A 57005-nucleotide genomic window follows, 5' to 3' on the forward strand; every position below is an offset into this window, starting at 1 on the left:
GTTGGTCGGGGGCCCGGCAGTGGGCGATGCGGAGGTGTGTGCGACCACCTCGTGGCGTGCGCCGGACCGGTTTCGGGTCTGTGAAGGGACCCTTCACAGACTCAGAGTCCGTGAAGGGTCCCTTCACGGACCTCTACACCGACTTTGCCGGAACCCTGGACTTTGAGGCTGTGAAGGTTCCCTTTACAGCTTGAAAGTCGACGGGGTCAGCGGGGGGTCACCAGATGGGATGGTCGCTGAACTTCTCCAGGGTGCGGACCGACGGGCGGACGTACCAGAGTCCCGCGCCGTGGCCGATGGTGCCAAGGGTGAAGTTCGCGAAGGTCGCCAGGAGGTCGGTGAGGCCGAGCCGGCCGCCCTCGCCCCAGATGTCGATCAGGGCGGAGATGGTCAGGGCCAGCAGGCAGCTGATGCTCAGTGCGGCAAAACATATGGTCAGCGCGGTGCGTGTGGTGCGGGCGCGGGCGGTCACCAGGTAGTTGCCGTGCAGGCAGCGGCGGGCGGTCAGTACGACGATCGCGGTGGCGGTGACGGACAGCGCCGGCAGCGCGAGACCCAAGGTGCCGAGCCCGGCGCGGGGCAGGCCCTGCCCGTGCAGCGGGCGGTTGACGAACGCGGTGAGGCCGAGCACCAGCAGCGTGCCGACGAGCAGCGCGACGCCGGTGACCACCGAACCAGCCCGGACCCGTACTGCGAACTGGGTCGGCAGCGGGAGGTATTCAGCGGCCGGCTGCCCGTAGTACTGCCTCACGCTACCTCCGCGCCGACCCGGTCGAGTGAACGTGCAGATGCTCGTGAAGGCCACCATAAGGAATCGGATTCCCTCATGGTGGCCTTCACCGCCGCATTCACCGAGGTGTGCTAACGCGGTTCGCCCGTCAGGACTTCTCCGCGAGCAGATTCGCACAGCGGATCAGCCCGAGATGGGAGTACGCCTGCGGGTGATTGCCGAGGGAGCGTTCGGCGATCGGGTCGAACTGCTCGGGCAGCAGCCCGGTCGGACCGGCCGCGTCGACGATCTGGGTGAACAGCTCCTCGGCCTCATCCCGGCGGCCGGTGAGCAGATAGGCCTCGATCAGCCAGGCCGCGCAGATGTGGAAGCCACCCTCCCCACCGGGGAGACCGTCGTCGCGGCGGTAGCGGTACACCGTGGAACCACTGCGCAGCTCCGCCTCGATCGCGGTCACGGTCTGCTGGAAGCGCTCGTCGGCCGGGTCGATCAGGCCGGTCAGGCCGACGAACAGGGACGCCGCATCGAGGTCGGTGCCGTCGTAGGCGGTGGTGAACGCCTGCACCTGGTCGTTCCAGCCGTGTTGCAGCACATCGGCCTTGATCCGGTCACGCAGCAGCGGCCAGGCGCCGGGGACGTCGCGGCCGTACTCGTGGCCGAGCTTCACCGCGCGGTCGATGGTCACCCAGCACATCACCCGCGAGTACACCCGGTGGCGCGGCACATGCCGCTCCTCCCAGATGCCGTGGTCCGGCTCGTTCCAGCGCCGGGTGACCGCCTCGGCCATCGCGCGCACCAGCTGCCAGTCCTCGTCGCGCAGCTCGCCGCGGACCTCGGCCAGTGTGCCGACCAGCTCCACCACCGGGCCGAACACGTCCAGCTGCACCTGGTGGTTGGCCAGGTTACCGACCCGGACCGGCCGCGAGCCGGCGTATCCGGGCAGCGATTCGATCACCGCCTCGGCGCCGATCACGCTGCCCGCCAAGGTATAGAGCGGGTGCAGCCGTTCCGGTCCGGCCAAAGTGGACAGTACGCCGTGCAGCCAGCGCAGGTAGCCTTCGGCTTCCTCGTGCGAGCCGAGGTACACCAGCTCCCGCACGGTCATCGCCGCGTCGCGGATCCAGCAATAGCGGTAGTCCCAGTTGCGGACTCCGCCGATCTCCTCCGGCAGCGACGAGGTCGCGGCCGCGAGCACCCCGCCGGTGTCGGTGTTCACCAGCCCGCGCAGGGTGAGCGCGGAACGGCGTACCAGCTCGGTCTGCACCGAGGGCAGCTTCAGCTTCGCCGCCCAATCGCTCCAGTACCGGCCCGCCCGGTCCCGACGGTCCATTTCGGACAGTTCGTGGGCGCCGAGATCCGTGGTGCCGCACCGGAGTTCGAGCACCACAGGCTCGTCTTTGGCCGGTTGCACGAGTGCGGTCGCGGTGTCGTGCAGCCCGTCGGAGGTGATCGTCCAGTCCACCCCGGGAGCACGCAGCACGAACGGCTCCGAGGTGCCGAGCACGCGCAGGCCGTCCGGCTCGGCGACCAGTTTCACCGGCACGCCGCCGAATTCCGGCCGCGGCGCGAAGACCACCTGGGCCGCCGCCTCACCGGAGATCACTCGCACGATGTCGGTGCGATGCGCCGGGCTCTCCGGCTCCAGGTAGTCCGTGACCAGCAGCCGGGACCAGCGCGTCTCCACGGTCATCGTGTTCGGCAGGTAGCGCTGGCCGAGCGGCAGCCCGTTGCGGTCCGGTTTGATCGCGAAGTTGCCGGCGCCGGGGCCGCCGAGCAGATCGGCGAACACCGCGGGGGCGTCCGGGCCGGGGTGGCACAGCCAGGTGAGCTTGGCGTCCGGGGTGAGCAGCGCCACCGACCGCTCGTTGGCCAGCATGGACAGCCGCTCGATCGGCGGCGCGGACTCGCCGTAGAGCCAGTTCCGGCGCTCCTCCAGCATGAACGCGAGCACCAGCGCGACGTCCACGGTGTCCGGCACCCGGTAGGCGGCCAGGGATTCGCCGTCGCCGACCTTCACCCCGAGGTCCGGCCCGGCGAGCCGGGCGAACGCCTTCTCGTCGGTCACGTCGTCGCCGAGGAACACCGCGGCGGTCGCGCCGACCTGGTGGCGCAGGGTGTCGAGCGCACGGCCCTTGTCCGTCTGCACGACCGCGAGCTCGACCACCTCCTTGCCATCGGTCGTGGTCACGCCCGGCCAGGTGCACGGGCCCTGGTGCACGGCCGCCAGCACGCGGCGGCCTGCCTCGTGCTCGGCGCGGCGCACGTGCACCGCGATGCTCGCGGGCTTGACCTCAAGTGACACTCCGGGCACGTCGAGCACCAGCTGCTCCAGCTCCGACTCGAGGCGCCGGTGCAACGCCCGCGCCTGCTCGTCGAGGGCGTGGATGAAGCCGATGTCGAACTCCGATCCGTGGCTGCCGACGAGGTTCACCTCGGCGGGCAGCCGGGACAGGGTGGCCAGGTCGCGCAGCGCCCGGCCGGAGATCACCGCGGTGGTGGTCTCGTGCAGGCCGGCCAGCGATCTGAGCGCCCCGACGGATTCGGGCAGCGGGCGTGCCTCGTCCGGGTTCGCGGTGATCGGGGCCAATGTGCCGTCGTAGTCGCAGGCGACCAGCAGGCGCGGGGTACGGGCGATCTGCACGATCGCGCGCCGTAGCTCCGCGGGCAACGCCTCGGCGGTCAACACTCCTCCTCGGGAGTCCAGCGCGGTAGGGGAGGTTCAGCCGACCGGTTCGGCACCCAGTGCCTGCAGGAACGAACGTGCCCACCGGTCGACATCGTGGGTGAGGACCTGGCGACGCATGGCGCGCATCCTGCGTCGGCCCTCGGCGGGGTCGAGCGTAATGGCAGCCTCCAACGCGTTCTTCACCCCGTCCAGATCATGCGGATTGACGAGAAAGGCGCTGGTCAGCTCGGAGGCGGCGCCGGCGAACTCGCTCAACACGAGTGCCCCGCCCAGGTCCGCCCGGGTCGCGACGTACTCCTTGCAGACCAGGTTCATCCCGTCGCGCAGCGGTGTAACCACCATCACGTCGGCCGCGGAGAAGAAGGCGGCTAGCTCGGTCCGGTCGACCGACTGGTGCAGGTAGTGCACGACCGGATGACCTACGCGGGCGAACTCGCCGTTGATCCGGCCGACCATCTGCTCGATCTCGCCGCGCATCCGCTGGTAGTGCTCGACCCGTTCGCGGCTCGGCGTGGCCAGCTGCACAAAGGTCACGTCCTCGGGCTTGAGCCGCTCCTCGTGCAGCAGCTCGTGCAGCGCCTGCAGCCGCAGGTCGATGCCCTTGGTGTAGTCGAGCCGGTCGACCCCCAGCAGCACCGCCTTCGGGTTGCCGAGGTCGGCGCGGAGCTGCTTCGCGCGTTCCGCCACGCTCTTCGACCGGGCCAGCGTGTCCAGCCCGGCCGCGTCGATGGAGATCGGGAACGCGCCGACCCGCACCGTGCGGTCTCCGACCTGCACCATGCCGGGCCGGGACCGCACGCCGACCGCGCCGCGCGTCGGTTCGAGACCGACCAGCTGCCGGGCCAGCCACAGGAAGTTCTGCGCGCCGCCGGGCCGGTGGAAGCCGATCAGGTCGGCGCCGATCAGCCCGCGCACGATCTCCGCCCGCCAGGGCAGCTGCATGAACAGCTCCACCGGCGGGAACGGGATGTGCAGGAAAAACCCGATCCGCAGGTCCGGCCGCAGCTCGCGGAGCATGGCCGGCACCAGCTGCAGCTGGTAGTCCTGAATCCACACGGTGGCGCCGTGCGCGGCGACCGCGGCACTCGCTTCGGCGAAGCGGTGGTTCACCCGCACGTAGCTGTCCCACCACGAGCGGTCGAACACCGGCGGGGCGACCACGTCGTGGTACAGCGGCCAGAGCGTGGCGTTGGAGAAGCCTTCGTAGTAGTTGCTGACCTCGGCCGCGGTGAGCGAAACCGGATGCAGCACAAGGCCGTCGTCGTCGAACTCGGCCACCTCGACGTCCGGCACGCCGGGCCAGCCGACCCAGGCTCCCTTGCGGGAGCGCAGGAACGGCTCCAATGCGGACACCAGCCCGCCCGGGCTGGCCGTCCAGCGGCGCTCCCCGTCCACTCCGTGGTCCAGGTCAACCGGCAACCTGTTGGCCACCACCACGAAATCGGCGGACGGTGTGCTCGTGGTCCCGGCAATCGCGTCAGTCACTCAGCTGCTCCCTCGTCTCGGCGGGTCGCGGCCCCAAGGAAACCCTAGCGCGCGAACAGTGACCGGACGGTGACCAACCGGTTACTCCAAACGTCGTTCGCTCGGCTCCATCGGCCCGGCCATGCGTGGCCCGGCGAGCCTGCGCTCGAGCCTGCCCAGCCCGGTGCGGACCGGCTGCGCGAGGTATTCGCCCAGGACAACACCGGCGGCGAGGGCGAGGCCGATGGTGACCGCGGTGATCAGCGTGGAGATGTTGCCGCCGGGCTCGACCCCTAATTGGTATAGACCACGGTACGTGGAAAGGCCCGGCAACAGGGGCGTGATCCCGGACACGGCGACCACGAGCGGAGTAACCCGCAGCCGCCGGGCGAGTACGCCACCGCAGAACCCGACGAGCGTCGCCGCGATCGCGGACGAACTCACCGCGTCCAGCTGGAGCACCATCAGTCCGCCGTATACGAACGCGCCGATCGAACCGGCCGCCGCGGCGACGAGCATCGCGCGCATCGTGGAGTACGACGCGATCGCGAAGCAGGCGGCCGCGCCGGTCCCACCGATGACCACGATCGGCAGCTGCTGCAAGGTCGAAGTGGGGACTTCGGGCAGCGGCGTGCGCGGAAGTTCCAGCATCACCGCGATCTTCAGCGCGAGCACCACCCCGGTGATCAGGCCGGCACTCATCATCGCGACTTCCGTGGTGCGCCCGGCGGCGGTCACGTTGTAGCCGGTGATCGCGTCCTGCACCGCGGAAACGGTGGACAACCCGGACAGCAGCACGGTCACCGCCGCGGCGACCACGAGCGTCGGCCGGTCGGTGGTGAGGATGTCGCTGCTGACCACGGCCATCGCCGACAGCGTGGCGAACAGCCCACCCACCACCTGCTGGAAAAAGAACGGCAGGTTGTAGCGGTTGAGCAGGCGGCCGATCCGGTCGATCAGCGACGAGATGACGAACGCGACCAGCGCGATGTCGAGCTTTCCGCCCAGCAGCAGGGTGATGAACGCGGCCAGCCCGCCCCACGCGATGGTGGCGACCCACCGCGGGTACGGGTGCGGCGCGGACGTGATGCGGTTGAGTTCCGTGTGCGCCTCCTCGGCGCCCATGTGCCCGCGGGTGATCTTGCGGACCAGCGCCTCGGCTTCGGTGAGCCGGGTGTAGTCGAGGCTGCGCGTGCGGACCACCCGCAGCGCCGTGACCGGGGCGAGTTCGGTCCCGCGGTGACAGGTCGCGGTGATCGAGGTGAAGATCACGTCGACCTCGCAATGCGGGAGCCCGAGCGATGCGGTGAGCGCGATGATGGTGGCGGTGACGTCGGAAGCGCCGGCGCCGCTGGCCATCTGCACCTCGCCGATGCGCAGGGCGAGGTCGAGCACGAAGTTGACCGTCGCGTCGTCCGGCGGCTTCGGGCCGAGTGCCTCACCGGTCTCCACGGCAGGCTGCTGCGCGGTCGGCGCTTCCAGGATGTGCCAGGCGCGGCGGCGCAGCAGATTCGGCCGGTAGCGCTGCTGGGAACGCGGCTGCGGAGGCTCGAGGATCGGCCACTTTCTCCGCGTAGTGCCCTGGCCGGCACGTTCGTTGATCTTCACGATCGATCCCCACCTCCTCATCGGTTCCCGGGGACCATCGGCCGACCCGGCGCGGCCGTTGCAGTGGTGTGCGCCACAGCTGCCGACGATCGTGCCGCACCTCGCTCGATTGTGCCGCGCACAGCGCCTGAGCTGGGTTTTGCCCGCGATGCGGGGACGCCGCGGGAGTACGCGGACGGAGAGGGGAGCCGGCAAGGGGACTCGAACCCCTGACCTACTGCTTACAAGGCAGTTGCTCTACCAACTGAGCTATGCCGGCGATGCCTGGAACAGGCGGGACCGAGTATATCGGCGGGTCCGCGGCTCCGGCGGACCCGGCCGGTCTTCCCGTGCGAACGGCCCCTCCCCGCGGTCGTAGCGGAGAGGGGCCGGAGTGAACGGGGCGGGTCAGCCGCGGCCGCCCTTGCCGACATTGGGGTCACCGGGGTTGCCCTTGCCGATGGTGTTGTCGCCGGGGCCGGAGTTGACCGCGAAACCTGCCGCGCGGCTGGGCTAGACGCCCGGGACGCCGCTGGGCACGACACCTGGGATGCCGCTGGGCACGACGCCGGGTGCGCCGCTGGGCACGACGCCCGGGATGCCGCTGGGGATGACGCCGGGTGCGCCGCTGGGCACGACGCCCGGGATGCCGCTGGGGATGACGCCGGGTGCGCCGCTGGGCACGACGCCCGGGATGCCGCTGGGGATGACGCCGGGTGCGCCGCTGGGCACAACGCCTGGGACGCCGCTGGGGATGACGCCGGGTGCGCCGCTGGGCACAACGCCTGGGACGCCGCTGGGGATGACGCCGGGTGCGCCGCTGGGCACAACGCCTGGGACGCCGCTCGGGGCGGAGCCCTGGGGCGGAATCGGGCGGCCGTGGTGCGGCGGGGTGGGAACGTCGGCCCGGACGGCTGCGGCGGGGGGCTGGACCCCGCCGGGAGCGGGGGGCGGCGAGACGTCGCCGGGCGCGCCGGGGGGCGGGACGTCGAGCGGCGCGGCGGACAGGTGCCCGATGATCGGCTTGGTCGGCCGGGTGGGCAGCTGGCCGAGATTGGGCTTGGCCGGGCGGGTCGGCAGGGGGTCGTGGTTGGGCTTCGTCGGGTTGTCCGAGGCCTGAATGGCCGTCGCGGGCGTGGCGGCCAGCGCGATCGACGAGGCCGCGGTCACGCCGAACGCCGCCATCGCGGCCACGGCGCACGCTTGGGCCAACCGGGTCTTCTTCATCGAAAAACCTCCATTGGATCAGGTTGACGTGAAAGAAAAAGGTGGTGTGCTCGTGGATAGTTCCTAGAGCATCGACGGAGGCGACGCGATGGTCCGGGACCGAACCGGGCGGGGGTCTGCCTGAAATTACCGCGCAAGGAGCCAGGATTTGCTCGCAGTGCGAACGAATGTATTCACATGATGGGAATACTGGGCCACGGTGGATTGATCAGCCCGGTATGCGCGCCTCGACCGCCCAGCCGCCGGAATCGGTGGAACAAGCTCGCACGGTGCCGCCCAATACCGCGATGCGTTCGCGCGTCGCGGTCAAACCCCATCCGGTCCCACCGCGGACGGCCGGTGTGTCCGTGGGCCGCTGCCGAGTTCGTGACGACCAGACCCACTGCGTCGGCGGTGTAACCGAGGTCGATGCGGCGGGTGGCGCCGGGTGCGTGTTTGGCTGCGTTGGTAAGCGCTTCCTGCGTCGCGCGGAGCAACGCGTGGGTCACGTCCGGGGTGGTCGGCCGAGCCTCTCCGGTACAGGTGAACGGGACTGCTTCGTTGTCCGCCAACGTTTTCAGCGCTTCGGACAGGCTTGGCTGTCGTCTCGCAAGGCATGCACTGCTTCACGCATCTGCGTCACGCTGTCCACCGCGATCGACCGCGCCCGCAACACTGCGCTGTTCGCTTCCTCGCTTCGGCCCTTGGTGGCGAGCGCGTCCGCGAGATCGAGTTGCATGGCGATGCCGGTGAGCGAATGACCGAGGACGTCGTGCAGCTCGCGGGCGATCCGGCTGCGTTCGAGCAGCGCGGCTTCCCGCGCTTCGGAGGCGGCTGCGCGCTGTGCTTCCACAGCGGCGCGTTCGGCGTTGTTCAGCGCGGCACGCCGGTCCTGGCGTGACATTCCGATGTAGGCGGGCAACGCGATGGTGAACCCGAACCATCACGGCCATACGTTGCCGCCCGGTTCGAGCCGGCTGACGATCATCAGGGAGCCCACCGTGACGAACGCGTTGACTGTGGAGACCGCCGCTGCGGCGGTGCGCGAGGTCAGCTTTCCGCCGGCGGCTCCGGATGCTGCGAAAGCGAAGGCCGGGTGAGGGTCGACTGGCCGAGCGGCAGCAGGATCGCTGCGCACAGGCCGTAGCCCGTGAGGAGCACGATCTGCGCGTTCTGCGGTAGCTGCGCCCACGAGGGGAGCGTGCTCAACGCGAGTACCGAGGTGAGCACGAACAGGGTGATCAGGAGTGGGCGGGCAATGAGCCGGTCGTCACCCAGCCGGAACGCGGTGACCACGATGGCCGCCACCGCCAGCAGCCGTGGGGTTGCCGCCTCGGAGAACAGTTCGAACCGCGGCAATGGGGTCCTGGTGACCGGTCCGGCCATCGCCGTCTCCTCGGCACCCCGTCGCCGCCGTCGTCGCTGGTGAGACGGGATGGGCCGGTTCAACCCGGCCCGTTGGGGTGGCCCGGCCCTGATGGACCGGGCCTCTTCGTTTTCGGCCGGATATCAGCGGTAATTGCTCAGCCAGGTCCGGTGTATGTCGTCTCGCTCTCCAGATCGTTGGGTGACTTTCGTTGCCCTGCCTCGCTTCCTTCTGCCGGTACGACATTGCCGCGCCCTCCGCGGACGTGCGGTCTCGCCCAGACATCCGACGCGGCAAGCGCTTTCGTGGACTGCCCCTCCGTGCGGAACGAGTGTCCGGTGGGTTCTACATGGAACGAGCGCCGCTTGACGGCTGCGTTTGTCGCGTTGTCAGCAGAACGGGTGTCGCCCACAAGGCGTGTTCTCGGCGGACCGGGCCTTGCCTGACGAACATGCTTCACCGCGTCCCGCGTCCCGCGTCCCGCGTCCCGCGTCCCGCGTCCCGCGTCCCGCGTCCCGCGTCCCGCGTCGTCGCCGGAGCGGGCCATCCTCGTCGGGCCGGTGATCGGCCCCTTCCCCAGTGCTGCCGAAGTGACCCCAGTATTTGCCGAAGTAGTGCCGTTCAGGAGGCCAGCCGCACTCGGCGGTCCCGGGAGTAGGAGACCAGTTCGCGGACCTCGTCGGTGGTCATGATGCAGACCGCGTCGTCCTGTACCTCGGCCGTGGCCACCTGCAGTTGCCACGAACGCAGGCCGGGCGCGGGTTCGTGCCAGAACCACTGGCCCTGCGTGAGGTCCTCGGCGGCGACGGTGAGCTCGTCGATTTTCATGCCCGAAGCCTAACCTGGACCACCGACAAAAAATCGCGCTACCGCCCAGTCCGCGGAAACCGTCCGAGGGCGGGCCGGGTTCCTTGCGTGGTAACCGGAAACCGGCTTGGTCCTCGGGTCCGTCGCAGGTCAGCGCCTTGGGTGGAGACCCGGTCGGGCGAAGGCAGGTTTTGCATGCCCGTGCGGGCTGTCTTAGGCTTCGCCGATCACCGCCGCATACCCGGGTGCCCCCGGGAGAAGAGGAACGGCGCGATGCCCCTGCTCGACCCCGAGTCCTACCGTGACGTCGACTTGCCGACGATTCTCCGGATGGAACGGCGACTGCCCTGGTACGGCTGGCCGCATCTGCCGCTCGGCCTGCTCGTCTGCGTGGCCGCGATCCTTGCCGCGTATCGGGTGCCGGGGTCCGCGCACATCACCACGGCACTGGTAGCGGGCAGTGGGGTGGTCGGCGGGTTCTCCGGCTACGGCTGCGGTCTGGTCATGGTGAGCACCCCGGACCTGGTGCAGACCGGCTACCTGCACTGGCGGCGTACCCGGACGTTGTGGCTGCTGGTGATCGTGCTCGGCGCACTCTCGGCGGCGTCGATGGTCGTGGTCGTGGTGTGCCACATCGTCCTGCTGGCCGGGGCGTCCGGGCCGCATCCGTTCACGCTCTCCGTGCAGGCCGGGCTGTACCTGCTGCTCGTGGTGGTGAACACAGTGCTCGCCGGGCTGGAGGCGTGGCAGCTGTCGAAGGTGTTGCACCGGCCGGTCGCCGGCCCCGCTGCGGCGCCGTCCCGCCCGGTTCGTGCCCGGCTCGGCTGATCTGTCCTCATTGGACAGAGCATAAAGGACGGTCAGTGGTGACGCATGAGTACTTCCTGGGTGACCGAGGCGACCAGACGTCCGTCGGTGGTGTAGAACTCGCCGTGGGTCAGTCCGCGGTTGCTTGCGTAGCTTGGGCTTTCCATGTCGAACAGCAGCCACTCGTCGGCACGGAACGCGCGATGGAACCATACCGCGTGGTCGAGTGAGGTCAGGTGCGGCACGCCCGGCTCGTCCCGGTGCGGCAGCCAGACCGTGCCGGCCAGCCGGATGTCGGAGATGTAGGTGAGCGCGCAGACGTGTGCCAGCGGGGTGTCCGGCAGCGCGTCCTTCGCCCGCACCCACATCCGCTGCCGCGGGCCGCGGCCGTTGTCCGGCAGGCCGGTCTGCGGATCGCTGACGAAGCGCACCTCGATGGCGGAGAGCATCGTCGACGACTTGTCCTGCTCGTCGGTGGCCGCCACGTCCGGTGGCGGTGCTTCGGGCATCCGGGCCTGGTGTTCGCTGCCGCCTGCTTCGAGCTGGAACGACGCGGACAGGCTGAAAATGCTTTCGCCGTTCTGGATCGCCACGACTCGGCGAGTGGTGAACGAGCCCCCGTCGCGAGTGCGCTCGACCTCGTAGATGATCGGCATGTCGGTGCGCCCGCCGCGGATGAAGTAGCCGTGCAGCGAATGCACGTGCCGCTCCGGGGGCACGGTCGCGCCTGCCGCGGTGAGTGCCTGCGCCGCCACCTGGCCGCCGAACGCGCGTTGCGGGGAGCCCTGATGACACCAGCCGCGGTACAGGTTCAGTTCGAGTGGTTCGAGCTCGAGCAGCTGGCTGAGTACGAGATGCGTGGAGTCGAGGGTCACCGGGCCAGTCTAGGCAACCATTCGTCGCCGGTGCGGGCTCAGCGTCGTTCCGGGCTAGGGTCGGCTGGTGCCAAGCGCTGAGATCGCCGACCCGGACACCTACGTCAGGGGTGTGCCCCACGAGCTGCTCGCCCGGCTGCGCCGGGAAACCCCGGTGGCTCGGATCGGTGACTTCTGGGCCGTGTTCGGGCACGCCGACGTGCGGCACGTGCTCCGGAACCCGGCGGTGTTCTCCTCGCGGGCGGGTGGCACGCAGATTCGCGATCCGGCGACCGCGGACGATCTGCGGTACGTGCGGCGGATGATGCTCAACATGGATCCGCCGGAGCACGGGCGCCTGCGCGGCCTGCTCACGAAGGCGTTCACGCCGAGGGCGATCGCGCGGCTGACCGAACGGATCGAGGGCTGGGCGGCAGGACTGGTCGAAGCGGTGGCCGACCGCGGGGAATGCGATTTCGCCAAGGATGTGGCCGCGGATCTGCCCCTGCTCACGCTGGCCGAGGTGTTCGGCATCCCGGAACGCGACCGGCGGCTGATGTTCGACTGGAGCAACCGCGTGATCGGCTACCAGGACGCCGAGTATGCGGCGAGCGCGACAGTGCGTGCGGAGGACGTGACCGAACTGGCCAAGGACGCGCTCGCGGTGCGCCCGGCGCCCGGACCGGGTGGCACGATGCCGGATCCGCGTACCCGTGACGGAATGCCCGACCTGTACGCCTATGCGCACGCACTCGGCGAGCACAAACGCGCTCATCCCGGCGACGACGTGATGAGCAATCTGATGCGCCACGTCGGCGACGACGGCGGACGCGTGTCGATCGAGGAGTTCGAGAACCTGTTCTGGCTGTTTTCCGTGGCCGGCAACGAAACCCTGCGCAACGGCCTGCCCGGAGGGATGGCCGCGCTGCTCGCGCATCCCGCGCAGTACCGGAGACTGCGCGAGGACCGCTCGCTGCTGCCCGGTGCGGTCGAGGAGATGCTGCGCTGGTGGACACCGGTGATGAACTTCCGCCGCACCGCGGTCCGCGGCACTCGTCTGTCCGATGTGGACATCAACCCGGGCGACAAGGTGGTGGTGTGGTTCTCCTCGGCGAACCGGGACGAGACGGTGTTCCCCGATCCGGACACCTTCGACGTGACGCGGGCGCCGGGCGAGCATCTGACCTTCGGCCATGGCCCCCATTTCTGCCTCGGCGCGAACTTGGCGCGGGTGCAGATGCGGGCGTTGTTCGCCGCGGTACTGGACCGGCTGGGCGAGGTTCGTCTCGCGGGCGAACCCCGTCGGTTGCGGTCCACTTTCCAGAACGGGCTCAAAAGCCTGCCGATCCGCTGGGACTGACTCCGTGGCCCCCCCGACCGGGGGCCACGGTCGGCTGGAGGTGCCCGCCGCATTCCTTTCGCCGGGTCGGCCGAGAGCGCGCAGGTCGGGCAGCCCGACGAGACGAGTGGTCGCGAGGTGGACTATTCAGCGGTCCACGCGTCGCCCCACTCCGCGGACCTTGCGGCGCGGTAGCGGGGACCTTGGCGCTTGGACACGACGGTGGCCGGGGCCAGGCCATCGGTGGTGCAGAGGTCCAGGTGCACGAAACCCTTGTGCTTGCGCGGGTGGCGGATGATCCGGGCTCCCGGGCGGTCGATCGGTGCGGTCGTGGCGGCGACGTAGGCGAACTTCTCGTCTTCGAAGCCGAGGGTGCTCGACTTGATGCGGCGGTGGAGACTGCTGCGGGGCAGCCTCGCGGCGAAGTGGCACCAGTCCTCGCCGGGGCTGATCGGGCAGGTGCCCTCGTGTGGGCAAGGGGCGACGATCGGGCGGTCCAGCTCGCGCAGGATGTCCCGGGCGGCGCGGATGCGGGCGAAACCGGCGGGGGTGCCGGGCTCGACGAGCACGACGGCGCCGGCTTCGGCAGCGAGCCAGCGGACCACCTCCGTGCGGCCGCGCTCGGGGAGTTCGCCGAGCACATAGGACAGGGTGACGAGGTCGGCGCGGGGTGCGGCGCTCGCGGGGTCGATCGAACCGCGTTGCCAGGTCGCCGAGCGGACCGCGGGTTCATCGGCTTTCGCGGCCAGTTTCCGGCCGAGGGTGAGTGCTCCGGCGACCTGTTCGACCACGGTGCACTTCTCCAGCGAAGGCCACGTTCCGGCGGCGGCCCACACTGCGGCGCCCGTCCCACCACCGAGGTCGATCTGCGTTCGCGGGGCGAAGGCGGGTGCGGCCGCGGCGACCTCGGCCAGGGCGGTCGCGACCGCTGCGTAAGTCGCCGGCATCCGATACCCGGCATAGGCGGCGACGTCCAGCTCGGAGGCCAGAATCGGCGCGGTCGCCGAGTCGCCTTGTCGATAACGCTTGCTGAGCCGGTCGACCGACTGGGTGAGCCGGGTTTCGGGGAACCGGCCGAGCTCGTCGTCGAGCGCGGTGCGGAGATCGTCGGGAAGGTGGGCCACGGGCACCGATTCTCCCATGTCCGATTTACCCGGCTCGACGCTCCTGGCCTGCTAGTTTCGGGGCGGGGAAAAAATTTCGGCGGGGGTGTCGATCCGGCCCCCGCCCGTTCGACGCAAGGGTGCAGGCACACCACTAGCGAAAGGTTCAGGCTGATGCGGTTCATGGTGATCATGAAGGCCAGCGAGGAGAGCGAATCGGGCCAGCTGCCCAGCACCGAGCTGCTGACCGAGATGGGCAAGTTCAACGAGGAACTCGTCCGGGCCGGGGTGATGCTCTCGGGGGAGGGCCTGCAGCCCAGCTCCGAGGGCGCGCGGGTGCGGTTCGGGGGCACGGCCGAGCCGACGGTGCTGGACGGTCCGTTCGCGGAGACCAAGGAACTGGTCGCCGGGTTCTGGATCCTGCAGGTCGGCTCGCTCGCGGAGGCGGTCGAGTGGGTCAAGCGGGTCCCGAACACCGACGGCGCGCACCACGAGATCGAGATCCGGCGGATCTTCGAGGCCGAGGACTTCGGCGAGAACTTCACCCCGGAGCTGCGGGAGGCCGAGGAGAAGCTGCGGAAGGAAGCCGAGAAGAACGCATGAGGTTCATGGTGCTGGTGAAGGCCGACGCGGATTCGGAGGCGGGCATTCCGCCCGGCACCGAGCTGATCGAGCAGATGGGCCGGTTCAACGAGCAGCTCGCCGCCTCGGGGCACCTGGTGCAGGCCGCCGGGCTCACCCCGAGCGCGACGGGCGCCCGGCTGGTGTGGTCGGCCGGGCAGCCGGAGCCCGCCGTGGTGGACGGCCCGTTCGCCGAGACGAAGGAACTGGTCGCCGGGGTCTGGGTGCTGGAGGGCTCCTCGGTCGAGGAGATCGTCGAGCTGATGCGGCGGGCACCGAACCCGCAGCTGCGGGCGGGCACGATCGAGATCCGCCCGGTGTCGGCCTCGCTCTGAGCCTGCGCCCGCCCGAGGGTTGCCTCGGGCGGGCCGGGCCTGTCTGATGGGCCCGTGAGCACGCACGGAGCGGTCGAAGCGGTCTGGCGGATCGAGTCGGCACGGGTGATCGCCGGGCTCGCGCGCATGGTGCGCGACGTCGGGCTCGCCGAGGAGCTGGCGCAGGACGCCCTGGTCGCCGCGCTCGAGCAGTGGCCGGAGACCGGAGTCCCGCGCAACCCCGGCGCCTGGCTGATGACCACCGCGAAGCGGCGGGCCGTCGACCTGTTCCGGCGCAACGAGACGCTGGGCCGCAAGCTCGGCGAACTCGGCCGTGCGCAGGAGCAGCTCGGCGAGGGCGTGCTGCCGGACTTCGAAGCGATCCTGGACGACGAGCACATCGAGGACGACCTGCTGCGGCTCGTGTTCACCGCCTGTCACCCGGTGTTGCCGATGCAAGGCCGGGTGGCGCTCACCCTGCGCATGCTCGGCGGCCTCTCCACCGACGAGATCGCCCGCGCGTTCCTGGTGAAGGATTCCGCGGTCGCGCAGCGAATCGTCCGGGCGAAGAAGGCGCTTGCCGACGCGCAGGTGCCGTTCGAGGTCCCGGTGGGTGAGGAGCGGATGGCGCGGCTGCCCGCCGTGCTCGAAGTGATCTACCTGATCTTCAACGAAGGCTATTCCGCGACGCGCGGGGACGACTGGATGCGGCCGGCGCTGTGTGCGGACGCGCTGCGTCTGGGCCGGGTGCTGGCTGGGCTGATGCCCACCGAGCCGGAAGTACACGGATTGGTGGCGCTGCTGGAGATTCAGGCTTCGCGGTCGGCGGCGCGCACCGGGCCGAACGGCGAGCCTGTGCTGTTGCTGGAGCAGGACCGCAGCCGGTGGGACAGGTTGCTGATCAAGCGAGGGCTGGACGCGCTGACGCGGTCCGAAGAGCTTGCCGAAGGCGCATACGGTCCGTATTCGGCGCAGGCCGCGATCGCCGCCTGCCACGCTCGGGCGCTCGCCCCGGAAGACACCGATTGGACCCGGATCGCCTTGCTGTACGAAGGTCTCGCGCAGCTCACTCCGTCGCCGGTGATCGAGCTGAACCGGGCGGTCGCGGTGTCCATGGCCTCCGGGCCTGCGGCCGGCCTGGCGCTGGTAGACCGGCTCGTGGGTGAATCGGCGCTGAAGAATTACCACCTGCTGCCGAGCGTGCGCGGCGATCTCCTGGACAAGCTGGGCCGCCATGACGAGGCGCGCGCGGAGTTCGAACGTGCGGCGGAGATGACGGGGAACGCCCGGGAGCGAGCCTTGCTGCTGGGCCGGGCGGCTTCCTGTGCGCAGGAGGCGGCCGGGGTGCAGTCGTGACGCCGGGGCCGTCGGCCGGCTGAGCTGGGTGGCGGGGTGCGGGGTGATCGGCATGGTTTCGAGAGTGCCTGAACGAACCGACCGAACCGGCTTCAGAAGGCGTTGAGGGCGCTAGTTGTGCACAACTTCAGTGGGCTGTGGACAGTCCGGTCATTCGCCGCGAGTGAGCCCCGTTGATCAGCGCCATCACCGACTGCGGACGTACCCCAGCCGCAGGGACAACGCCGCTGCCGTGCCGGCCACAGTGGGGCCGAGTTCCTCGACACGCCGCAGCACGCGTGGAGCAGGTCCGGCAATGCTGATTGCCGCGATCGGCCGTCCGGAGTGATCACGGACGGCAGCTGCGACACAGCCGACGTCGGGCTCGTTCTCGATGTCATCGACCGCCCAACCACGGCGGTGGGTGCGGGCGAGATCGTCGAGAAGCCGTACAGGGTCGCTGATGGTCTTGACCGTGAGACTGTCCAGCCTCATCCGCCGTACGCGCGCGACGCGGTCTGGCTCGGGTAGCGCAGCGAGCCACGCCTTTCCGAGCGACGTCGTGTGCTGCGGTCGTCGCGTACCCAGACGGGACGCGAGCGTGACCGCATTGGAGCTGCGCTCAGTCGCGACATAGACCATGGCATCGTTGTCAGGCACCGCGAGGTACGTCGTTTCGCCGGATCGCTCAGCCAGGGCCGATAGGTAGCGCGGTGCGCAACGGTGCAGGTCAGTCGCCGCCATAGCGCGCGCACCCAGCTCCACGAGACGGGTACCCAGCCGTACGCGTCCGGTGGTGCTGTCCGCCTCCAGGTACTCAAGCTGCTTCAGGGTGCCGACGATCCGGTATGTGGCGCTGCGCGAGAGACCGAGTTGCCGCGCGATCGCGTTGGTCGAAAGCTCTTGGTGCTGTCCGACGTGCTCCAGCACCGCGAGCCCGCGCTCGAGGGTGCCGCTCTGGTCGAGTCCGCGTGCTTCGTCCACGCCAACCTCCGCGTATGCCAGGCAACGGTACGTGGTGTCGTTAGGCGGGTTGGACGGTAACACCTCCGATGTATGTACGAAAGATCTTGACCAACCTTCGTTGTATGCCGGCAACAGAGGGTGTAGAAATGGTTCAACCTCCGATCAGTAGGCTGGCCTGACCCACCGCTGCGGAGAGCAGCGTCACGCTCTCAGGAAATTCACAGCGCATACAGCGCACCGTTCGTATCGATGTCCATACGTCTGCGTACCCGGGCGTCAGTCGCCGCGGGGCGGCTGACTGCGTGGTTTTCGCGTACCGCCGGGTTGGGACGCGGTGGGGTGATCGGCGGGCGGGTCACCCTCCGGCTCGACCCCGCGGTCCTTCGCCGCCTCGGTCAGGAACGCACCGTCGTGCTGGTTACCGGCACGAACGGCAAGACCACCACAGCACTGATGATCACGCGCGCCCTCGAAGCTCTCGCCGAGGTCGCGCACAACGGCGACGGCGCGAACATGCCGGACGGTCTGGTGGCCGCGCTGGCAGCGAGCCCCGAAGCGCCGTACGCGGTGCTGGAGGTGGATGAGACGTACGTGCCGTGGGTGGCTATGCAAGTCCAGCCTGCGGCGCTCGTGTTGCTGAACCTCAGTCGCGACCAGCTCGACCGTGTCGGCGAGGTACGCATGCTGGAACGCGATCTGCGTACCGCCTTCGCCAATTTGCCACGCACGGTCGTGATCGCCAACTGCGACGACATCCTGGTGACGTCCGCGGCGTCGGCGGCGGCACGCGCTGTGTGGGTCGGCACCGGACGACGGTGGTCCGGAGACTCCGGGGCGTGCCCGCGTTGCGGTGGGGCCATAGACCACGCTGACCGCAGCTGGAGCTGCGCGTGTGGTTTCGAAAGACCTAACCCGACGTGGTCGCTTGAGGGCGACTTGGTGACGACGCCCGGTGGCCGTGCGGTGGATCTCGACCTACGGCTGCCGGGCGAGGCCAACCGTGCCAACGCTGCGCTCGCGCTCGCCGCCGCGCAGTGCGTCGGCGTACCACCGCACACGGCCGCTGCGCGGTTGCGCACCATCACCGACATCGGCGGGCGCTACCGCACAGTCCGGCGTACGCGGCATTCGGTGCGGCTGATGCTCGCCAAGAACCCGGCTGGGTGGGCGGAAACGTTGCGGGTACTGGACGAGGACACTCCGGTGGTCGTCGCGGTCAATGCCCAGGAAGCCGACGGGCGGGACCTGTCCTGGCTCTGGGACGTGCATTTCGAACGGTTGCGGGGCCGCCAGGTGGTGGTCACCGGGGAACGCTCGGCGGATCTCGCGGTGCGGCTGTGCTACGCCGAAGTGGCGCACTGGTCGGCGCCGGATCCGGTGCAGGCGATCGACTCGTTGCCCCCGGGCGGCGTGGAGATCGTCGCGAACTACACCGCCTTCCGTGATCTGGTCGGCCGGCTGCCCGATGCGTGATTCCACTGTCCGCATCGGACTGCTGCTGCCCGAGGTGCTCGGCACCTACGGTGATTCCGGCAACGCGCAGGTGCTCTGCAAACGCCTGCAGTGGCGTGGGCAGGACGCCGAGGTGGTACCGATCTCGCTCTCCTCACCCGTGCCCTCCACATTGGACTTGTACCTGCTCGGCGGCGGCGAGGACGGCGCGCAGGTACTGGCCGCGGACTTCCTCCGCGCGGCGACCGGGCTGCGCCGGGCCGCGGCCGCGGGCACCCCGGTGTTCGGGGTGTGCGCGGGCCTGCAGATCCTCGGCACCCGGTTCCACGGCGTGGACGGCGTGGACCACTCCGGCCTCGGGCTGCTCGACGCGACGACGAAACCGGCGTCGCGGCGTGCGGTGTCCGAGCTGGTCGCAAGCCCAGAGCTGTTCGACGCGCCGCTCACGGGGTTCGAGAACCACCAAGGAGAGACGACGCGGGGGCCGGACAGCGCACCGCTGGGCCGCGTCGTTCGCGGCACCGGCAACGGTGATGGCACCGAAGGCGCGGTGACCGGCCACGTCATCGGCACCTACCTGCACGGACCGGCGCTGGCACGGAATCCGGCGTTGGCCGATCTGCTGCTGTCCTGGGTGCTCGGGCATCCACCGAAGCCATTGGAGCTGAGCGAGGTCGAAGTCCTGCGGGCTGAGCGGCTGAGTGCGCGCCGGTCACGATGAGCGCACTGTCTCCTCGTTACGCTGCGTACGTGAGACTCCTCGCCGCCACAGGCGTCCGGATGCGGACCACCGCCGTCGCAGTGCTTGCGCTGGCTTTGGCCATCGCAACTGCCTGTGTCGTCGTTGTGCTGCTTTTAGACGAGTCGCTCGACCGCAGTGTGACCGAGAGTGCGCGCACTACGGCGCGACAGGTCGCTATCCAGCTCGTCCGCGAAGGAGCGCGAGACCTGTCTGCGAGCGACGTCGCCAGCACAGGTGACACCGAAGCAGTGACGCAGGTGCTCGGCTCCAATACGCGTCCAATTGCCAGCGACCCGTCCATCGTCGGACATCCGCCGCTCACCGGCGCGCGCCCACTACCTGGGCAGGAAATCGTCGAGACGCTGCCACTCGGGCTGAACGGCGACGGCGCCGAATACAGGGTGGTGTCGCAGGGCGTACGTGGCCCTGGCGGACCGTACACGGTGATTTCCGCTCGGTCGTTGGAGCCGGTGGCTGAGGCGTCGACGCGGCTGACGCTGCTGCTGGCGTTGATCTCGCTGCCGCTGCTGGCCATCGCCGGCTTCGCGGTGTACCGCGCGGTGGGGTCGGCCCTACGGCCGGTGGAACGCATGCGCCGTACGGTCGCGGAGATCTCCACCCGTGACCTTGCTTCGCGCGTGCCGTTGCCGCCCGGCGGGGACGAGGTACACCGGCTGGCTGTGACGTTGAATGAGATGCTCGGACGACTAGCCTCCGCCCAGTCCGCGCAACGCCGGTTTGTCGCCGACGCCAGCCACGAACTGCGCTCGCCGCTGTCCACCATCAGCACTGCCCTCGACGTGTCGAGCCAGCATCCGGAGACGACCGACGAGCTGGTCCCGGTGATCACCCGCGAAACCGCGCGGTTACGGGAACTCGTCGACGACCTGCTGATGCTCGCGCGCACCGACGACGCCACCGACCGCCCGGCGCAGACCGAAGTGGACCTCGACGACATCGTGCGCGCCGAGGCGGAACGGGTGCGGGCGGAGACGCCGGTGGAGATCGAGGTCCGGGCCGGACCGGCGAAGGTGTGCGGCAGCGAGGCGCAGCTTCGGCGAGCCGTGCGCAACCTGGTGGACAATGCGTGCGGGCACGCCCGAGAGCGGATCCGGATCGCCAGCTCGGTGCGGGGTGGGCTGGCCCTGGTGGAGGTCAGCGACGACGGTCCCGGGGTCGCCGAGGCCGATCGGGAGCGGGTGTTCGAACGGTTCGTGCGGCTGGACGCGTCCCGGCGGCGCGGCGGAACCGGGCTCGGCCTGCCGATCGTGGCCGGGATCGCGGCCCGGCACGGGGGCCGGGCACAGTACGTCGACCTCCCCGACCCGAGTTATCCGGGCGCGCATTTCCGCATCGAGCTGCCCCAGATCGAACTGCCCCGGATCGGACAGGAGTGACCATGCGGCTGTTGATCGTCGAGGACGAAATGGAGTTCGCGGAGACCCTCCGCCGCGGACTGATCGCCGAAGGCTTCACCGTGGACGTCGCGCACACCGGCCGGGACGGGCTGTGGTCGGCGACCGAACACGATTACGACGCCGTGGTGCTGGACATCATGCTGCCCGAGCTGTCCGGCTACGAGGTGCTGAAACGCTTGCGTGCGGCGGAAAACTGGACGCCGGTGCTGATGCTCACGGCGAAGGACGGCGAGTACGACGAGGCCGACGCGTTCGACCTCGGCGCGGACGACTACCTGTCCAAACCCTTCTCCTTCGTGGTCCTGCTCGCTCGCCTGCGCGCGTTGCTCCGCCGTGGTGCCCCGGCTCGTCCGGCGGTGCTGACCGTACGCGATCTGCAGCTCGACCCGGCGGCCCGCACTGTCCACCGTGGAGAGACGCGGATCGAGCTGACTGCGCGGGAATTCGGGTTGCTGGAGTTCCTCTTGCGGCGGCAGGGCGCGGCGCTGACCAAGAACGAAATCCTCGGCCACGTCTGGGATGCGCACTATGAAGGCGACGAGAACGTGGTCGAGGTGTACGTCGGTTACCTGCGGCGGAAGATCGACGCACCCTTCGGGACCCAAACCATCGAAACGGTGCGTGGGGTGGGTTACCGGGTGATTCCGTGACCGGGCATGCCGTCCCGTCGTTGGCAGGGCCGTGAAGGGTCCCTTCACGGACTCTGAGTCCGTGAAGGGACCCTTCACAGGGTGGTGCTAGGTGAAGGAGATCCGTCCGATTGCGCGAACCACGGCGGTGCACCGGTTCTCGACGTACGCCAGCCCGGCCTCCTCGGCGATGCGCCGGGCTTCCTCGGACACGATCCCTTGTTGCAGCCAGAGCGCTTTCGCGCCGATGGCCACTGCCGAGCGGGCCACCTCGGGGGTTTCCGCGGACGGGCGGAAGACGTCGACCAGGTCCACCTGTTCCGGGATGTCCTCCAGCTTCCGGTAGACCTTCCCGCCGAGCAGTTCGGTGGCCGACGGGTGCACCGGGATGATCCGGAATCCGTGCGCCTGCAGCACGGCCGGCACGGCGTGTGCCTCCTTCGCCGGGTCGCGGCTGAGACCTACCACGGCGATCGTGCGGGCACCGGCAAGGATTTCTTCAGGCGTCATGTCGGTTGAACGTTTGTGCGGCGTCGGTGATTCCGTCACAGCCGCCACACACGCAGGCCGCGAACCCGGTACACCGGCCACAGCACGTGCCACGGCGATCGACGGAGGAAGGCACTACTGCAAGCCAGAATGTTGCGGGCGGAGGTGATCGCCACTTCTTGGCGGTCCGGCCACGCCTCGCCGCGGCCGCCGAGCGACAGCCGGAAGACGGTGAGCAGCCCACGTCCTTGCAGGTCGTAGCGCGCACCGGTGTCCCCGCCGTCCGGGTTCAGCCGAGCGATCTCCGCGCCGTACGCGCGCGGTGCTTCGAATCCGGCGGGTACGTCTGCCACGCTGCCAGCGATCGTCTTGCCGTGCAGTTGCTGTACGAAGCGACGCAGCAGCCGGCGCTCCCACCACGGCAGCAACTGCCGGTGTGCGAGCAATGCCGCGCATTCGGTGTGGCCTAGGGAAAACACCGTGGCCGATTCGTCGTACTGGCTCACTGTGGCCGGCTCGGCGAGGTGTACGCGCACTTCGTAACGTACCTGTGCGACGAGTTCGTCGAGCACCTCACGCCGGTCGAGCCGTGCTTTCGCTCGTGATGCCGCCCAGTCGCCCATGGCTCTCCCTCGGGTCGGGATGTCTCCCGCGCACCGTAGCCGCAGGCTTAGCCGATTTTCGAGCCGTACATCTCACCGAGGTCGTCAGCGATCAGCTCGATGCGCGCGCCGTCCGGGTCGGCGAAGTAGATCGACGTGCCGCTCTCCTCCTGGTACTGCACGCCCGCCTGGTCCAGCCGCTCCCGCGCGCCCGCCCACGCTTCCGGAGTCAGCGACAGCGCCAGGTGATGCAACCCGCCGAGTACCTCCGCGTACGGGCCGAGATCCAGGCCCGGCAGGTCGAAGAAGGCCACTGCATTGCCGTTGCCCACGTCGAAGAAGAAGTGGCTGGAACCCGGGTAGTCGCGGTTCTCGATCAGCTCGGTGAGCGGGAAGCCCAGCACGTCCTGGTAGAAGGTGATGGTCTGTTCGACGTCGCTGGACAGCAGTGCGGTGTGGTGGATCCCGCGCCCGACCGTCGGCTGCCGGGTCGCCGCCGGGCGCAGGTGCTTGTCCCGCAGCCGGTCGCGGGCCTCGGTGAGCTGGGCGACCTCGGTCTGGGTGGGTGCCATTTCGGTCACGTCCTCTCTGGGAGCCGATACCGGGAACGGTACGCCCACAGTCTCTCGCGTGCAAGAGGTTTTCCAGCGAGATAATCCTGGGTGACGGTCAGCGACCGGCGATCCGCTGGACGCCGGCGACCACTCGCGGCCACACCTGCGGCGGCAGATCGTGTCCCATCCCCGATATCAAGTCGAGGTCGGCACCCAGCGCCCGCGCGGTCGCCCGTCCACCGGACACGCGCACCAGCGGGTCTTTCGTGCCGTGCACCACCAACGCCGGCAGGGAAAGCCGGCGCAACCCGGCGGTGCGATCCGACGCGGAGAGGATGGCGCTGAGCTGCCGCGCCGCCCCGCTCGGGTTCACGCCCCGGTCGTACGTGCGCTCGGCACGTGCCCGCATGCGCTCCTCATCGAACGGATAGCCGGGCGAGCCGAGCATCCGGAACGTATTCAGCGCCCGCGTGACGTACTCCTCGCGGGTCCGCGCTGCCGGGGCGAGCATCGCTGCCGCGGCGCGGAAACTCGGCGTCCCCACGAACCGGGCTCCGGTGGTGGACATGATGGAGGTGAGCGACCGGACCCGATCGGGCCGACGGATCGCCAGCTCTTGCGCGACCATTCCGCCCATCGAGGCGCCGACGACGTGCGCCTGCTCGATGTCGAGCGCGTCGAGCAGGGCGGACGCGTCGTCCGCGAGGTCGCCGAGCGAATACGGCGCGGAATGAAGCAGCAGTGCCCGCGTGACGCTGGCTCGCCCGGACATCCACGACGAGCGCCCGACGTCGCGGTTGTCGAAGCGGATCACCCGGAACCCGGCTTCGGCGAACTGCACACAGAGCTCGTCGTCCCACCAGATCATCGGCGCGGCGAGGCCCATCACCAGCAGCAGCGGCGGGTCCGCGGGATCGCCGAACGTCTCGAAGCACAGCTTCAGGCCGTTCGCTTCGATCTGCTGCTCGGTCATCGCGTGGCCGTTTTCGTGTAGCGCGCCCGCAGGAACGGGCTGAATTCGAGGTCGTCGCCGAACCGCACATCGATCTCGTGGGTCAGGACGCCGCCATCCGGGGTCAGCCGGTGCTGCGCGACCCCGCGGTCGGTGTGCTTCTCCAGGTGCAGGGTGCCCTCGTGCCAGCTGCCGCGGGCGGGCGCGGCGGGTGGGAAACCGTAGCTGTCGAAGCCGTACCAGAGCGTCTCGCCGGTGTTCGGATCGACGGTGAAAACGTTGTGTCCCAACAGCTGTGAGCCGTCTTCGCGAGTCTGGACATAGTCCTGGACAAGTGCGAAACCATCGAGCGAGCAGCGGTAGTCGCAGGTGGCGGTGGCCGTCGAGGCGGGCGCCCACGGCGCTTCGGCCAGCTCTTCGGTGCCGGTCCATACGCCGGCGAAGGCGGTGAGAGCTTCGTGCTCCGGGCCGCGGGTGGGCAGATCCATCGGACTCCCTCCATTTCGACAGGCGCTCGACAGGCGCCTGTCCAAGGTGACATTAGCGAGTCGCTCCGGCGCTGATGCGTGTCTTGCCCGGGCCGGGCGAGGCGCGGTACCGTCGCTAGAGCGATCTATCAAATCGGCAAGGGGGCCCGTGATGGATGTGCTTCGCGAAAAGGGACTCGCACCGCTGCGGGCGATCCTGGCGTTCTCGGTGCTCAGCACCGGTTTTCACTACTGGCACATGGTCGCCCGGCCGCGGGCGTACCCGTCGATCCCCGGGCTCGACGAGACCGTCGGCCAGGTCGGGGTCGGCGCGGCCTGGGTCGTCTTCACCGTCATCGCGGTGCTCGGCTACCGCGCTTACCTGCGGGAACGCTATCGGCGCGCACTCGTGCTGCTGCTCGTCTACTCGCTTTCCGGGCTGGTCACGGCGGGGCATTTCCTGATCGGATTCCCCGATTTGCCACGAGTCTGGCTCATTCCGCTGGTCGGGGACACGGTGGCCGCCGTGGCGCTGTGGGCGTTCGTGAGCTGGGCCTGGGCGGCGTTCAACCGGGTACAAGTCTCTACACAACATTGACGCTCGTCGAGTTCGTGTAGACAATCGGAGGGTGACCACCACCACACCTGTCACCTTCGAGCGCCATCCGGACCACTACCGGCACTGGCGGCTGACCGTCGAAGGCGAGGTTGCCTGGCTCGAGATGGACGTCGATGCCGAAGGCGGGCTGGTGCCGGGGTACGAGCTGAAGCTGAACTCCTACGACCTCGGCGTCGACATCGAGTTCTACGACGCCACCCAGCGGCTGCGCTTCGAGTATCCGCAGGTGCGCGCGGTGATCGTGACCAGCGCCAAGGACAAGGTCTTCTGTGCCGGCGCGAACATCCGGATGCTGGCGACCTCGCCGCACGGGTGGAAGGTGAACTTCTGCAAGTTCACCAACGAGACCCGCAACGGGATGGAGGACGCCACCGAGTTCTCCGGCCAGACCTACCTGGCCGCGGTGAACGGCAGCTGCGCGGGCGGTGGCTACGAGATCGCGCTGGCCTGCGAGAAAATCCTGCTGGTGGACGACAATTCGGCCACGGTCGCGTTACCGGAGGTGCCTCTGCTCGGGGTGCTGCCGGGGACCGGCGGGCTGACCCGGCTGGTGGACAAACGCCGGGTCCGCCGCGACCTCGCGGACGTGTTCGCCACCCGGCCGGACGGGTTCAAGGGCCGGACCGCCCTCGACTGGCGGCTGGTGGACGAGCTGGTGCCGCGCGCCGGGTTCCGGGAAAAGGTGCTGGCCCGAGCGCGTGAACTGGCCGCCGAGTCCGGCCGGTTGCCCGCGGAGGAAGGTGTCGAGCTGACCCCGCTGGCCCCGGCGGTGACCGAGGAGGGCATCGAGTACCGGCACGTCCACGTCGTCTACGACCGGCCGAATTCGCTGGTCACCATCACCGTGCGCGGCCCGTCCGGCGAGCCTGGGCTTGACGGCTGGTTGCTGCGGCTGACGCGCGAACTCGACGACGCGATCCTGCGGCTGCGCACGAACGAACCGGACCTCGGCACCTGGGTGCTGCGCACGGCAGGCGATCCGGCGCAGGTGCTCGCGCACGAAGAGCCGGTGCTCATCGGGAAAGACTGGCTGAGCAACGAGATCCGGCACTATTTCAAGCGCACGCTGAAACGGCTGGACGTCACCAGCCGAACCTTGGTCGCGTTGATCGAGCCGGGCGGTTGTTTCGCCGGGACGCTGCTGGAGATCGCGCTCGCCGCCGATCGTCAGTACATGTTGGACGGTCCGCCGATCGACGACGAGGACTCGCCGGACCGTGCGTCGATCATGCTCTCCGAAGCCAACTTCGGTCTCTTCCCGATGGGAAATGGGCTGTCCCGGCTGCAATCCCGGTTCTACGGCGACGAGGACCACCTGGCGTGGCTCGCACGGGAACGCGGCCACGTACTCGGCGCCGCCGAGGCCGTGGAGCTGGGTCTGGTCACCGACGCGCCGGACGATCTCGATTGGACGGACGAGATCCGGCTCGCGCTGGAGGGCCGTGCCTCGCTGTCGCCGGACGCGCTCACCGGGATGGAGGCCAACCACCGTTTCGTCGGCCCGGAAACCCTGGAGACCAAGATCTTCGGGCGGCTCACCGCCTGGCAGAACTGGATTTTCACCCGGCCGAACGCCGCGGGTCCGGAGGGTGCGCTGCGGCGCTACGGCACCGGGCAGAAGGCGGTCTTCGACAGAAAGCGGGTCTGAACCGATGCCGGAAACAATCGACTACGACGCCAAGATCCCGAACAACGTGCATCTCGCCGACGACCGGCGGCTGCAGCGCGCGCTGGAGGGCTGGCAGCCGAAATTCCTGAACTGGTGGGGCGAGATGGGTCCGACGCTGGCGACCGAGGGCGTGTACCTGCGCACCGCGGTCAGCGTCGGCCGCGAGGGCTGGGCGCACTTCGACCACGTGAACGTGCCGGACTACCGGTGGGGAATCTTCCTCGCCGAACGGGATCCGGGCCGGCAGATCGCGTTCGGCGAGCACCAGGGCGAGCCGGTATGGCAGCAGGTGCCCGGCGAGTACCGGGCGGATCTGCAGCGGCTGATCGTGATCCAGGGCGACACCGAGCCGGCGTCGGTGGAGCAACAGCGGCTGCTCGGGCTGACCGCGCCTTCGTTGTATGACCTGAGGAACCTGTTCCAGGTCAATGTGGAGGAAGGCCGGCACCTGTGGGCGATGGTGTACCTGCTGCACGCCTATTTCGGCCGGGAGGGCCGGGACGAGGCCGAGGGGCTGCTGCTGCGCAACTCCGGCAGCCCGGACGCGCCGCGGATCCTCGGCGCGTTCAACGAGGAGACGGCGGACTGGCTGGCCTTCTACATGTTCACCTACTTCACCGACCGGGACGGCAAGTATCAGCTCGGCACGTTGAAGGAGAGTTCGTTCGACCCGTTGTCGCGAACATGTGAGTTCATGCTGAAGGAGGAGGCGCACCACATGATGGTGGGCACCACCGGCGTGGACCGGGTGGTGCAGCGCAGCGCCGAGCTGATCCACGAGCACGACACGTACGACGTCGCCGCGCACGGCGGAATTCCGCTCGAAGTGATGCAACGGTATCTGAACTTCCATTACACCGTTTCGCTGGACCTGTTCGGCAGCGAGACCTCCACCAACGCGGCCAACTATTACACCGCCGGGCTCAAAGGCCGCTGGCAGGAGACCCGGCGCAAGGACGATCACAAGCTCACCGACGACGCGCGAGTGCTGGACCGTCCGTGCGACGACGGCACCTGGACCACCGACGAACTGCAGGCGATCCTGCTGCTCAACCTCGATTTGCGCGCGGAGTACACCGCGGACTGCCAGACCGGGGTGAACCGCTGGAACAAGATCCTCTCCGACGCGGGCATCGACTTCCGGTTCCGGCTGCCACACCCTGGTTTCAATCGCGACGTGGGCATAAACTCCGGCCACCACGTGACTCCGGACGGCACGCTCGTCGACGAGGCCACGTGGGAGGCGGCCCGGCACCAATGGCTGCCGACGGCGGAGGACTTGACGTTCGTCCGCTCGCTCATGCACCCGGTGTACGAGCGGGGGAAGATCGCGAGCTGGGTCGCGCCGCCGCGGCAGGGCATCAACGGGAAGCCGTTCGACTACGAGTACGTGCACCTCACCTGAGGGGGACGCCATGACGGTTCCCGGGGGCTTCAACGCCGCGGAGTTCCTGCTCGCCCAGGGGCGACCGGACGCGGCCGCGGTGGTCTCAGCGCGGCGCACGCTGCGCTATGCCGAGCTTTCCGCGGAGGTGCGCCGGGTCGCCGCGGGATTGCGGAAGCTGGGGGTACGCCCCGAGGAACGCGTGATGTTCAGCATGGTCGACGACGTGGAGCTGCTGACCGGGATTCTCGGCGCGATGCTCGCCGGCGCGGTCGCCGTCCCGGTGTCCACTATGGTCACCGGGCTTGAGCTGGGAAAGGTGCTGGCGGATTCGCGGGCCAGGGTGCTGTGCGTGTCCGGGGAGTTCGCCGGGTCCGCGGCGGCCGCACTCACCAGCGCGCCCGAGGTCACCGACCTGGTACTGGACCGGGCGGATCCGGCCGCGTTCCCCTCCGGGCCGCGGGTGCACCGATGGGCCGAAGTGGCCACAGTGGACGAGCCTGTCGAGGTGTCTACTTGGGACGATTCACCCGCGTTGTGGCTGTACACTTCGGGCACCACCGGGCAGCCGAAGGGTGCGATGCATCGGCATGCTTCGATTCGCGCGATCTGCGAGACGTACGCACATCAGGTGCTGGACACCACGTCGTCGGACCGTTTTCTGTCCGTGCCGAAGCTTTTCTTCGCCTACGGGCTGGGGAACTCGGCGTTCTTCCCGCTCGCCGCGGGGGCCACCACCTTGCTGGAACCGGCTCGCCCGACGCCCGCGCTGTTCGCCGCGCGTGCCAAGGCGGATCGGCCGACGTTGTTCTTCGGGGTGCCGACGTTCTTCGCCGCGCTGCTGGCCAGCGATGTTCCGGATGATTCGTTTTCCTCGGTACGGTGCGCGATTTCGGCCGGTGAACCCTTGCCCGTGTCGTTGTTCAACCGGTTCCGTGCACGGTTCGGGGTGGAGATCCTGGACGGGATCGGATCGACCGAGGCGTTGCACATCTTCCTTTCGAACCGTCCGGATCTCGTCCGGCCGGGCAGTACCGGGGTGGCGGTGCCTGGGTATCGGATCCAGCTGCGAGACGAGCGGGGAGTGTCGATCGAGGAGGTGGGGAAGCCCGGCGAGCTGTACGTGTCCGGTCCGTCGATCGCGACCGGGTACTGGGCTCGGTATGCGGCCACGAAGCAGGTGTTTCAAGGAGAATGGCTGCGGACCGGGGACAGCTACGTCCGCAATTCCGATGGCACCTACACTTGTCTCGGCCGGTTCGGGGACATGCTGAAGGCAGGTGGGATCTGGGTGTCACCGTCCGAAGTGGAGGAACGCTTGCTGGAGCATCCCGCGGTGGCGGAGGTCGCGGTGGTGGCCGCGCCGGACGCCGACGGGCTGGACAAGCCGGTGGCGTGCGTGGTCGCCGCGCCGTCCTCGGCGGTGGCGGCCGAGGAGCTGATCGAGTTCTGCCGGTCCGGGCTCGCCGCGTTCAAACGGCCGCGTGCCGTGGTGGAGCTGGCGGAGCTGCCGAAAACCGCGACCGGGAAGATCCGCCGCAACGTGCTCCGTGAGCTGGTGCGGGAATCGCTGCAGCAGCCGCAGCCGCAATCATGATCGACGGTCACTTCGTGGTGGACGCCCACGTGCACACGCCGCGGCTGCCCACGCTCAAGCCGGCTTGGCTGGACTGGGCCCGCGATTACGCCGGGGACTACCCGTGGCGCACCGTCTATGACGAGGCCGGTTCGGTGATTCCGTCCGCAATGGACGATCTGATGGCGAGTGAAGGCGTTGACCGGGTGCTGCTGTTCTGCGAATACAGCCCGCGGACTACCGGAATCCAGTCCATTGAGGACAATCTGCCGCTGGTGGAGCGCAACCCGGAGCGTTTCCGGTTGGTGGCGAACGTGAACCCGCATCTGCACCACCCGCTGCGCGACGAGGTGCGACGACAGCTCGCCCTCGGCGCGGTGGCGTTGAAGATTCACCCGGTACACGGCGCGTTCTCCCCGGCGGACAAGGAGTTTTACCCGGTCTACGACCTGTGCGCCGACCGTGGCGTGCCGGTGATCCTCCATTCCGGACTGTCGGTTTTCCCCGGCTCTCGGTCGAGTTTCGGGGATCCGCAGCTATTGTCCGATGTGGTCGAAGACTTCCCTTCGGTGAATTTCGTTTTCGCTCACGGCGGCCGCGGCTGGTGGTACGACGTGGCCGCGTTCATGGCCCAGTCGAGGCCGAACGTGTGGCTGGACCTGGCCGGGCTGCCGCCGAAGAAGCTGCCGGAGTACTACGCCCGGTTCGATCTCGTGCGGCTGGCCCGGAAATGGGTTTTCGGCACCGATTGGCCGGGTGTCCCCGGCACCGCGGCGAACGTGCGTGCCGTCGCGGATCTCGGCCTGCCGGCGGAGGTCCTGAAGAACGTCCTGTCCGGCAATGCCGTGCGGTTGATGCCCGGCCTTTCCTGAGCCGTGAGCGGCCGCCTGGATACCATGATCACCTGATCTGGCGTTATGTCTGTTTTAGTGGATCCGTCCGCTCGTCCGCCTTCGTCAATGTCGGCAATGGCTTTCGACGAAGGGATCCCGGAATGCTGCATGACGACGAAGTTCGCAGATTCGGCTCACGCGTCGCCCGCGTACTCGCGACGACTCCGGGCTTCCGCACCGATGCCGAGGATGCCTGCCAGGCCGCGTGGCTGGAATTCCTGACCTGCCACAGCCAGATCCGAGACCGGGACCGCCTTGGCGCCTGGCTGACCACCGTCGCCCGCCGGCACGCGATTCGCGCCATGATCCGCCGAACGCGGGCCACCTACCTGCCCGCACCCGACGAACCGTCCCCCGAAACCACCCTGCTCGACGACGAACGAGCTGCCGCCCTGTGGTGCGCTGTGGCCGAACTTCCCGAACGCGCTCGGCGCCTGCTGTTGCTGATCGCCCACCACCCGGAACTGAAACCCGCCGAACTGGCCGCCGAGGTGGGCATTTCCCCGGCCAGCGTGAGCAAGCTGCGCCGCCGCTACCTGGACCAGGTCCGGCGGAAACTGGAGATCCAGGGATTTCACCATGCTTGATTTCGGGGTTCGTGGTGGGTGCTCGTGTGGATTTTTGTGCGGCTTTGGGGCTGTTGCTGCGGGTTGTTACTCACGTCCTGGAGGTGGTTTTTGCCGTGTCAGGCATTCCCGCACGGCCTTCCGGCGATGTCTCCTGCCGCGCGTGGCACTGACCCGCGCGTGGTTCCAACTTCAGGCGTCGCGCCTTCATGGACCTGCTGTTCAGGACGTCGATCCACAACTCCCGGCGGCTGTGGATCACCGGGTCTTTGGGCCAGGAACGCGGGGGGTGGGGCGGTACGCTGGAGGAGGGACGCCCCCGGGAGGGTGGGGGTTTGTCCGGGCGGGCGGAGAGCCGCGAGGCGCGCAATTGTCGATCGTGGGTGGCGGCGGGGTGGCGGCGTCCGTGACCCGTGGCCCCGCGACCGGTGTGGTCCGGCGGCGCCGCCGAGGACGTGGCGGAGTCCGCCGCCGCGAGGGCTGCAAAGTCACCCGATCGAGCCCGCGCTCAGGCGGGGGTCAGCCGTTCACCGACCGCAAGGTTCGCATGGCGTTGGCCAGGGCGGCGGCGTCCTCGCCGAGGGGGGTCAGGACGATGCGGCGCAGGATTTCCGCGCAGGCGGCTTTGGCTCGGGTCGCCACGTCGAGGCCGTGTTCGGTGAGGGCCGCGTAGGTGACTCGGCGGTCGTCGGGGCTGGGGATGCGGCAGAGGAGGTCGGCGGCGGCGAGGCGGTCGGCGACTTTGGTGAAACCGCCGCTGGACAGGGCTGCTTCGGTGGCGAGCCGGGTCATCGGCATGCGGTGTTCCGGTGAGCGCACCAGGCGCATCAGGATGTCGAACGAAGCGGGAGCCAGGTCGAATCGGGCGGCCAGTTCGGTCATCAGGGTGTCCTGGGTGGCCAGGTAGCCCTCGATCACCAGGCCCCACCAGGTCACGATCTCATCGTCGTCGGTGTGTGGATCGGCTGTCACCAGGCGAAGTCTACCGCATAACTCTCTCCCGAATATATCTTTCATAGAAGATGTTATCCTGGAAGCAAGCCTGCGGAAGGGTTGGAGGACGTGTCCGAGTACCCGGTGCTGTTCGCCGCGTTGATGGCTCGCGGCTGGAGTGACGAGGACTGCGCGAAACTGGCCGGGCAGAACACGCTGCGCGTACTGCGGGACACCGACCTCACCCGTTAGGAGGACACGAACCGGCGAAACCTCGCGCGCGGGCGGACAATCGTGGTATGTCGCACGCGCGAGGCGACGACCCTGGCCGGGTCGCGAAATCGGAGACTCCCGAGGTGCCCGGTGCGCCCGGACCGGCTGGTTCCGGCCCTGGTCCGGGTTCAGCTGAGCTGCCCCCGCGGGCCAAGGCGCGCAAGCTCAAGCCCACTCGAATCAGCGGCACCTGGATCGCGGTGATCGTCGCGATCGCCGTGCTGGCACTGCTGTTGATCTTCATCCTGCAGAACCTCGACCCGGCGACCGTGAACTTCCTCGGCGCCGCCGGCAGCATGCCCCTCGCGGTGGCGATGCTGTTCGCCGCCATCGCCGGCGCCGCCTTGGTCGCCCTGGTCGGCGGCGCACGCATCCTGCAATTACGCAAACAGGCCCGGCGACGACACCGCCGCTGACCGGCAAGGCTGTGAAGGGTCCCTTCACGGACTCAGAGTCCGTGAAGGGACCCTTCACAGCCCTTCAGCGCGAGAACAGCGGCTGCCGCGGCGGGGGAGCCGGTGGTCTGGATACGGTCACCGACCGTCGTCCCGGTGCAATGGCGCCAGAGCGCGTCTGCGTCGGTGGACAGGGTCGCCAGCGGCGAGCGGGACGTGGCGGCCCCTGGAGCGATCGTCCAGCCGTCAGAGGTCGCCCGCGCGGTCCACTGGCCGGCATCGGTCACGCGGCAAGCCACCTGACGGCCGGGGCGAGCAGTGATCTCTCGCAAAGCCGACGGCAGGCCGCGCAGCAACGTATCCACGACCGGGGTCCGGAATTCCGGCTCATCCAGCAATGGGGCATCCACCGCCTCGCGGATCTGCTGCTGCCGCATCCAAGACCACGAGTAGTCGCGCGCCAGGACCAGCCAGGCCGGCACATCCTCCACCAGTTCGTCCGCGTCTCGGTGCTTCCACAGATCGGTCAGCTGCGCGGTGCTGTCCACGAGCATCGAGAACAGGACTTCCGGCGACAGGCGGCTCACCGCGGGCAGCCAGTGCCCGGCGAAACCGTCTCCCGGCGGATGATCGTCGCGGACGCGGGACAAACGGATGAGTTTCGCCCCCAGGATCCGGGCTGCCAGCTCGTGCACGGTCGCCCCGGCGGCCGGGGTGGCCCAGTCGTCGCGGCTCAGGCCGGACAGGACGGCGACCAGTGCCTGCTCCTCCCTGGCCAGCAGGGGCAGCACGTCGATCGGCGGGCCCCACGGTGACGTGGTCATGCCGGACATCCAACACGGTCGCCGTTCCGGGGCGGTTCCGGCTACCCGCAGGTAGCATCAGCGCGGACTGCGAGAAGGAGCACGACCGTGGACTACCAGCGACCGAACGGCCGGGCCACGGCCGAGGACGTGGCCAACCTGGCTCGCCGGGCCGGGAAACTGGCGGGCTGGGCGGCGCGCACCGGCTTCGAGCTGACCAGGAAGCTGCCCGGCATCGACACCGCCGAGCGTGGCCTGCGCCAGGTCGAGCGCGGTCTGCTGAGCGAACTTCGCCGGCGCCTCGACGAGGTCGACGACCCGTATCACGCGGCGCTCGCCGCCGCCTCGGCGATGAACCGGTCCGATTCCGCGGGCCGTGTCGTGGAGGCCTCGGTGATGCTTGTGCCTTCCCGCGAACGCACGGAACCGCTGCGTGCCGCGATGGCCGAATTGCTCAACCATTCCATCGGCTTCGGCCGCGACCGGGCTCGCGAATATCTCTACGCGATCATCCTCCGCCAGCTCACCCCGGACGAAGCACGCATCCTCGCCGCGCTGTCGGACGGTTCGCCGTTTCCCGCGGTCGACGTCGCCGAGCGCACCGGGATCGGGGGCACCGGCCGGACGGTGCTGCGTAACGCGTCCACAGTCGGCAAGGCGGCCGGGGTCGCGCTGCCGGACCAGGTACCCGCCTACATGACCCGGCTGATCGGGCTCGGCTTGGTCGATCTCGACGAGGAGGTACCCGCGCTGGAGACCCAGTACGAGATCCTGCTGACCGACGAGACCGTGCGCGCGGCCGAGGAACAGGTCAAGCGCTGCAAGGTGATCCGCCGGACGGTGCACATCTCCCGGTTCGGCGCGCAGTTCTGGCACGCCTGCGACCCGAGCCTGGGCTGAGGCCGATGGGCGCGTTCCTCGCCGGCGTGCTCGACGACTTCGCCCGGCACTGGCCGCTCTACGTTTCGATCCCGGTCGTCGCCGCGCTGATCGGCTATGGCACCAAGGTGGTCGCCATCCGGATGATGTTCGCGCCGGTCGAGTTCATCGGCATCAAGCCGTTCCTCGGCTGGCAGGGCATCGTGCCCAAACGGGCCGCTCGGATGGCCGGCATCGCCTGCGACACGATGACCGAGCAGCTGATCGAACCGGCCGAGGTGATCGACCGCCTGGACGCCCGGCGGATCGCCAAGGAGATCGAAGAGCCGATGCTCGCCGCGGTCGAGGACATCGTGCGCGAGGTCGCCGGGCAGTACCAGGCGCAGCTGTGGGAATCGTTGCCGGACCAGGCGCAGCGGCTGGTGATCCAGCGGGTGCAGGCCGAGGCGCCGCGGATGATCGACGCCGTGCTGGCCCTGATCCGGTCCGATGTGGACAGCGTGTTCGACCTCAAGGGCATGGTGGTCACCAGCCTGGTCAAGGACAAGCGGCTGCTGAACCGGATCTTCCAGGAGGCCGGCGACCAGGAGTTCAAGTTCATCGCACGCTCGGGGCTGGTCTTCGGCGGGCTGATCGGGGTGATCCAGATGATCGCCTGGGTGCTGTTCAAGTTCCCGCCGATCATGCCGGTGTTCGGTTTGTTCACCGGCTGGTTCACCGACTGGCTCGCGCTGCGGATGATCTTCTACCCGATCGAGCCGAGGAAGTACTTCGGCATCACCTGGCAGGGCCTGTTCCTCAAGCGCCGGGCCGAGGTCGCCGAGGCCTACGGTGCGCTGATCGCCAAGGAGATCATCACCCCGCACAACGTGATCGAGGCAGTGCTGCGCGGCCCGCTTTCGGACCGGGTGCTCGCGCTGATCCAGCGGCAGCTGGACATCGAGCTGGGCCGGGCGGGCACGCTGGCCAAACCGCTGCTGGTGCTCGCCATCGGCAGCCGCCACTACCAGGACATGAAACTGGCCATTTCGGAGCAGATCATGGCCCGGCTGCCGGAGACCATGAGCTATCTGGAGGAGTACGCCACCGACGCGATGGACATCCGGAATGTCTTGGTGAGCAAGATGAAGGAACTGTCCCCACAGGAATTCGAGCAGCTGCTGCGCCCGGCCTTCCAGCAGGACGAGTGGATCCTGATCGCGACCGGCGCGGTGCTCGGCTTCGCCGTCGGCGAGGCCCAGGTGCTCCTGCTGGAGCACCTCGCCGCCTGACCCGCGCCGCAGGGCTGTGAAGGGTCCCTTCACAGCCTCAGCGTCCGTGAAGGTGCCCTTCACGGACTTGGGCTCTTGTGGGGTGCCGCCGCGGCCGAGGACACTGACCGTCATGGGTGACTCGGGGGTGCCGTGGCCGCAGGAGATCCGGATCGCGATGTCCATGGTCGGGGGGTCCAGCCTCGCCGTGTGGATGGGCGGAATCGCCACCGAGACGTCCGCGCTGCTGACCGCCTCCCGCACCGCCGGGCAGCGCGGCGGTTACCGGCAGGTGCTCGATCTGCTGCACGCGACGGTGAGCCTCGACGTGCTGACCGGGACGAGCGCGGGCGGGATCAACGCGGCCTGCCTCGGCCTCGCCGAGGCCTACCGCTCCAGCCCCGCGATGCTGCGGGACACCTGGCTCAGCGTGGGTTCGCTGGAGAACCTCATCCGCGATCCGGGGGAGGCGCGGCCACGGTCCCTGCTGGACGGCGACCGCGTGCTGCTCGGTGAACTGGAGCGGTCGCTGCACGACATCACCGGGGCCGGGGTCGTCCCCGCGGAGCCGCCGGACGTCACCGTGCTGCTCACCGGGAGCATGATCGACGGCGAGACCACCCGCTATGACGACGCGCTCGGCAACCTGGTGCGCGACACCGAACACCGCATGCTGTACCGGTTCGACGGTCCACTGTGGAACAACCAGGTGCACGGACCGCTGGCGCTGGCCGCACGCTCCAGCGCCTCGTTCCCCGGCGCGTTCGAGCTGTCGCGCACGCCGATCGGCGCCGAGGCGGCCGACCGGACGCACCCGGACATGACCGATTACACCGAACTGGTGCGCTCGCACTGGATCACCGACGGCGGCGTGCTGGTCAACAAGCCGCTCGGGCCGGCGCTGGAGGAGATCTTCGAACGATCCTCCTCCTCGGACGTGCGGCGGCTGCTGCTCTACGTGGTGCCCGCGGTGGACGGGGACGCCGCGGAGGTGCCGTGCGATCCGGCCGCCCCGCCGTTGCTCGGTTCGGCGCTGGCGAAGGTGCTCTCCACCGTGCTCAGCCAGACCATCAGCACCGAACTCGACGAACTCACCCGGCACAACGAATCCGTGGTCCGGGCCCGGGACACCCGGGTGTCGCTGGCCTCGTTCGGGGTGCGCTGCGGGGAACTGGTGGACGAACGGGTGCTGCGTGCCTTCCGGCAGCGGCGGGTGGCCGAGGACGCCGCGGATCTGGTCCGGGCCGCCGGCCGCCGGTATGCACTGTCTGAAAAGGACAGTGGGTGGGCGACCGGGATGTCCGCCCGGCTGTTCGACATCGCCGCGGACGGGCTTCGCCACGGCATACCCGACACGATGCCCGCGGACGCCTGCCCGGCCGTCGAGATGGCGCGCTACCGCACGACCGCGCTGGACGATTCGGTCGCCACCGGCCTGCAGCTGATCAACGCCGGGTTCCGGCTGGTCCCGGACACCGGGCAGGCCGAACAGCTCAACGCGGCACGGGCGCGGCTGCACGAGGCCCGCAAAGCCGCCGCCCGTGGCGTGCGGCTGTCCGCGTGGGTGGCCCGCCACGATCCACCTGCCGCGGGCATCAGCCTCCCGGACTGGATCGCGCGGCTCGCCCGGGAATGGGCAGAGCTGGGCGTTTCGGAGGACCTGCGCGAAGCGTGGCCGAAGCTCGTCGCCGCGCTGCGCTCCGCCGCCCCGGTGCTGCGGACACTGGCGGGGGAGGAAGGCCGCTCGAAGGACGCGGCGGACATCGTCGCGACGTTGCTGGACTGGTTCGAACTCGACGATCGCGCGCCGTCCGACGAGGTGGTGCAGTCCCGACTGCTCCTGCTGCACGTGGCGACCCGCGGGCTGCTCGCCGAAGCGCCTTCGGTGGACCAGCGGGTGGATCTGGTGCAGGTCAGCGCGGACACCAGAACGCTGCTGGACCTGTCCCGGACACGGTGCAAGGACAAGCTGACCGGCACGCAGGCGAGCAATTTCGGCGCGTTCTACAAATCCTCGTGGCGGGCCAGCGACTGGATGTGGGGCCGGATCGACGGATCGGGCTGGCTGATGCAGTGCCTGCTCGACCCGGTCCGCCTGAAGATGCTGCGGGACACGCTCGGCCGGGAGCAGTTCCGCGAGCAGGTCCGCGCCACCTTCACCGCGATCGGCTGGCAGCCGCCGAGCGCGGCCGACAACCCGGTGGCGGGCGAGCTGCCCGGCCTGCTCGCGCAGCTGGGTGAGGAGCTGGCGTTCCTCGGTCTCGACACCGCGCTGGAGCCGGTCGATTTCGGCGAGGACCTGCCGTCCTCCCTCCCCGTGACCGCGATGGTGCTGGCCCGCGCCAGGCAGGCGGAGATCGCCCGCGAAGAGCTGCCCACGGTGGCGAAGCAGGCGGGGAAAGACGCCGCGGAAGGAAATGGGAAACCGTCCGAAAGCTTCCGGAAATTAATGGCGGCGCGGCCCCTGAAAAACGATCCGGAAGAATCCGGGGTGGTCGCGAATTCGGCCGCGCAACGTGCTTTTCAGGCCTGCCGGATATCCGCGGAACGGTTCGACGGCGAACTCGGCTCGATGCTGCTCACGAAAACGCTGGTCAAGGCCGGCGCCGCCGGGCTGAACGCGGCGGCCACCGCCACCCGGGTGCCGAAGACCCTGCGACCCGCGGCGAAGTTCGCGCGGACCAGCGGGCGCAGCGCGTGGTGGGTGACGCAGGGCGCGACCCGGCTCGGCCGGCCGTGGAACCTCCTCGTCGGGGCGATCACCGTGGTCGCGGGGCTCGTGCTCAGTGGTGAAGGCGGCGCGGTCCTGCAGTGGGTCGGGCTGCCGGTGGCCGCGGGGGCGCTGGTGTTCCTGCTGGTGAGCTTGCTGACGCTGCGGCGCACGTGGCGCATGGTGCTCACGGTGCTTGCGGTGCTCGTCGTGGCCGGCCTGCTGTTCGCCGCGTTCCTGCCGCCGCTGGCGCACCCGCTGTTCGGCTGGCTGGGCTCGGTCGTCGAGGGCTGGCGCCAGGGACAGGCTCCGGTGTGGTGGCTCGTCGTGGTGCTGCTGCTCGTCCTGCCCGCGGCCTCGACCCCGCTCGCCGCGGCCGGCCGGCGCATCCGCCCAGGTCGGCGGCGGTGAAGTTGCGCCGGAGCGGAAGACAAAGCATCGTCGGGGGCGACACGGCCGCTCACTATGGGTGAGCGGCCCAGCCGCAGGTCATTCCCCGGATGGCGGTAGCTCAAACCTTTTTGTGGTCCTGATCACCGGTGAATCCGCGTCCTCGCAGGTGGGCGGGGTGCGAGCGGCGTGCGTCGCTGGCAGGGTGAAAATTCTCTGTTACGTTTCCTAAGTATGTCCGGAAAGCACTTGATCGAATCGCCGACCAAGGCCGATGGCGCCGCGCTTTGGCGAATCGCGCGCGATTCGCAGAAGCTGGATCTCAACACCCCGTACGCGTACCTGTTGTGGTGCCGGGATTTCGCCGAGAGTTCCGTGGTGGCCAAGGTGGACGGCGAAGCGGTGGGATTCGTGATCGCTTACCGGAGGCCCTCGGAGCCCGCCGCGGCGCTCGTCTGGCAGGTCGCGGTCGACGCCTCGCAGCGGGGGAAGGGCCTGGCCGGGCAGCTGCTGGACGCGCTGTTCACGCGGCTGTCCGCGGACGGGGTGCGGTATCTGGAGACCACCATCACCCCGGACAACGAGGCGTCCATCCGGCTGTTCTCGTCGTTCGCGAAGCGCTGGAACGCGGCACTGGAGTCGCGCCGGCTGTTCGAGTCCGCGGATTTTCCGGACGGCGGGGGCGGGCACGAGCCCGAGGACCTCTACCGCATCGGACCGTTGCTGCGTAACTGATCCGTCAATTTCGCCGAGTAGGAGCGAAAGAACAACGTCATGAGCATCTTCGAAGAGCTCGAATCGGAAGTCCGCAGCTACAGCAGAGGGTGGCCGGTCGTGTTCGACCGGGCACAGGGCAGCTGGCTCTACCGCGAGGACGGCAAGCCCTATCTCGACTTCTTCGCCGGCGCTGGCGCGCTCAACTACGGGCACAACAACCCGGCGCTCAAACAAGCCCTGATCGACTATCTGCAGCGCGACGGGGTCACCCACGCGCTGGACATGTTCACCGCGGCCAAACGGGATTTCCTGGAAACTTTCAAGGAAAAGATCCTCGGCCCGCGCGAGCTGGACTACAAGATCGTCTTCCCCGGCCCCGGGGGCGCCAACGCGGTGGAAGCCGCGCTGAAGCTGGCCCGCAAGGTGACCGGCAAGGAAGCGGTCATCAACTTCACCAACGCCTTCCACGGGATGACGCTGGGCGCGCTGTCGGTGACCGGCAATTCGATGAAGCGCGGCGGGGCCGGTGTCCCGCTGGTACACGCCACGCCGATGCCCTACGACCAGTACTTCGACGGCGCGTTCCCGGACTTCCTCTACTTCGAGAAGCTGCTGGAGGACTCCGGCAGCGGCTTGAACGAACCGGCCGCGGTGATCGTCGAAGGCGTGCAGGGCGAGGGCGGGATCAACGCCGCGCGCCTGGAATGGCTGCGCGGTCTCGACGACCTGTGCAAGCGGCACGACATCCTGCTCATCCTTGACGACGTGCAGATGGGCTGCGGCCGCACCGGGCCGTTCTTCAGCTTCGAGGACGCGGGCATCAAGCCCGACATGATCTGCCTGTCCAAGTCCATCGGCGGGTACGGCATCCCGATGGCGCTCACGCTGATCAAGCCCGAGCTGGACGTGTGGGAGCCGGGTGAGCACAACGGCACCTTCCGCGGGATCAGCCCGGCGTTCGTCACCGCGGCCGAGGCGCTGCGCGTGTACTGGAGCGACGACGAGCTGGAGAAGTCCACGACGGCCAAGGGCGAGCGCGTCGCCGAGGCCTTCGCCGGCCTGATCAAGCGCTACCCCGAAGCCAACCTGGTCGCCAAGGGCCGCGGCCTCGCCCGCGGGATGGAGTTCGCGGACGGCAAGCTGGCCGGCGCGGTCTGCAAGGAAGCCTTCGACCGCGGTCTGCTGATGGAGACCTCCGGTCCGGACGGCGAGGTGATGAAGCTGCTGCCGCCGCTTACCCTCACCGATGACGAACTCGGCACGGGCCTGTCGATCATCGACGAGTCCGTCGCCGCCGTCCTCTGATACCCCAGTTTTCCGACAAGGAGCCGATTTTGCTGGTCCGCACGCTCGACGAGATCACCGACACCGACGCCGACATCAAGACCCCCAACTGGCGGAGCAAGCGCATCATCCTCGCCAAGGAGGGCGTCGGCTTCTCGGTGCACGAGACCACGCTGTACGCGGGCACGGTCAACGACTTCTGGTACGCCAACCACATCGAGGCCGTTTTCATCACTTCGGGTGAAGGCGAGATCGAGGACCTGGCGACCGGCGAGGTGCACCAGCTCAAGCCCGGTTCGCTGTACCTGCTCAACGACCACGACAAGCACCAGGTCCGCCCGCGCACCGAGATGAAGACGGTGTGCGTGTTCAACCCGCCGGTCACCGGCCGCGAGGTGCACGACGAGAACGGGGTGTACCCCCTGGTCACCGAAGAGACCGCCTGAGAGTTTCCCCGGCCGCCGCTCCCACCACCGGATCGAGGGGAACCGCCCGAAGGAGGCATGCTGTGACGCTGATGGACACCCGGGTCGACGACGGATATCCGACCCGGATCACCGGCACGCCGGAAAGACTTCCGCGCGTGCATCCGACGGTGTGGGGCACCGAGGCCGAAGGCCCGCTCGACGCCGCGACACTGGCCGCCCACGACGCCAAGGGCTACACGGTGATCGAGGGCATGCTGTCCCCCGGCGAGGTCCAGACCTACTGGCAGGAGCTGGTCCGGCTGTCCTCGAAAGAGGTGGCGGCCGGGGACGAACGGGTGATCACCGAGGCGCGCACCGGGGAGGTCCGGTCGGTCTTCGACGTGCACGAGACCTCCGAGCTGATCGCCGAACTGGTGCGCGACCCACGCGTGCTCGACCGGGCCCGGCAGCTGCTCGGCTCGGAGGTCTACGTGCACCAGAGCCGGATCAACTACATGCCGGGGTTCAAGGGCACCGGCTTCTACTGGCACTCGGACTTCGAGACCTGGCACGCCGAGGACGGGATGCCGGTCCCGCGCGCGGTCAGCTGCTCGATCGCGCTCACCGACAACTACGTGTTCAACGGCGGGCTGATGGTCATGCCGGGCTCCCAGCGCACCTTCGTGCAGTGCGCGGGCGAGACCCCGGAGGACAACTACCGCAGCTCGCTCAAGGACCAGCGGGTCGGGGTGCCGGGCGAGGACGACATCGTCGCGCTGGCCGCCGAGCACGGGATCGACCAGTTCACCGGCGCGGCCGGGTCCGCGCTCTGGTTCGACTCGAACATCATGCACGGCTCGTCGAACAACATCACCCCGTACCCACGGTCGAACATCTTCCTGGTCTTCAACAGCGTGGAGAACCCGCTGCGGGAGCCGTTCGCGGCCAGCGCGCCGCGGCCCTCGTTCATCGCGGGGCGGGACAGCACGCCGGTCACACGGTGACCAGCGCCACGGTGGCCCTGCGGTGGGTCGCCGGTAGCGGGGAATGTGCTCCCTGTTACGTTGACCGCACTCGCTTCGGTGCCGGTGGGCTCCGGAGCGGAGCAAGGTTGCCTTTCGCGGCCCGGGTTCTTCGCTCGGGGTGAGCCCACCCGTGCCACGGGGCAGCCGGAGATCGGGTGGACCGCGCCCCCTGGCGGCCCGGCCGATGTTCACCGAGCCCGGCCCCGCGCCATCAGATCGGGACTGATGACGCGGAGCCGGGCTCGTTTGTCCTCCACGCCCGCAGAGCCGGTGCTCCCCGGGCGAGCGCGCCCGGTACCTTGATCACTCCGGCTGGGGACGAGCCTGGGAGGTGCGCGCGAGCATGGCCGATGCCGGCGCCCGGATCGAACTGCTCGGTCCGGTGCGGTTGCTCGACGGCGACCGGGTCGTCCCGATCGGCGGTCCCGGGGTCAAGGGACTGCTCGCGCTGCTCGCCCTGCGGGTGGGCAAGGTCGTTCCGCTCGAAGAGATCATCGACGCGCTGTGGGGCCACGATCCGCCCGCCACCGCCCGGACCATCGTGCAGGGCAACGTTTCGCACCTCCGGCGGATCCTGCGGCAGTTCGGCGACGGCTCGGTGACGGAGATCCGCACCAGCCCGCCCGGCTACCAGCTCGCCGCCGAACCGGAACGGATCGACGTGCACCACGCACGGGCGTTGTTCGACCGGGCCGTGCCCGCCCCGCCCGAACGAGCCGCCGCGCTGCTGGCCGAAGCACTCGCGCTGTGGCAGGGCCCGGCGTTGTCCGGAGTGCCGGATTCGGTGCGTGCGCCGGAATTGGCGGAGCTGCGGCTGGCGATCCACGGCGCCCGGGTGGACGCGGACCTGGCGCTGGGCCGGTACAGCGAACTGATCGTGGAGCTGAGCCCCATCGTGCGGGGCGACCCGCTGGCCGAACGGACCGCGGCTCAGCTGATGCGTGCGCTCTACCACGCCGGCCGCCGTGGCGAGGCGCTTGAGCTGTACCGCACGGTTTCCCGCGCCACCCTCCGCGCGCTGGGCATGGAACCAGGCGCGGATCTGCGGTGGCTGCACGAACGGGTGCTCCACGACGACCTCCCGGCCCGGGAACACGCGATGCCACCGTCGGGTGCCGCGCCGTCGCAGCTGCCGCCCGCGTTGCCTGCGCTCGCCGGACGGTCGGCCGACCTGGCGTGGCTGGACGGGCTGTCCGGCGGCGTGGCCGTGGTGTCCGGGACAGCCGGAGTCGGCAAGAGCGCGCTGGTGCTCTGGTGGGCACACCGGGCGGCGCCGCACTTTCCGGACGGGGTGCTGTTCGCATCCCTGCACGGCTTCGATCCGCACCACCCGCCGGTGGCGCCGGGCGATCTGCTGGCTCAGTTCCTGCTCGGGCTCGGGGTGCCCGCCGACGAGGTGCCCGAGGCGCTGCACGAGCGGACCGCGCTGTACCGCTCGTCGATCGCCGGCCGCCGGATGCTCGTGGTGCTCGATGACGCGCGCTCGGCCGAGCAGGTGCGGCCGCTGCTGCCGCCGGGGGCGGGCTCGCGCACGGTGGTCACCAGCCGGTCGCGGATGGAGGGACTGGCCGTGTCCGACGCGGCGCAGCTGCGGGTGCTCGGCACGCTCGAACCGGCGGACGCGGTCCAGGTGATCGAGGAGCTGGCCGGACCGGCGGACTTCGACCTCAACCACGCGCTCGCCCGGTTGTGCGGCTACCTCCCGCTCGCCCTGCGGATCGCCGGCGCCCGGCTCGCTGCCAGTCCACAGTGGACTATCGAGGGATTGGTGGCGGAGCTGGGCAACGAACGCACCCGCCTGGCCGCGCTGGACGTGACTGGCGCCGAGGACGACGGGGTACGCGCGGCCTTCGACGTCTCGTTCCGCAGACTGCCCTCCGAGCTTGCGCGCACGCTGGTACGGCTCGGCGCGGTCCCCGGCCGGCAATTCGGGCCGTACCTGGCCGCGGCGGTCGCGGAGATCCCGGTCACGCAGGCTCGGCGCGAGCTGCGCACGCTCGCCGCGCACAGCCTGCTGACCGAGACCGCCCGTGACGTCTTCGCACCGCACGATCTCGTCCGGCTGTACCTACGCGAGCTGGCGGAAACGGAGTTGTCCGGCCAAGAGCGGGCCATGGTCCTCGATCGGGCGGTGCGCTACCACCAGGCCGCTTCGGACACCGCGCGGCGGCGGATGCTGCGGATCGTCGACCCGCTCGACTTCACCGGTCTCGTACCGTCCGACGGGCTGCCTCCGTTGCGCACGTTCGATGAGGCGCAGGACTGGTTCGCCGCGGAATGGCCGACGCTGCTGGCGGTTTTGAAAGCCGCGTACGCCGAAGCGCGGTACGCCGAAGTGTGGCGGCTGGCGCGAGTGGCGCACACCTACCGCGTGGTGTGCCCGCTGTACGAGGACTGGCTGCAGCTGGTCGATCTCGGGCTGGCCGCCGCCGAGGCTGCGGATGAACCGCTCGGGCAGTGCTGGATGCTCATCTCGCGGTGTGCGATCGCGCTGACTTTCGAGCTGTCCCAAGGCAGTCTCGCGGACGCCGAACGGGCGGTGGAGCTGGCGGGCGAGCTGCCGGAGTCTCGTTCGCTCGCCGTGGCGCGGATCCACCTCGGCAGTGTGCTGACCCTGCTCGGCCGCTACGCGGAGGCGACCGCCTGCCTGCTGGAAACGGCCGCCGAGGCCGAGCAGGCCGGTGATCTGGAGCTGCGGGGGCAGGCGCTGAACAACTGCGCCGAAACCGAGAAGCGCGCCGGCCGCCCGGTCGAGGCAATCGGCCACGAACTGGCCTCCCTGGAGATCGACCGCGAACTCGGCGACGACAGCTACGCCGTGGTCTCCATGAACAACCTTGCCGAGCTGTACCTGGACATCGGAGAACTGGACACCGCGGAACGCTATGCGACAGAGGCGGTCTCGCTGGCCGTCACCCGGCAGTTCGAACTGCAGGAAGGCATCCTGCGCGTCACGCTGGCCCGGATCCTGCAGGCGAAACTCGCGCTCGAACCGGCCCGCGCGGAGTACGACCGCGCGATCGCGCTGTACGAGCGGATGCACCCACGTCGGCTCGAAGCGCTGCGGAAGGAGGCGGCGGCGCTGGGCCAGTGCCTTTCCGAGCCTCCGCCGCCCGTGCCGCAATGAGGATGTTTTCGCAGGTCAGCTCTACTACGGCGGGGCATCCTTAGTGAGTTCTTAGCGGCCCGTCGCCGCGCCCAAGTAGGGTCGGCCGGGTCGCTGGTGGAGCCCTCGGGGAGGGGCAGGCTGGGAAACCGGCGACGGGTCCGCGCGCGAGCGGACGGGCCCGCAGAACCGCGGGGAGCGGTTCGGTGGCGGTTGGCCGGCCGAGATGGGGGCGAGGCCGGCCGGCCGCCAGGCGGGATCAGCTGACGTTGGCCGTGCAGAGCGCGATCGTCGTCCCGCTGTTCTGGGCGACCGTCTTGCCGTCGACCACGATCGCGCACCTGATCTCGTTCGTCACGCCGGCGTTGGTGGTGTCCGCGGTGAGCGTGAGGGTCGGCGTGCCGCCGTCGTAGGAGGCGCGTCCGTGCCACTGGTCGGTGCTGGCCGGGGCGGCATCGGTGCGCTGAGAGTCCAGCGTGCCGTAGCGCACGATCGCCCCGCCGGCCGAGGTCACCACGAAATCGACCGAGTGGGCGTCCTTGGTGACCGGCGGGATGTGCAGCTCACTGGACCGCGAGATACCGAACGCGGACGGGTACAGCAGGATCGCGCCGTAGAGCAGCGCGGCCAGCACCGAGACGACCACCCCGATCGACGCGATACCCCGGCCGCGCATCCGGCCGCGCACGGCCAGCACCACCCCGGCGATCCCGGCCACCAGCCCGATTCCGGCCAGCAGCCAGGCGAAGTACCCCTGCTCGTGCAGGAACGCCACACCGGCCGCGGCCAGCCCGCAGACCACCGAGAGGACGCCGAGCAGGCTGGCCTGGCGCATTCCTTGCGGTGGGTTGCCGGTGTTGCCCGGTGGCGTGGCTGGGCCGTGGGATGCCGGTGGTGGGTTCCTGCGCGGTGGCGCGCCCATTTCGCGTGCCGCACCCGTACCGGGGGGCGTGTCCTCTCGGCGGGGCGGCCTGGCAGGGACGTCCGGCCGGCCGTGCCGCGGTGGTCTGGACGGTCGCGGCTGCGGGGTCGTCATGCGGGCGCCTTCCGGGTCGGAGTGCGAAGACGCTAACGCAGATGCCGCCGTCCTGTCCGGAATCGTTACCGACTACTGATGTCATTACCGACCGCAAACCCGGCATCACTGACTGATCCCGGCGGCCGGGGTGCCCCTCACTGGTCGAAAAGACTGACCTCGGGCGCGATCTCCAGCAGTTCGTGCACCGGGCGGCCACGCCGGCCGTCGATCGTCGTGGTGCGCACGACGCGGAGCCGGGCGGTCACCGGACGATCCAGGTTCTCCTTGATCTGGTCGAGCAGATCGGGGGCCACCGCGCCCTGGATGGTGCCGCCGGATTCGCGTTCCAGGTAGAAGATCCGCCGCCGGGTGCGCACGCCGTCGAGCCGCCCGGTCACCGTTTCGTAGCCCACCGCTTCGCGCGATTCGCGCAGGCTGCTCTGCAGGATCTTGGCCTGATCGGCGGTCATGCTGCGGGTGATCAGCTCGCCCGCGGTGGGCGTGAGCGCCATGCCGATCCCGGCGTGCTTGCTCACCGCGTTGACGATGTCGCTCACCGCGTTGCGCACGGTGTCGCGCTGCAGCAGCACCGCGTCCAGCGCGCCGTCGTCGGAACCGTTGGCGGGCAGGATTTCGCAGAGTTCCTTCACCGCGCGCTCGGACAGCGTCTCGATGCCGTCGTGGATCAGCGCGTCCTCGAAGGCCGGCTCCGGGAAGCCGAAGAAGATCGCGTTGCCCGCCTGTCCTTTTTGGATCAACGGTGCCTTGTCCCGGTCGGTCTGCTGGACGAAGGTGACCTCGTTGGACGGATTGCGGATGATGTGCCCGACCTTCGCGGTCGCGTCCTGCAACGCGCGGCTGATGTCGGAAAAGGTGTACGCGTCCAGGTGTGACTCGCCGATCACCGACACGTGCAGCAGCGGGGAGCGCGAAGTGCGCTCGAATTTCGCGTTCGCCGCCATCGCCGAGGCCCGGGCCAGATCGTCCAGCCAGGTACCGCCGGGGATCTCGTCGGCGATCCGCCGGAACTCGTTTGTCACCAGACCATCTCCGGAATACCGCGGCCGCCGCCGGCCCACACCGATTCCCACACGTCCTCGTCGCCGGGACGGCACAGGAAGCCGTCGAGCATCCCGCCCACCGGCTGGATCTGGTCGAGGTACATCGCGGGCTGCCCGACGATCACGCCACGCAGCGTGAGCAGCCCGTACAACGCGGTCCGCCCGGCGTCGTCGAGCCGTTTGAGCGCACCCCAGTCGTCCGGGAGCAGCACCACGTCGACGCCGGGCGGCGGGTAGGCGGTGCGGGTCACGAACGCGCCGCCGAGCCAGGCCCGGCCGGAGGTGATCACCCGCTGGGCGACACCGAGGTAACTGTTGAGCGCACTGAACAGTATTTCGCGCTCGTTCTGATGCGGGGCGTCGTAGACCAGCCGCTCGTAGACGTCGGCGAGATCGGCCTCGTGGCGGCCCGGGGGCAGCAGGTGCTGGGGAGTCCAGTGCGGGAGCGCCATCGGACCTCCTGACCTAGTCCGGGCGCCGTCGGTGCCCGCTCACCGTACGTAGCCGAATCTACCAGGTGGGTGTCAGCCTCCGCGTCCAGGGCGTCGCGCGGGCTGGTCCGCCCGTGGCCGGTCCGGCGGCGGGCGGTCCCGCGCCGAGGGCCAGTTCAGCTCCCCGGACAGCCGCGGTTCCGGGTCCGGCAGCGGATATCCGCCCGAATCCCGCGGCTGGTACGGCTCGTCCGGATCGACGTCCGGGTAGTCGTTGTAGACGCGCTCGGGTTCCTCGTCGTGGTACTCGTAATGCTCGTAGCGGTGGTCGGCGCGGTGGTCATCGTGGTGGTCGTAGTGCGCGGGTTCCGCGGCAGGCGCGAAGTGCCGGGTCTGCTCGGCGTCGATCGGCGCGGGCGGCTCCGCGGGCGGGCGCGGTGTTTCCGGCTCGGCGACGGCGGCGCGCGGCCGGCTTCTCGGGGCCGCCTGGGTGAGTCCCCACATCACCGCCGCCCCCAGCAGAAACGAGATGAGCAGCCACAGCCAGATCTGCCCGAAGAGCCACAGCATTCGCCATCACCTCTGTTCCACGGCGATCTCGACGCGCCGATCGTCGTCACCTGAGCCGGAATTGCCCGGCGCACTGCTGCTGCCGATCGCGAGCAGCCGGTCGGCCGGCACGTCTTCGCGGGTCAGCAGCCGTACCACGGTCAATGCGCGGTTGCGGGAAAGCTTGCGCGCGGCACTGCGCCCGCCCGGACCGTCCGCGACGTGCCCGGTGATGCGGTACCGCAAGCTGTCCGGGGCGTCGCGGAGCAATGGCGCGACGTCGCGCGCGGCCTTTTCGCCTTCGTCGGTGAGCTTCGCGCTGTCCGGCTCGAAGGTGATCGGCGCGTCCGCGAGCCGCCGGTCGAGTTCGTCCTGGACGCCGGCGCGATCGGTCGGCGGCGCGGGCGGCTCGGACGATGTGCTGGGCGGCGCGCTGCTCGGCGGGGCGCTGCTGCTCGACGCGGGTGCGGAGGTGACCGGTCCGATCCCGCCGGACGCCTGTGCCGATTGGACCCCGTCGACCCCTTGCACGATGCCGAGCGCGCGCCCGGCCTGCTCGGCCGGGAATCCGGCGAGCGTGGCCTGTCTGCCGGAGAACCGGACGTCGCCGTTGTGGATCCCCGCCGCATCCAGCGCGGCCCGCGACCGGCTCGCCAGGTCGCCCTCGATACCGTCCGCCCGCAGCCACATGGTGAGCCCCGAGAGCAGTGCCGTGACCAGCACCGCGATCGGGATCAGGCGTAGCCATCCACGTGCACCGGACATAGCGGAACCCTATGCCGGGCAAGCTGTGTTGGCGACCTGGTGAGCGCCGCCGTTCGGGTGGCGGTCGGCGGGTTCGGCGGGTGATCTCCGAGCCGGGTGAGGCAGTGACCGGCCCGGCTACGAAGCGTCGCCGGGCAATGGTCCAGTCCGGTGACGGTGTGCCGACCGGCCCACTCGTGGGGGGCGGGTCAGGACGCGGCGGCGTTGTCCCGCAGCTCGATGGCCGGGCCTTCGATGGGCAGCAATGGGGAGAGCTGCGGGCGCTTCGGGGACAGCCCGTCGCCCATCGACTCGCCGCGCAGCTGGCGGCGGATCCACGGCAGCAGGTGCAGCTTGGTCCAGGCGAGATCCGAACGGCGGGAGCTGATCCAGTTCGCCGGTTCGGCGCTCGACGGGTACGGCTCGCGCCAGTCCTCGGTCACCGGGACGCCCAGCACCTCGGCGGTGAGCAGGGCGATCCGGCGATGCGCGTCCGTGGTGAAGTGCAGGCGGTCGTCGCACCAGGCGCGGCGGTCGTGCAGCGGGGCCATCGTCCACAGGTCGACCATCTTCGCGCCGTGCCGGGCCGCGATCGCCCACAGATGCGTGTTGTAGATGGCCACCTTGCCGCGGAGCACGCTCATCACCGACAGCGCCTTGGTGTCCGGGCCGTTGAACATCACCACCGGGATCCCCGCCTCGCGCAGCGCGGCCACGCCCGCCTCCAGCCGCGCGGCGATCGCGTCCACGTCCGCGCCCGGCACGATCACGTCGTTGCCGCCCGCGCACAGGGTGACCAGATCGGGTTTCAGCTCCAGCGCCTGCGGCAGCTGCTCGGCCATGATCTCGTCGAGCATCTTCCCGCGCAGCGCCAGGTTGGCGTACTGGAAGCCAGGCTCGCCGGCGGCCAGCATCTCGGCGAGGCGGTCGGCCCAGCCGCGGAACGTGCCGTCCGCACGCTTGTCGTTGAGGCCTTCGGTGAAACTGTCACCGATCGCCACGTAGCTGTCGATCCCGTACACGCTGGGTCCCCTTTCCCGCCGCCACGCCCTGTCCCCGGTAGTCGTTGTACACCACAACTAACAGGGGGAAGTCCCCGTATCCTTCCTTCCGGCCACCCCTGGTTCAGTCGCAGGTCACAGTTTCTTACCCGGCAGGTCGGTTCCGCTAGTGCATTACCGCCCGTTCGAGCTGCCGGAATCACCGGAAAGCCGGACAATTCGGACTCTGGCTGTGGCAAAGATCTCGGGTTCTGGGGACGACCACGGCGAATGCGGCAGGGTGGGAATGTGACGGACGAAACCGGCGCGCCCGGGACCGAGGCGGCCGCGAACCATGCCGAAGCGGCTGGGTGCGGTGCGTTTCCGGGGGCCTCCGGGCCGGATGCGACCCCGGACACCCCGGACACGGACGGCTCCGTCGCGGCTTCGGAGCGTGCGAATCGGGAGGCCGAAAGCGCGCACGCCGCCGACCGCGAGGGCCTCGGACAGGACACGGCGACCCCCGGCGCTGCTACCCGGAGCGCCGCCACTTCGGACACCGCCGCCCCCGACTCCGCACTCCCGGACGTTGCCGCCCCGGACTCCGCAACGCCGGACACCGCGGCCCTGAACGACGCAACCTCGGACACCGCAACAACCTCGGGAACCACAGCCTCGGCACCCGCGGCCAGGCCCGAGCGGGAGTCGCTCACCCAGATCCTCGGCGGCCGCAGAGGGGCGATCGACGCCAGCGTCCCGCCGCTGGCCTTTGTGGTCGGGTGGCTGGCGACCGAGCGGTCTGTCTCCTGGGGAGCGATCGTCGCGATCGGAATCGCGGTGGTGCTCGGGGGTTACCGGGTGCTGCGGGGGGACAAGGCGCGCGCGGTGGTGGTGAGCCTCGCCGCGGTCGTGATCGCGGCGTTGATCGCTTTGCACACCGGGCGGGCGGAGGACTTCTTCCTGCTGCAGCTGCTTTCCAACGCGGCCAGTGCGCTGCTGTTCACGGCGAGCGTGGTCGTGCGATGGCCGTTGCTCGGGGTGATCGTCGGGTTGCTGCTCGGGCAAAAGACCCGGTGGCGCCGGGATCCGGCACTGCTGCGGGCCTATTCCTGGGCGAGCTGGGTGTGGGTGCTGCAATACCTGCTGCGGGTAGTGGTCTACGGGCTGCTCTGGTCCGCCGGGCAGGTGGTCGCGCTCGGGGTGGCGCGCACCGTGCTCTCCTGGCCGCTGGTCGCCGCGACGGTGGCGGTGAGTGGCTGGGTGCTGTACAAGACCCTGCCGGCCGATCACCCGGGGCTGCGGCCGGCCCGCGGCGAACGGCCGCGGGCCTGACCGGCCCGGAACATAAGGCGGCCCCCGGCGAGGGGGGAGGGTCCGGGGGCCGGTTCCTACGGTACCCGGCGCGGAGGGGTTGAGTCGACGGTTTCGGCCCAACCATTCGGTTTTCGGTCGCGCTCATCCGCGACGGGGCCGCGGCGCGGCTTCGCCCCAGGCCGCCACAGCGGCCAGCCAAGCCGCGCCGAGTACACCATCGGAGCTGGTCAGGACGTCGAGCCCGGTCAGCCGGGCGCGAACCTGTGCCCCTACGGGGCTGTCCTCGGACAGTACGCCGCCGACGAGGACGATCGGAGTTTTTTCTTTCGGCTCCCGCGTGGCGCGCGCCGTTTCGACCAGGTGCGTGGCGGCTTCGGCCACGATTTCCCTCGCAACGGGGTCCCCCGTACGGGTGGCCGCACTCACCAGCGGGGCGAACCGGGCCAGCAGTACCGGGGCTTCGGCGTTGACCCGCGTGATCAACGTCCTCGCCACGGTGAGCCGCGCCGGACCGTCCGAAGTGGTCTGGTCCATTGCGGACGGTCCGAGTGCCTCACCCAGCACGGCCGCCGCCAGCCCGGCCGTCGGATGCCCGCGTTCCAGCGCGGTCAGCGTGGCCCGGACCGCTTCGCGGCCGAGCCAGAAGGCGGAGCCTTCGTCGCCGAGCAGCCAGCCGTGCCCGCCGGCGGTGCCGGTCATCCGCCGGGACCGGATGCGCCCGGCGATCGAACCGGTGCCCGCGACGAGCACCGTGCCGTCCGGCGCGGAGGTCGCCGAGGCGTAGGCCACTTCGGCATCGGTGACGGTCCGCACAACGTCGCCGAGCCCGATCCGCTGCCAGGCGGCGGCGAATTCCGCGGCGACGGACGGGTCGCGCAGCTTGCTCACCCCGGCCATCCCGACCACGGCGGCGGCCACGTCCCGCCGCCCGGCCAGCGCCGCGGAGATCGCCCCGGCGATGCGCGCGGCCGCCTCGGCGGGCGGGTGTGCGTTGGGATTCGCTCCGCCTGCGGAGGCCGAGCCCAGTACGGCACCGGAGGCGTCGACCACTATCGCGCGGGTCGACGTGCCACCGGCGTCCACGCCAACGACGGAACTCACCGGGTTTTGGTCACCTTCAGCAAGCCCCGTGGGCTGTCCGGGTCACCGCCGCGGGCGAGGGAAAGCCCGAGCGCGATCCGCTGAATCGGCAGCACTTCCAGCACCGGCGCCAGTTCCTCGGCGCTCGGCGCGACCGGGATGCGCAGCGCGGCGGGCACATCGTGGGCCGCGGAACCGACCGCGAGCACGTCCGCGCCCCGCTCGTTGACCGCCTCCAGCACCTCGCGCATCGCTTCGCCACCACGGCCCGCGCTGGTCGCCGCGAGCACCGCGGTCTCGCCGTCGACTGCTGCGACGGGGCCGTGCAACAGGTCTGCGCCGCTGTACGCGCGGGCGGCCAGATAGCTCGTCTCGGCCAGCTTGAGCGAACCTTCGAGCGCGGTCGCGTAGGAGTAGCCGCGGCCGGTGGTCAGCACCCGGTCCACGAAGCGGTACCGGTCGACCGCGCGCTGCACGCCTTCGGCTGCGCCGTCGAGGGTCTGCTGGGCCAGCTCGCCGATCCGCTCGGCTTCCTCGCCCTTGCCGCCGCGGACCGCGTCGATGAACAGGTACAGCGCGAGCAGCGTCGCGGAGTACGTCTTGGTCGCGGCCACTGCCTTTTCCACGCCGGCGCCGATGTCCACACCGAGTTCCGCGGCCGCGCGCAGCGGTGAATCCGGGGTGTTCGTGACGGACACGGTCAGCGCGCCCTGGCGCCGGGCGGTCTCGGTGATCTCGATCAGATCGGGCGAACCGCCGCTCTGGCTGACCGTGACGAACAGCACATCGCGCAGGTCGGGGCGAGCCCCGTAGAGCGTCGCGGTGGACGGGGAAACCAACCCCGCGGGAAGGCCGAGAAGTACCTCGATCAGGTATTTCGCGTACAACGCCGCGTGATCACTGGAACCGCGGGCAGCGAGGAGCGCGAACCGCGGCGGATTTTGTGAAATCTTTTCGGCTACGTCCGCTATTCCGGCCCGCCGCTCGACGAGTCCGGCCAATACGGCAGGCTGCTCGGAGATTTCCGCGGCCATGTGCTCGCCGGGATGTTGTCGGGTCATCACTTTCCTCTCCGTCGGGACGTGGTGTCCCGGAAGGTCTGCGCGGCGTGCGATCAGGTCTAGACCAATGTTAGCCGGGCGCGGCACCCGCGGAAAAGGGTACGTTTCTTCACGGGGACGTGGCTCATTGGTGAGGCGAAACTGAGGGAGTCGGTCATGCTGGAGACATCCCCCGCGGGCGAGGCGGGGACGACGACGGGAGTGCGCGGACAGCGCGAACCCAAATACTGGGCGTTGAAGCAGCATCTGCTGGACCTGCTGGAGGCGTTGCCGCCGGGTTCGCCGATCCCGACCGAGCGCGCGCTGGCCGGGGAGTTCACCGTGTCCCGCACCACAGTGCGGCAGGCGCTGGCGGACCTGACCGCGGAAGGGCGCCTGCACCGCGTGCAGGGCAAGGGCACCTTCGCCGCGGAGCCGAAACTCGCGCAGCGGCTGCAGCTGTCCTCCTACACCGAGGACATGCGCAAACAGGGCCTGAAGCCCTCGTCGAAACTTCTCGAACTGGATGAATTGCCGGTAGAGGGCGAACTGGCGAAACTGCTCGGGATCCGTACCGGCGCGAAGATGCTCCGGCTGCGCCGGTTGCGGCTGGCCGATTCCCAGCCGATGGCGCTGGAGACCACCCACCTGCCGCTGGGCCGGTTCCGCGGGCTGCGCAAGCACATCACCGCGGGCGGTTCGCTGTACGCGGTGCTGCGGGAGCATTACGGAGTGGAGCTGGAGCGCGCGGAGGAGACCATCGAGACCTCGCTCGCCGGTCCGCAGGAGGCCGAGATGCTCGGCTCGGACGTCGGCATGCCGGTCCTGATGCTCACCCGGCATTCCTTCGCCACGGACGGGAAACCGGTCGAGTTCGCGCGCGCGGTCTACCGCGGCGACCGGTACAAGTTCACCACCACGCTGCTGCCGTGACCGCGTGCCGGTGAGCGCGCCCGGGATCCGCTGGGGCACCGGCGCCGCGCGCGGAGTTCTGGCCACGACCATCCTCGGCTCGGGGATGGCGATGCTCGACGGCACCATCGTGAACGTCGCGCTGCCCCGGATCGGCGAGGAGCTGGGTGCCTCGGTGGCCGGGCTGCAGTGGATCCTGGACGGGTACCTGCTCGCGCTCGCCGCGCTGATCCTGGTGGCCGGCATGCTCGGCGATCGCTACGGCCGTCGCCGGGTGTACCTGATCGGCGTGGTCTGGTTCGGGCTCGCGTCCGGGCTGTGCGCGGTGGCGCCGTCCACCGAGCTGCTGGTGGCGTTCCGGGTCCTGCAGGGCGTCGGCGGTGCCCTGCTCACGCCGGGCTCGCTGGCGATCCTGCAGTCCTCGTTCGCGCCGGCCGACCGGGCTCACGCGATCGGGGCCTGGTCCGGGCTCGGCGGGCTGGCCGCCGCGGTCGGCCCGCTGGTCGGCGGGCTGCTCGTGCAGGCCTGGTCGTGGCGGCTGGCGTTCCTGATCAACCTGCCGCTGGCCGTCGCCGTGGTGCTGATGGCACGGCGGTTCGTGCCGGAGTCCCGCGATCCGGCGGCCACCGGGCACCCGGACTACCGGGCCGCGGCGATCGGCGCGCTCGGGCTCGCCGGGCTGACCGGGGCACTGGTCGAGGCGCCGGTCCGCGGGATCGGCGACCCGGTGGTGCTCCTCGCCCTGCTGGCCGGGCTGCTCGGGCTCGGTCTGTTCGTGCTGCTGCAGCATCGGTCGGCCGAACCACTGGTGCCGCCCATGTTGTTCCGCGACCGCACGTTCACGCTGTCCAACGCGCTGACCTTCGTGGTCTACGCGGCGCTTGGCGGCGTGATGATGTTGCTGGTGCTGCAGCTGCAGGTCTCGCTCGGGTACTCGCCGACCCTGGCCGGGCTCGCCGGGCTGCCGATCACCATCCTCATGCTGCTGCTGTCCAGCCGTTCCGGGGCGTTGGCGCAGCGGATCGGCCCGCGGGCCCAGCTGGTGGCCGGGCCGATCGTGATCGGCGCCGGGATGTTGCTGCTGACCAGGGTCGGGCCGGGGTCCTCGTACGTGGGTTCGGTGCTGCCCGCGGTGGTGGTGTTCGGCCTCGGGCTGGCCACCGTGGTCGCCCCGGTGACCGCGACAGTGCTCGCCGCGGCCCCGGACCGCTACGCCGGCGTGGCCTCCGGGGTGAACAACGCGATCGCCCGATCGGGTGGGTTGCTGGCGGTCGCGGTGCTGCCCGCGGCGGCCGGGCTGACCGGGGCCGCCTACCGCGATCCGGTCGCGCTCACCGCCGGCTGGCGGACCGCGCTGGTGATCTGCGCCGTGCTCGCGGTGGCCGGCGGGCTGATCGCGCTGGGCATCCACAACGGCGTGCTCGGCCGTGCGGACCAGCCGGACGAGGCGCCGCGCCCGGACGACAGCCCGCACCCGGGCGAGTGCCTGCACTGCGGGGTCGAAGGCCCGCCCACGCATGTCCACCCGGGACACTCCGCGACGCCCGGCGGGTGACACGGGCGGTGCGTGGCCGGGCACCGTTCCGGGATCGGGATGGTGGCGGCATTGGGCGGGTTGGGCGAGATGGTGGCGGCATTGGGTTGGTGGATCGGGATGGTGGCGGGCTCGGGATGGTGAGGCGGGATGGTGAGGGCATCGGGATGGCGGATCGAGATGGCGGGGCGGGATGGTGAGGGCATCGGGATGGCGGATCGAGACGGTGACGGGATCGGGATGGTGGCGGGCTCAGGATGGTGAGGCGGGATGGCCAGGGATTGGGATGGCGGATCGGGGTGGTGCGGGGATCGGGATGGTGAGGCGGGATGGTGAGGGCGTCGGAATGGTAGGGCGGGATGGCCATGGCATCGGGGGATCGGGATGGGGGTGGTGGGGCAGGGCGTCGGCAAAGTCGGTTGCGCAGCTGCGGAAGGCTGTGAAGGGTCCCTTCACGGACTCTGAGTCCGTCAGGGGCACCCTCACGGACCCGAAACCCGGTCGGGCAGCCACGGCTCTGTCTGCTGATCACGGGTCCTCGACCAACTTTGCCGGGACCCTGGGGTGGGGGGACAGGGATGGTGATGGCGGGGGGCGATGGCGATGGCGATGGACGCGGGCACATGGTCTTGCCCTCTCGATGGACCCCGTTGAAGCAGGTGCATATGGTCTGAACATCTCGATCCCGAAGATCGCTACGCAGTTCTCGAGGTGCCTGAAGTGCTTGAAGCGCTTGGGGTTCGGCGGGCGAGCCGGTCAGCGCCGCCCGGACCACCTCGCGTGGCTACCCGAGGAGTTCGGTCAGTAACTCCGGGTCGATGTTGCCGCCGGAGACGATCGCGACCGTTCGGCCGCCGGGTAGCTCGTCTGCGTGGTGGAGGTACGCCGCGGGCGCGGTGGCTCCGCTCGGCTCGACTACCAGCCGGGACCGGTGCGCCAGCGTCCGTACGGTCCGGCGGATCTCCTCCTCGGT

The 57005-nt window shown here is 69.7% G+C and carries 54 protein-coding genes, 1 tRNA gene and 1 pseudogene (1 of these 56 running past the window's edge); 28 read left to right on the forward strand and 28 right to left on the reverse strand.

Annotation, left to right across the window (positions count from 1 at the left end; translation table 11 throughout):
* Nucleotides 1-217: 217 nt before the first annotated feature.
* The 9 genes from D5S19_RS12245 to D5S19_RS12290 form a co-directional block, all read right to left on the reverse strand.
* On the reverse strand, nt 218-751 hold the full coding sequence (locus D5S19_RS12245) for a hypothetical protein (protein ID WP_120023480.1): 534 nt from the start codon (nt 749-751) through the stop codon (nt 218-220).
* Nucleotides 752-878: 127 nt separating this feature from the next.
* Nucleotides 879-3413 (reverse strand): trehalose-phosphatase, encoded by a 2535-nt coding sequence (gene otsB / locus D5S19_RS12250; RefSeq protein ID WP_199730458.1) that lies wholly within the window; start codon nt 3411-3413, stop codon nt 879-881.
* Between the two features lie 36 nt (nt 3414-3449).
* Nucleotides 3450-4901, reverse strand: a complete 1452-nt coding sequence (locus D5S19_RS12255) for an alpha,alpha-trehalose-phosphate synthase (UDP-forming) (RefSeq protein ID WP_120023482.1) — start codon at nt 4899-4901, stop codon at nt 3450-3452.
* Nucleotides 4902-4982: 81 nt separating this feature from the next.
* On the reverse strand, nt 4983-6488 hold the full coding sequence (locus tag D5S19_RS12260; RefSeq protein WP_120023483.1) for a threonine/serine exporter family protein: 1506 nt from the start codon (nt 6486-6488) through the stop codon (nt 4983-4985).
* Between the two features lie 186 nt (nt 6489-6674).
* Nucleotides 6675-6747: transfer RNA gene (locus D5S19_RS12265), tRNA-Thr, on the reverse strand.
* Between the two features lie 233 nt (nt 6748-6980).
* Entirely contained in the window at nt 6981-7694 is a 714-nt protein-coding gene (locus tag D5S19_RS31660) for a hypothetical protein (protein ID WP_147397377.1), read from the reverse strand.
* Between the two features lie 556 nt (nt 7695-8250).
* On the reverse strand, nt 8251-8577 hold the full coding sequence (locus tag D5S19_RS12280; RefSeq protein WP_120023486.1) for a histidine kinase dimerization/phosphoacceptor domain-containing protein: 327 nt from the start codon (nt 8575-8577) through the stop codon (nt 8251-8253).
* 146 nt (nt 8578-8723) lie between these two features.
* On the reverse strand, nt 8724-9059 hold the full coding sequence (locus D5S19_RS12285; protein WP_120023487.1) for a hypothetical protein: 336 nt from the start codon (nt 9057-9059) through the stop codon (nt 8724-8726).
* Nucleotides 9060-9660: 601 nt separating this feature from the next.
* Entirely contained in the window at nt 9661-9867 is a 207-nt protein-coding gene (locus D5S19_RS12290; protein WP_120023488.1) for a hypothetical protein, read from the reverse strand.
* A gap of 252 nt (nt 9868-10119) precedes the next feature.
* Between D5S19_RS12290 and D5S19_RS12295 the strand changes: the two genes are divergently transcribed.
* Entirely contained in the window at nt 10120-10674 is a 555-nt protein-coding gene (locus tag D5S19_RS12295) for a hypothetical protein (protein ID WP_120023489.1), read from the forward strand.
* A 32-nt stretch (nt 10675-10706) separates the two neighbouring features.
* Here D5S19_RS12295 and D5S19_RS12300 read toward each other — a convergent pair whose 3' ends face one another.
* The gene (locus D5S19_RS12300) at nt 10707-11528 is read right to left on the reverse strand and encodes an acyl-CoA thioesterase (RefSeq protein WP_120023490.1); all 822 of its coding nucleotides are present in this window, start codon (nt 11526-11528) and stop codon (nt 10707-10709) included.
* Nucleotides 11529-11595: 67 nt separating this feature from the next.
* On the opposite strand from D5S19_RS12300, the gene D5S19_RS12305 reads away from it, so the two are divergent.
* Nucleotides 11596-12867: a cytochrome P450 gene (locus D5S19_RS12305; protein WP_120023491.1), complete on the forward strand. Its 1272-nt coding sequence runs from the start codon at nt 11596-11598 to the stop codon at nt 12865-12867.
* 122 nt (nt 12868-12989) lie between these two features.
* On the opposite strand, the gene D5S19_RS12310 is transcribed toward D5S19_RS12305, so the two are convergent.
* Nucleotides 12990-13988 carry a small ribosomal subunit Rsm22 family protein gene (locus tag D5S19_RS12310; protein ID WP_120023492.1) on the reverse strand — a complete coding sequence of 333 codons (999 nt, stop codon included), beginning with the start codon at nt 13986-13988 and terminating at the stop codon, nt 12990-12992.
* A gap of 135 nt (nt 13989-14123) precedes the next feature.
* Here D5S19_RS12310 and D5S19_RS12315 point away from each other — a divergent pair, with 135 nt between their 5' ends.
* The 3 genes from D5S19_RS12315 to D5S19_RS12325 are packed head-to-tail and all read left to right on the forward strand — an operon-like array spanning nt 14124 to nt 16240.
* Nucleotides 14124-14552 (forward strand): YciI family protein, encoded by a 429-nt coding sequence (locus D5S19_RS12315; RefSeq protein WP_120023493.1) that lies wholly within the window; start codon nt 14124-14126, stop codon nt 14550-14552.
* On the forward strand, nt 14549-14905 hold the full coding sequence (locus D5S19_RS12320) for a YciI family protein (RefSeq protein ID WP_120023494.1): 357 nt from the start codon (nt 14549-14551) through the stop codon (nt 14903-14905). The genes D5S19_RS12315 and D5S19_RS12320 overlap by 4 nt, the downstream gene beginning before the upstream one ends.
* Nucleotides 14906-14959: 54 nt before the next feature.
* Complete coding sequence (locus D5S19_RS12325) at nt 14960-16240, forward strand: RNA polymerase sigma factor (RefSeq protein WP_267901102.1); 1281 nt, start codon at nt 14960-14962, stop codon at nt 16238-16240.
* A gap of 186 nt (nt 16241-16426) precedes the next feature.
* Here D5S19_RS12325 and D5S19_RS12330 read toward each other — a convergent pair whose 3' ends face one another.
* Complete coding sequence (locus tag D5S19_RS12330; RefSeq protein WP_120023495.1) at nt 16427-17203, reverse strand: IclR family transcriptional regulator; 777 nt, start codon at nt 17201-17203, stop codon at nt 16427-16429.
* 231 nt (nt 17204-17434) lie between these two features.
* On the opposite strand from D5S19_RS12330, the gene D5S19_RS12335 reads away from it, so the two are divergent.
* Genes D5S19_RS12335 through D5S19_RS12350 form a run of 4 tightly spaced genes read left to right on the forward strand, consistent with a single transcriptional unit; the run spans nt 17435 to nt 21447 of the window.
* On the forward strand, nt 17435-18658 hold the full coding sequence (locus D5S19_RS12335; RefSeq protein ID WP_120023496.1) for a Mur ligase family protein: 1224 nt from the start codon (nt 17435-17437) through the stop codon (nt 18656-18658).
* The gene (locus tag D5S19_RS12340) at nt 18651-19358 is read left to right on the forward strand and encodes a type 1 glutamine amidotransferase (protein ID WP_120023546.1); all 708 of its coding nucleotides are present in this window, start codon (nt 18651-18653) and stop codon (nt 19356-19358) included. The genes D5S19_RS12335 and D5S19_RS12340 overlap by 8 nt, the downstream gene beginning before the upstream one ends.
* Before the next feature lie 29 nt (nt 19359-19387).
* Nucleotides 19388-20776 (forward strand): HAMP domain-containing sensor histidine kinase, encoded by a 1389-nt coding sequence (locus D5S19_RS12345; RefSeq protein ID WP_233573857.1) that lies wholly within the window; start codon nt 19388-19390, stop codon nt 20774-20776.
* 2 nt (nt 20777-20778) lie between these two features.
* The gene (locus tag D5S19_RS12350) at nt 20779-21447 is read left to right on the forward strand and encodes a response regulator transcription factor (RefSeq protein ID WP_120023498.1); all 669 of its coding nucleotides are present in this window, start codon (nt 20779-20781) and stop codon (nt 21445-21447) included.
* A gap of 87 nt (nt 21448-21534) precedes the next feature.
* Here D5S19_RS12350 and D5S19_RS12355 read toward each other — a convergent pair whose 3' ends face one another.
* From D5S19_RS12355 to D5S19_RS12375, 5 genes are all read right to left on the reverse strand, one after another.
* A complete protein-coding gene (locus D5S19_RS12355; protein WP_120023499.1) occupies nt 21535-21936 on the reverse strand; it encodes a CoA-binding protein in 402 nt (133 codons plus the stop codon).
* Between the two features lie 35 nt (nt 21937-21971).
* Entirely contained in the window at nt 21972-22538 is a 567-nt protein-coding gene (locus D5S19_RS12360) for a hypothetical protein (RefSeq protein ID WP_120023500.1), read from the reverse strand.
* Nucleotides 22539-22585: 47 nt separating this feature from the next.
* Complete coding sequence (locus D5S19_RS12365; RefSeq protein WP_120023501.1) at nt 22586-23089, reverse strand: VOC family protein; 504 nt, start codon at nt 23087-23089, stop codon at nt 22586-22588.
* Between the two features lie 97 nt (nt 23090-23186).
* On the reverse strand, nt 23187-24044 hold the full coding sequence (locus D5S19_RS12370) for an alpha/beta fold hydrolase (protein ID WP_120023502.1): 858 nt from the start codon (nt 24042-24044) through the stop codon (nt 23187-23189).
* Nucleotides 24041-24511, reverse strand: coding sequence for a DUF1579 family protein (locus D5S19_RS12375; RefSeq protein ID WP_120023503.1), 471 nt, complete (start codon nt 24509-24511; stop codon nt 24041-24043). The genes D5S19_RS12370 and D5S19_RS12375 overlap by 4 nt, the downstream gene beginning before the upstream one ends.
* Nucleotides 24512-24662: 151 nt before the next feature.
* On the opposite strand from D5S19_RS12375, the gene D5S19_RS12380 reads away from it, so the two are divergent.
* The 6 genes from D5S19_RS12380 (at nt 24663) to D5S19_RS12405 (ending at nt 31218) form a co-directional block, all read left to right on the forward strand.
* Complete coding sequence (locus tag D5S19_RS12380) at nt 24663-25088, forward strand: hypothetical protein (RefSeq protein WP_120023504.1); 426 nt, start codon at nt 24663-24665, stop codon at nt 25086-25088.
* A 31-nt stretch (nt 25089-25119) separates the two neighbouring features.
* Nucleotides 25120-26757: a 2,3-epoxybenzoyl-CoA dihydrolase gene (gene boxC / locus D5S19_RS12385; protein WP_120023505.1), complete on the forward strand. Its 1638-nt coding sequence runs from the start codon at nt 25120-25122 to the stop codon at nt 26755-26757.
* Nucleotides 26758-26761: 4 nt separating this feature from the next.
* Nucleotides 26762-28183: a benzoyl-CoA 2,3-epoxidase subunit BoxB gene (gene boxB / locus D5S19_RS12390; protein WP_120023506.1), complete on the forward strand. Its 1422-nt coding sequence runs from the start codon at nt 26762-26764 to the stop codon at nt 28181-28183.
* Nucleotides 28184-28193: 10 nt separating this feature from the next.
* Complete coding sequence (locus D5S19_RS12395) at nt 28194-29759, forward strand: benzoate-CoA ligase family protein (protein WP_120023507.1); 1566 nt, start codon at nt 28194-28196, stop codon at nt 29757-29759.
* Nucleotides 29756-30610 (forward strand): amidohydrolase family protein, encoded by an 855-nt coding sequence (locus D5S19_RS12400; RefSeq protein ID WP_120023508.1) that lies wholly within the window; start codon nt 29756-29758, stop codon nt 30608-30610. Before D5S19_RS12395 ends, D5S19_RS12400 begins: the two co-directional genes overlap by 4 nt.
* A gap of 122 nt (nt 30611-30732) precedes the next feature.
* Complete coding sequence (locus D5S19_RS12405) at nt 30733-31218, forward strand: RNA polymerase sigma factor (RefSeq protein ID WP_098512909.1); 486 nt, start codon at nt 30733-30735, stop codon at nt 31216-31218.
* Nucleotides 31219-31716: 498 nt separating this feature from the next.
* Here D5S19_RS12405 and D5S19_RS12410 read toward each other — a convergent pair whose 3' ends face one another.
* Nucleotides 31717-32169, reverse strand: coding sequence for a MarR family winged helix-turn-helix transcriptional regulator (locus tag D5S19_RS12410; protein WP_233573858.1), 453 nt, complete (start codon nt 32167-32169; stop codon nt 31717-31719).
* A 75-nt stretch (nt 32170-32244) separates the two neighbouring features.
* On the opposite strand from D5S19_RS12410, the pseudogene D5S19_RS12415 reads away from it, so the two are divergent.
* A pseudogene (locus D5S19_RS12415) lies at nt 32245-32382 on the forward strand (membrane dipeptidase); the annotation flags it as partial.
* A 47-nt stretch (nt 32383-32429) separates the two neighbouring features.
* On the forward strand, nt 32430-32819 hold the full coding sequence (locus D5S19_RS12420) for a LapA family protein (RefSeq protein WP_120023510.1): 390 nt from the start codon (nt 32430-32432) through the stop codon (nt 32817-32819).
* 32 nt (nt 32820-32851) lie between these two features.
* Here the strand turns inward: D5S19_RS12420 and D5S19_RS12425 are convergent, their stop codons facing one another.
* Nucleotides 32852-33622 carry a hypothetical protein gene (locus D5S19_RS12425; RefSeq protein WP_120023547.1) on the reverse strand — a complete coding sequence of 257 codons (771 nt, stop codon included), beginning with the start codon at nt 33620-33622 and terminating at the stop codon, nt 32852-32854.
* 87 nt (nt 33623-33709) lie between these two features.
* Between D5S19_RS12425 and D5S19_RS12430 the strand changes: the two genes are divergently transcribed.
* The 8 genes from D5S19_RS12430 (at nt 33710) to D5S19_RS12465 (ending at nt 45390) form a co-directional block, all read left to right on the forward strand.
* A complete protein-coding gene (locus D5S19_RS12430) occupies nt 33710-34501 on the forward strand; it encodes an Abi-alpha family protein (protein ID WP_120023511.1) in 792 nt (263 codons plus the stop codon).
* A gap of 5 nt (nt 34502-34506) precedes the next feature.
* Nucleotides 34507-35751 carry a DUF445 domain-containing protein gene (locus D5S19_RS12435; RefSeq protein ID WP_120023512.1) on the forward strand — a complete coding sequence of 415 codons (1245 nt, stop codon included), beginning with the start codon at nt 34507-34509 and terminating at the stop codon, nt 35749-35751.
* Between the two features lie 112 nt (nt 35752-35863).
* Nucleotides 35864-38851, forward strand: coding sequence for a DUF3376 domain-containing protein (locus tag D5S19_RS12440; protein ID WP_120023513.1), 2988 nt, complete (start codon nt 35864-35866; stop codon nt 38849-38851).
* Between the two features lie 213 nt (nt 38852-39064).
* Nucleotides 39065-39565: a diaminobutyrate acetyltransferase gene (ectA, locus tag D5S19_RS12445; RefSeq protein ID WP_199730460.1), complete on the forward strand. Its 501-nt coding sequence runs from the start codon at nt 39065-39067 to the stop codon at nt 39563-39565.
* A gap of 39 nt (nt 39566-39604) precedes the next feature.
* Complete coding sequence (gene ectB, locus D5S19_RS12450; RefSeq protein WP_120023515.1) at nt 39605-40852, forward strand: diaminobutyrate--2-oxoglutarate transaminase; 1248 nt, start codon at nt 39605-39607, stop codon at nt 40850-40852.
* A 29-nt stretch (nt 40853-40881) separates the two neighbouring features.
* Entirely contained in the window at nt 40882-41277 is a 396-nt protein-coding gene (locus D5S19_RS12455; RefSeq protein ID WP_120023516.1) for an ectoine synthase, read from the forward strand.
* Between the two features lie 62 nt (nt 41278-41339).
* Complete coding sequence (thpD, locus tag D5S19_RS12460) at nt 41340-42242, forward strand: ectoine hydroxylase (RefSeq protein WP_120023517.1); 903 nt, start codon at nt 41340-41342, stop codon at nt 42240-42242.
* Between the two features lie 364 nt (nt 42243-42606).
* Complete coding sequence (locus tag D5S19_RS12465; RefSeq protein WP_120023518.1) at nt 42607-45390, forward strand: AfsR/SARP family transcriptional regulator; 2784 nt, start codon at nt 42607-42609, stop codon at nt 45388-45390.
* A 238-nt stretch (nt 45391-45628) separates the two neighbouring features.
* Here the strand turns inward: D5S19_RS12465 and D5S19_RS12470 are convergent, their stop codons facing one another.
* The 6 genes from D5S19_RS12470 to D5S19_RS12495 form a co-directional block, all read right to left on the reverse strand.
* Nucleotides 45629-46204: a hypothetical protein gene (locus D5S19_RS12470; RefSeq protein WP_233573859.1), complete on the reverse strand. Its 576-nt coding sequence runs from the start codon at nt 46202-46204 to the stop codon at nt 45629-45631.
* A 338-nt stretch (nt 46205-46542) separates the two neighbouring features.
* Nucleotides 46543-47427: a hypothetical protein gene (locus tag D5S19_RS12475; protein ID WP_120023520.1), complete on the reverse strand. Its 885-nt coding sequence runs from the start codon at nt 47425-47427 to the stop codon at nt 46543-46545.
* Nucleotides 47424-47900, reverse strand: a complete 477-nt coding sequence (locus D5S19_RS12480; protein ID WP_098512924.1) for a DUF6932 family protein — start codon at nt 47898-47900, stop codon at nt 47424-47426. Before D5S19_RS12480 ends, D5S19_RS12475 begins: the two co-directional genes overlap by 4 nt.
* A 72-nt stretch (nt 47901-47972) precedes the next feature.
* Nucleotides 47973-48449 carry a hypothetical protein gene (locus D5S19_RS12485; protein WP_120023521.1) on the reverse strand — a complete coding sequence of 159 codons (477 nt, stop codon included), beginning with the start codon at nt 48447-48449 and terminating at the stop codon, nt 47973-47975.
* A 6-nt stretch (nt 48450-48455) separates the two neighbouring features.
* The gene (locus D5S19_RS12490; RefSeq protein WP_120023522.1) at nt 48456-49193 is read right to left on the reverse strand and encodes an OmpA family protein; all 738 of its coding nucleotides are present in this window, start codon (nt 49191-49193) and stop codon (nt 48456-48458) included.
* Between the two features lie 188 nt (nt 49194-49381).
* The gene (locus D5S19_RS12495; RefSeq protein ID WP_120023523.1) at nt 49382-50194 is read right to left on the reverse strand and encodes an SGNH/GDSL hydrolase family protein; all 813 of its coding nucleotides are present in this window, start codon (nt 50192-50194) and stop codon (nt 49382-49384) included.
* Between the two features lie 675 nt (nt 50195-50869).
* Here D5S19_RS12495 and D5S19_RS12500 point away from each other — a divergent pair.
* Complete coding sequence (locus D5S19_RS12500) at nt 50870-51484, forward strand: DUF3159 domain-containing protein (RefSeq protein ID WP_233573864.1); 615 nt, start codon at nt 50870-50872, stop codon at nt 51482-51484.
* Between the two features lie 123 nt (nt 51485-51607).
* On the opposite strand, the gene D5S19_RS12505 is transcribed toward D5S19_RS12500, so the two are convergent.
* Together D5S19_RS12505 and D5S19_RS12510 are read right to left on the reverse strand one after the other, a co-directional pair.
* Nucleotides 51608-52567: an N-acetylglucosamine kinase gene (locus D5S19_RS12505; RefSeq protein ID WP_120023524.1), complete on the reverse strand. Its 960-nt coding sequence runs from the start codon at nt 52565-52567 to the stop codon at nt 51608-51610.
* The gene (locus tag D5S19_RS12510) at nt 52564-53607 is read right to left on the reverse strand and encodes an SIS domain-containing protein (protein WP_199730461.1); all 1044 of its coding nucleotides are present in this window, start codon (nt 53605-53607) and stop codon (nt 52564-52566) included. Before D5S19_RS12510 ends, D5S19_RS12505 begins: the two co-directional genes overlap by 4 nt.
* A 156-nt stretch (nt 53608-53763) precedes the next feature.
* Here D5S19_RS12510 and D5S19_RS12515 point away from each other — a divergent pair, with 156 nt between their 5' ends.
* On the forward strand, nt 53764-54519 hold the full coding sequence (locus D5S19_RS12515; RefSeq protein ID WP_120023526.1) for a GntR family transcriptional regulator: 756 nt from the start codon (nt 53764-53766) through the stop codon (nt 54517-54519).
* Between the two features lie 10 nt (nt 54520-54529).
* Complete coding sequence (locus tag D5S19_RS12520) at nt 54530-56053, forward strand: MFS transporter (protein ID WP_199730467.1); 1524 nt, start codon at nt 54530-54532, stop codon at nt 56051-56053.
* A gap of 763 nt (nt 56054-56816) precedes the next feature.
* On the opposite strand, the gene D5S19_RS12525 is transcribed toward D5S19_RS12520, so the two are convergent.
* Nucleotides 56817-57005, reverse strand: partial view of a threonine ammonia-lyase gene (locus tag D5S19_RS12525; RefSeq protein ID WP_120023528.1) — the final stretch only. 756 nt of this gene lie beyond the right edge of the window; only the last 189 of its 945 coding nucleotides appear in the window; its start codon lies beyond the right edge, outside the window — the gene reads right to left on this strand; it ends in the stop codon at nt 56817-56819.

It is taken from the genome of Amycolatopsis panacis, from assembly GCF_003600245.1.
Taxonomy (GTDB): Bacteria; Actinomycetota; Actinomycetes; order Mycobacteriales; family Pseudonocardiaceae; genus Amycolatopsis; species Amycolatopsis sulphurea.

Excerpts from the sequence above, each read along its gene's own strand:
- D5S19_RS31660 (WP_147397377.1), bottom strand. The coding sequence starts at position 7,694 with ATGAAGAAGACCCGGTTGGCCCAAGCGTGCGCCGTGGCCGCGATGGCG.
- D5S19_RS12280 (WP_120023486.1), bottom strand. The coding sequence starts at position 8,577 with ATGTCACGCCAGGACCGGCGTGCCGCGCTGAACAACGCCGAACGCGCC.
- D5S19_RS12285 (WP_120023487.1), bottom strand. The coding sequence starts at position 9,059 with ATGGCCGGACCGGTCACCAGGACCCCATTGCCGCGGTTCGAACTGTTC.
- D5S19_RS12290 (WP_120023488.1), bottom strand. The coding sequence starts at position 9,867 with ATGAAAATCGACGAGCTCACCGTCGCCGCCGAGGACCTCACGCAGGGC.
- D5S19_RS12295 (WP_120023489.1), top strand. The coding sequence starts at position 10,120 with ATGCCCCTGCTCGACCCCGAGTCCTACCGTGACGTCGACTTGCCGACG.
- D5S19_RS12310 (WP_120023492.1), bottom strand. The coding sequence starts at position 13,988 with ATGGGAGAATCGGTGCCCGTGGCCCACCTTCCCGACGATCTCCGCACC.
- D5S19_RS12315 (WP_120023493.1), top strand. The coding sequence starts at position 14,124 with ATGCGGTTCATGGTGATCATGAAGGCCAGCGAGGAGAGCGAATCGGGC.
- D5S19_RS12320 (WP_120023494.1), top strand. The coding sequence starts at position 14,549 with ATGAGGTTCATGGTGCTGGTGAAGGCCGACGCGGATTCGGAGGCGGGC.
- D5S19_RS12335 (WP_120023496.1), top strand. The coding sequence starts at position 17,435 with ATGTCCATACGTCTGCGTACCCGGGCGTCAGTCGCCGCGGGGCGGCTG.
- D5S19_RS12340 (WP_120023546.1), top strand. The coding sequence starts at position 18,651 with ATGCGTGATTCCACTGTCCGCATCGGACTGCTGCTGCCCGAGGTGCTC.
- D5S19_RS12350 (WP_120023498.1), top strand. The coding sequence starts at position 20,779 with ATGCGGCTGTTGATCGTCGAGGACGAAATGGAGTTCGCGGAGACCCTC.
- D5S19_RS12355 (WP_120023499.1), bottom strand. The coding sequence starts at position 21,936 with ATGACGCCTGAAGAAATCCTTGCCGGTGCCCGCACGATCGCCGTGGTA.
- D5S19_RS12360 (WP_120023500.1), bottom strand. The coding sequence starts at position 22,538 with ATGGGCGACTGGGCGGCATCACGAGCGAAAGCACGGCTCGACCGGCGT.
- D5S19_RS12365 (WP_120023501.1), bottom strand. The coding sequence starts at position 23,089 with ATGGCACCCACCCAGACCGAGGTCGCCCAGCTCACCGAGGCCCGCGAC.
- D5S19_RS12370 (WP_120023502.1), bottom strand. The coding sequence starts at position 24,044 with ATGACCGAGCAGCAGATCGAAGCGAACGGCCTGAAGCTGTGCTTCGAG.
- D5S19_RS12375 (WP_120023503.1), bottom strand. The coding sequence starts at position 24,511 with ATGGATCTGCCCACCCGCGGCCCGGAGCACGAAGCTCTCACCGCCTTC.
- D5S19_RS12380 (WP_120023504.1), top strand. The coding sequence starts at position 24,663 with ATGGATGTGCTTCGCGAAAAGGGACTCGCACCGCTGCGGGCGATCCTG.
- boxB (WP_120023506.1), top strand. The coding sequence starts at position 26,762 with ATGCCGGAAACAATCGACTACGACGCCAAGATCCCGAACAACGTGCAT.
- D5S19_RS12395 (WP_120023507.1), top strand. The coding sequence starts at position 28,194 with ATGACGGTTCCCGGGGGCTTCAACGCCGCGGAGTTCCTGCTCGCCCAG.
- D5S19_RS12400 (WP_120023508.1), top strand. The coding sequence starts at position 29,756 with ATGATCGACGGTCACTTCGTGGTGGACGCCCACGTGCACACGCCGCGG.
- D5S19_RS12405 (WP_098512909.1), top strand. The coding sequence starts at position 30,733 with ATGCTGCATGACGACGAAGTTCGCAGATTCGGCTCACGCGTCGCCCGC.
- D5S19_RS12420 (WP_120023510.1), top strand. The coding sequence starts at position 32,430 with ATGTCGCACGCGCGAGGCGACGACCCTGGCCGGGTCGCGAAATCGGAG.
- D5S19_RS12425 (WP_120023547.1), bottom strand. The coding sequence starts at position 33,622 with ATGACCACGTCACCGTGGGGCCCGCCGATCGACGTGCTGCCCCTGCTG.
- D5S19_RS12435 (WP_120023512.1), top strand. The coding sequence starts at position 34,507 with ATGGGCGCGTTCCTCGCCGGCGTGCTCGACGACTTCGCCCGGCACTGG.
- D5S19_RS12440 (WP_120023513.1), top strand. The coding sequence starts at position 35,864 with ATGGGTGACTCGGGGGTGCCGTGGCCGCAGGAGATCCGGATCGCGATG.
- ectA (WP_199730460.1), top strand. The coding sequence starts at position 39,065 with ATGTCCGGAAAGCACTTGATCGAATCGCCGACCAAGGCCGATGGCGCC.
- ectB (WP_120023515.1), top strand. The coding sequence starts at position 39,605 with ATGAGCATCTTCGAAGAGCTCGAATCGGAAGTCCGCAGCTACAGCAGA.
- D5S19_RS12465 (WP_120023518.1), top strand. The coding sequence starts at position 42,607 with ATGGCCGATGCCGGCGCCCGGATCGAACTGCTCGGTCCGGTGCGGTTG.
- D5S19_RS12470 (WP_233573859.1), bottom strand. The coding sequence starts at position 46,204 with ATGCGCCAGGCCAGCCTGCTCGGCGTCCTCTCGGTGGTCTGCGGGCTG.
- D5S19_RS12480 (WP_098512924.1), bottom strand. The coding sequence starts at position 47,900 with ATGGCGCTCCCGCACTGGACTCCCCAGCACCTGCTGCCCCCGGGCCGC.
- D5S19_RS12485 (WP_120023521.1), bottom strand. The coding sequence starts at position 48,449 with ATGCTGTGGCTCTTCGGGCAGATCTGGCTGTGGCTGCTCATCTCGTTT.
- D5S19_RS12490 (WP_120023522.1), bottom strand. The coding sequence starts at position 49,193 with ATGTCCGGTGCACGTGGATGGCTACGCCTGATCCCGATCGCGGTGCTG.
- D5S19_RS12510 (WP_199730461.1), bottom strand. The coding sequence starts at position 53,607 with ATGACCCGACAACATCCCGGCGAGCACATGGCCGCGGAAATCTCCGAG.
- D5S19_RS12515 (WP_120023526.1), top strand. The coding sequence starts at position 53,764 with ATGCTGGAGACATCCCCCGCGGGCGAGGCGGGGACGACGACGGGAGTG.